The following is a 57,671-nucleotide window of genomic DNA, read 5'->3' as shown; positions in this document are numbered from 1 at the left end:
ATTTTAGATTTGTTAAGGAGAAAATTTAGATGAGTAAGGAATTACTAAATGCATTAGATGCATTGGAAGTCGAGAAGGGAATTAAGAAAGATGTTGTCTTAGAAGCACTCGAGGCAGCTCTTGTGTCTGCTTACAAGCGTAACTATGGGCAAGCGCAAAATGTTGAAGTTGAATTCGACAAAACACGTGGAGATATTCACGTGTTTGCAGTCAAAGAAGTTGTTGCTGAAGTTTTTGATTCACGTCTTGAAGTTAGTCTTGAAGAAGCATTTCAGATCAATCGTGCTTATGAAATTGGTGATACGATTAGGTTTGAAGTCACACCTAAGAACTTCGGGAGGATTGCTGCGCAAACAGCCAAGCAGGTTATTATGCAACGCGTACGTGAAGCAGAGCGCGGAATTGTTTACGATGAATATATTCAGTATGAAAATGAAATCGTGACAGGTGAAGTTGAACGACATGATCATCGTTATGTATACGTTAATCTTGGTAAGGTTGAGGCTGTGTTGTCTCATCAAGATCAGATTCCTGGTGAAGAGTATAAGTCACATGATCGTATCAAAGTTTACATTTATAAAGTCGAGAATACGTCAAAAGGGCCACAGGTTTTTGTAAGCCGCTCACATCCTGATTTATTGAAACGGTTGTTTGAACAAGAAATTCCTGAGATTTTTGACGGAACGGTTGAGATTATTTCAATTGCTCGTGAAGCTGGTGATCGTGCTAAAGTTGCTGTACGCTCACATAGTGAAGGTGTTGATCCTGTTGGAACTTGTGTTGGACCTCGCGGTGAAAGAATTCAGACAATTGTTAATGAACTTAAGGGTGAGAACATGGATGTCGTTGAATGGCGTGAGAATTCAGCTGAATTTATCAGTAATGCACTCAACCCAGCTGAAGTCATTGATGTTCAGTTCAACCCAGAGAATGAACGTGCTTGCACCGTGATTGTTCCGGATAATCAGTTGTCGCTTGCAATTGGTAAGAAGGGACAGAATGCACGTTTAGCAGCTAAATTAACAGGTTTTAAAATTGATATTAAATCTGAATCAGAATTTGCAAAAATTTCTGATGTTGCAGATGATGCAAAGCCTAATACTGAAGAAGACTAATTATAAATTCTTTGATAAAGGAGATGATTAGATGGCAAAACAACGTAAAATACCTATGCGCAAGGATATTGTTTTAGGAGAAATGAAGCCCAAAAAAGAACTTGTTCGTATTGTGAAGAATAAAGAAGGCGAAGTCAGTATTGACCCAACTGGTAAAAAGCCAGGTCGTGGAGCATATATTTCGTTAGATGTTGTGGTAGCTAAAAAAGCGAAAGATGAGCGTACATTCGATAAAACTTTTGGAATAAAAGTACCTGATGAGTTTTATGATGAATTAGTTGCGTTTGTTGACCATCAAGCAGCACGCAGGGAACTATTTGGCAATGATTGATAAAAGTCAAAGGGTTTTGCAGATGCTTGGACTTGCTAGAAGAGCTGGCAAGTTGACTACTGGTGAAGAAGGCGTTTTGAAGAGAGTTAGGTCGCGGAAAGCGCAACTTGTTTTTGTTGCCAGTGATAGTTCAGAAAGAACTAAAAAGAAGTTTATAGACAAGTGTAAGAGCTATCAAGTCAATATAAATTGTGATTTTACCCAGCAAGAACTTAGTTTGGCAATTGGAGCGAAACGAAATATGCTGGCAATTGATGATTTAGGTTTTAGCAAGAAAATTATAATGCTATTGAGTTGATGTTTTTACCATAAAGGTTTGGACTATACAATCTGTAGTGATATAAATTGTATAGTTGAGATTGGAGCGTGAATACATGGGAAAAAAGCGAATTTATGAGTTAGCAAAAGAATTGAATGTCAGTAGTAAAGTTGTGATTGAGACAGCACGGGAAAAAGGTTTCGCTGTCAATAACCATATGTCGACAATTGGAGATAATGAGGAGCGCCAAGTAAAAGAGGCACTGAAGCAAACTGCGGATAAGGTAAATACTGCGAAAAAGATTACAGTAAATGAACCAAAAAAAGCGAAAATTTCAAATGAATCACAGCGTTCTCAACGAAATAATAATAGTAAAGAGGCCGGACCAATTCAGAATAAAACGAATAACAACAATAATGGAGTTCAACATAATAACGGGGCTCAAAGTAATAACAGAGCACAGCAAAGTAATAACGGGGCTCAAAGTAGTAATAGAACACAGCAAAGTAATAATAACAGAACACAGCAAAGTAATAACAGAACACAGCAAAGTAATAACAGAACACAACAAAGTAATAATAACAGGGCTCAAAGTAATAACAGAACACAGCAAAGTGATAATAGTAGAACTCAACAGAGTAACAAGGCGCAAGGCAATGCTACACAGAACAATAGGAAACAAACAACTAGTAATCAGCAGAGTTCAGCCACAAACACTTCTGCTAAAAAAAGTAATTCCCGTTTTGAAAACAAATCGAACAGTAATAACACGCGTTCTAATAACTTTGGTCAAAATAGATTTGGTCAAAATTCGAATTCACAAAATCGATTTAGTAACAAAAAGAAACGTAGAAATAAAAAGAATACTCGATACCAAGAAACTAAAAAGCCAGCAGTTCCACCGCGTAAGGATAGGCCGCTCCCAGAAACACTTGTTTATACAGTAGGAATGAATGTCGCTGATATAGCAAAGAAAATCCATCGTGAGCCAGCAGAAATTATCAAGAAGTTGTTTATGATGGGTGTAATGGTCAATCAGAATCAATCCTTGGATAAGGATACAATTGAAGTTTTGGCGGACGATTATGGAATTAAAGCAGAAGAAAAAATTGAAGTTGATGTCGCCGATATTGATAAGTTCTTTGAAGATGAACAAGGGAATACGAAGCATCTTGAAATTCGTCCACCAGTTGTAACAATTATGGGGCATGTTGATCATGGTAAAACAACGTTGCTTGATAAATTACGTCATACTCATGTCACAGATGGCGAAGCTGGGGGAATCACTCAGCATATTGGTGCCTATCAAGTAAAACATGATGGCAAGACGATCACCTTCTTAGATACACCAGGCCATGCGGCATTTACCAACATGCGTGCTCATGGTGCTGACATTACCGATATTACAGTGCTTGTTGTTGCTGCAGATGATGGAGTAATGCCACAAACAATTGAAGCTATTAATCATGCTAAGGCTGCAGAGGTTCCAATCATTGTTGCTGTTAATAAGATTGATAAACCAGGTGCAAATCCTAATCATGTAATGGAACAATTAACCGAATATGAACTTATCCCTGAGGATTGGGGTGGTGAAACAATTTTTGTTGAATTATCGGCTAAATTTGGTAAGAACCTTGACGAATTATTGGATATGATTTTGCTGCAAGCTGAAGTTCTTGAGTTACGTGCAAATCCTAAACAACATGGCGCTGGATCTGTTATCGAAGCTCGTTTGGATAAGGGAAAAGGAACAGTTGCATCATTACTAGTTCAACAAGGAACATTGCATGTTGGTGATCCGATTGTTGTCGGAAATACATTTGGTCGTGTTCGTACAATGATTAACGACAAAGGACAACAGATTACACAGGCTTTACCTGCCACACCAGTTGAGATTACTGGTTTAAATGAAGTTCCGGATTCTGGTGACCGTTTCATCGTCTTTAGTGATGAGAAAACAGCGCGTGCCGCTGGTGAAGAGCGTGCTAAGCGTGCGCTATTGAAAGAACACAGCAACATCCAACATGTTACATTGGATAACTTATTTGATTCACTTAAAGAAGGCGAATTGAAAGAAGTTAATGTTATTATCAAGGCTGATGTGCAAGGATCTGTTGAGGCGCTTGCAGGTAGTTTAAAGAAAATTGAAGTTGAGGGTGTGCGTGTTAACATTATTCATCAGGCTCCTGGTGCTATCAACGAAAGTGATGTGACACTTGCTGAAGCATCTAACGCCATTATTGTAGGATTTAACGTTCGTCCAACACCGCAGGCTAAGTCACAGGCTGAAAGTGATAGCGTTGATATTCGTCTACATCGTGTTATTTATCAGGCAATTGACGAGATTGAGACGGCTATGAAGGGAATGCTTGAACCGGTTTTTGAAGAAAAAATTATTGGACAAGTTGAAATTCGTGAGACTTACAAAGTTTCTAAGATCGGAACAATCGGTGGTGGTTATGTGACTGATGGGTATATTCAACGAGACAGCGGTGTACGTGTAATTCGTGATGGAATTGTGATCTATGAAGGTAAGTTAGCATCTTTGAAGCGTTTCAAGGATGATGTTAAGCAAGTTAAGCAAGGCTTTGAATGTGGTATCATGGTTGAAAAATACAATGATATTAAGATTGGTGACCAAATTGAAGCATTTATCATGGAAGAAGTTCCAGTTGAGTAATTAATTAAGAATTAGATGGAGGAGACGCAATGGCACAAAATTATCGTGTTGGTCGTTTATCTCAAGAAATCCAACGAGAAGTAACAGACATTTTGATGAAGAGAGTTCGTGATCCACGAGTTCAAGGAATTACGATCACAGGAGTTCAGGTTACTGGTGATTTGCAGCAAGCAACCATTTATTACAGCATTCTATCTGAACTTGCCTCTGATGGCGAGAAGACACAAATTGGGTTAGAGAAAGCTAAAGGATTGATTCGCAGAGAGTTAGGTTCAAGGTTGAGTATCTACGTGACACCTGAGCTGATTTTTGAACGGGATCGTTCGGTCCAATATGGTGACCACATTGATGAACTTTTAAATAAGTTGAATCGTCCAGAAAACTAAGAAATTATCTTTTGGACATTGATGGCTTTGAAATTGAAAAAAGAGCGTGGCAAGAGTTTGCGTCTTTTGTGCTGTTATAAAATCATGAATAAATTGGATTTTGTTGTTATGAGTGATTAGATATAGCAAAGACTGGCTTTTGAAATAAGTTTAAAGGAAAGGGGCTGCCGCAAAACGTTTGTTTTGTTACAGTCTCTTTCTTTAGTAATCTTAAAGCGTTTTGGGAGGAAAAAATGGACGGAATTATTCCAGTATACAAAGAACGCGGAATGACAAGTACTGATTGTGTTTTTAAATGCAGAAAAATCTTCAAAATGAGACGGGTTGGACATAGTGGGACGCTTGATCCGAATGTTGACGGAGTATTGCCAGTTTGTGTTGGCAAGGCAACAAAGGTAGTCAATTACTTGATGGATTCAGGTAAAATATATATTGGAGAAATCACACTGGGATTTTCAACAACGACTGAAGATCTTGATGGTGAAATTGTTGAGAAAAAATCAATGAACGAACCATTCACTAGTGCAGAAATTAATGATAAAATGAACGAGTTAACTGGTGATTTGATTCAAATTCCGCCTATGTATTCAGCAATCAAGGTTAATGGCCGCAGACTGTACGATTATGCCCGTGCTGGAGATCCAGTAGAGCGACCTGAAAGAAATGTTCACATTGAATATTTCAAACAGACTAATCCAACTGTTTTTGATCTTGACAGTGGATATCAGAAAATCTATTTTGAAGTTGGCTGTGGAAAGGGAACATATATTAGAACGTTAGCTGTTGATCTAGGACGTCAGCTTGGTGTGCCAGCTGTTATGTCGGATCTATCACGTTTATCAAGTGGTGGTTTTACGATTGACCAAGCTGTTAAAATTAGTGAATTAGCAGAGGCTGCAGAAAATGGTAAGCTTGAAAGTCTGCTATATCCAGTTGATTACGCATTACAAAAATATTTTCATGTCGTGTTAAATGAGAAACAATGGGAAATTATTAAAAATGGTGGTTTCTTATTTCCTGATGAAGTCAATGGTACAGCTAAACAAATTGTTTTGATGTATCAAAACAAAGCCAGATGTATCTATCGTTACAATGAAGAGAAAGAAAGATATCAACCCGAACAGATGATTGATTTAACTTAGAGGAGAATAGAAAGTGCAAGTAATCAACTTAGTAGAACCTTTTAACAAGTCAATACTACCAACAGGAGATATTGTTTTAGCGCTAGGCTTTTTTGATGGTGTGCATCGTGGACACCAAGCAGTTATTCACCGAGCGAAAACCGAAGCCAAGAGTCGAAATGTAAGATTGGCTGTAATGACACTAGACATGCACCCGTCGATTCCGTTCAAGGGAGTGAATCCACGAGATATTAAATATCTGACCATTTTGGAGCAAAAAATTAAACTTTTTGAAAAAATGGGTGCTGATATTGTATATGTAGTCTCATTGAATAATCTTCTGGTCAAAATGGGACCGCAAGAATTTGTCGATAAATATATGGTAGGATTGAATGCAGAGGCAATTGTTGCTGGTTCTGATTATACGTATGGTAAGAAGGACACTGCAAATATGCGGCTCCTTTCAAAATATGCTGAAAAGCGTTTTAAAGTTATTGAAGTGGAACATTTAAATGACAAGAAACAAAAGATTAGCTCAACACGAATTCGAAAAGCACTTTTGAATGGTGATATTGCATGTGCGAATGAGCTTTTGGGATATCATTATCAAAATAGTGGTAAAGTTGTTCATGGTGAACAAAGAGGGCGTGAACTTGGATTTCCCACAATCAATGTTGCAGTTGATACACAAGAGATGCTGCCAGCAGAGGGAATATATGTTGTTAAAGTTGCGCTTGTCGGTAAAGTTGTCTTAGGAATGGCATCGATTGGACGAAATGAGACTTTTGGCGCCGGGAGAGAGGTCACACTAGAAATTAATTTACTTGATTTTTCACAGATGGTATATGATCAAGATGTAGTAGTTGACTGGTATGAGAAGTTAAGGGGACAAGTTAAATATACTGGGGCGGCAGGACTAATTACACAGTTAGAAAAAGATGAGGAAGACACACGGAAATACTTTAAGAAAGCAAGAGAAATATAAGAAATATGGGATAATTGGGCATCATTTCTTGACTTATTTAAGCAGTTCTTGTATATTAATAATTGACTTAGCACTCTATAACATTAAGTGCTAATCGAGGTGATTGAAATGCTTACTAAGAGACAATTGTTAATTCTTGAAGCAATAATTCAGGAGTACACAACTGTTAGAAGGCCTGTTGGTTCGAAATTTTTAGGTGAACAGTTGCCAATGCAGGTAAGTTCTGCGACTATCCGCAATGAGATGGTAGCACTGGAGCATCTGGGATTTATCAACAAGGAACATTCTTCTTCCGGTAGGGTACCAACTCTGAAAGGTTATCGTTACTATATCGATAATCTTGTTAAGCCTGATACTGTTAATCAAGAACAACTGGATGACATCCGCTCCTCATTTGACAATGATTTCTATAAGATTGATGAAATTGTCGCTGAGTCTGCGAAAATACTTTCTGATATGACCAATTACACTGCAATTGCTTTTAAACCTGAGACGAAAAATATTAGATTTCAGGGTTTTAGGGTTCTTCCGGTTGGTAACCAGCAGCTAATGATGATGCTGGTTACCAGTGATGGGAACGTTGAAAGCCAACTCTTTAATGTTCCTAGAGGATTGAGCGGTGATGAGATCGAAGCCGTAATTCGTGTGGTCAATGACCGGATTGTTGGATTACCGCTTGATCAGGTAATTGAGAGACTGCATGAGACGATTCCTCTATTATTGCATTATGTTCAAAGACCTGTAGGATTTCTTGATATTTTCGGGAATATTCTGGAGCGGTCGGCGCGCGAGCAATTCTTTGTGAGTGGCAAGTTGAATTTATTGAATTTTATTGGTAAAGCAGATGTCAATCAGATTAAAGAACTCTATTCTTTGATTGAGCGTTCTGAGGATCTTAATAATTTAATTGGTAATTCGACAGGTACAATTCAAGTGAAAATTGGAGACGAACTGACTAACAGCTCATTAAGCAATTACAGCTTGATTTCAACCACTTACGACGTGGCACAGCATGGACAAGGATTAATTGCTCTGCTTGGTCCAACAAATATGCCATATTCTAAGATGATTGGACTTGTTCAAACATTTCAAGAAGAATTGGCACGTAAATTATTGGATTACTATAGTTTTTATGATGATTAGAAAAGGGGTGTCTGTTTGTCAGAACAAAAGGGAAGCGAAGAAAAGCAAACTCTGAAAACTAATGAGGATATTTCAGAAGAGCCTGTTGAAGGTGAAAAGATTCCAGAAGTTGATGAAAAACAAGCGAAGGAAGAGACTTCAAAAGAACCTGTTGCGGATGGTGAGGATTCTGAAAAAGAAGAATTAAAACAAAAAGCAGCAGAACTTCAAAAAAAATGCGATGGTTTTGAGGATAAGTATCTAAGAGCCGAGGCCGAAATGGCTAATATGCATACAAGATTCAAGAAAGAGCAAGAAAAGTTATTGCGTTATGATGGTCAGAGCCTTGCTAAAGATGTTCTTCCAGTTATTGATAACTTGAATCGAGCATTAAAAATTGAAGTTACTGATGATGCTTCCAAACAATTAAAAAGAGGAATCGAACTTGTTTTCAACGATATGGAAAAAGCATTGAAGGCAAATAATGTGACAAAGATTGAAGCACTTGGTCAAGACTTTGACCCAACACTTCATCAAGCTGTTAAGTCCGTTCCGGCTGGAGAAGGTCAGAAGACGGAAACTGTAATTGAAGTATTTCAGGATGGCTATATGTTGAAGGATCGTGTATTACGACCGGCAATGGTAGTCGTTGCACAATAAATTAAAAATTTTTGAAAGAGGTTGAAATTAATGTCAAAGATTATTGGAATCGATTTAGGAACAACTAACTCTGCAGTTGCCGTTCTTGAAGGAAAAGAAGCTAAGATTATTACTAACCCTGAAGGAAATCGTACAACTCCTTCTGTTGTATCATTTAAAAACGGTGAGACTCAAGTCGGAGAAGTTGCAAAGAGACAGGCAATTACGAACCCTGATACAATTGCATCAATCAAACGTCATATGGGTGAAGCTGGTTACAAAGTAAAGATTCAAGACAAAGAATATACGCCTCAAGAAATTTCAGCGATGATTTTACAATATATTAAGGATTATGCAGAATCATATCTTGGTGAAGATGTTTCGCAAGCAGTTATTACAGTCCCTGCTTACTTTAACGATAGTCAACGTCAAGCTACAAAAGATGCTGGTAAAATTGCTGGACTAAAGGTTGAAAGAATTGTCAACGAACCAACTGCTGCCGCTTTAGCATACGGTCTTGATAAGACTGACCGTGATGAAAAAATCTTGGTATTTGACCTTGGTGGTGGGACTTTCGATGTCTCTATCCTTGAATTAGGTGATGGGGTATTCGAGGTACTTTCAACAAATGGTGATACATTCCTTGGTGGAGATGATTTCGATAGCAAGATTATGGAATGGTTGATTGCTGAATTTAAGAAGGAAAATGGGATTGACCTTTCAAAAGATAAAATGGCTATGCAGCGTTTGAAGGATGCAGCTGAAAAAGCTAAGAAAGATCTTTCAGGAATTACAAGTTCGCAAATCAGCTTGCCATTTATTACTGCTGGCGAGAACGGTCCGCTTCATTTGGAGAAGACCTTAACACGTGCACAATTCGATAATTTAACAGCTGACTTAGTTGAGAGAACAAAAATTCCAGTGCGTAATGCCTTAAAAGATGCTGGACTTTCAATGAGTGAGATTGACGAAGTTATCTTGGTTGGTGGTTCTACACGTATTCCAGCTGTACAGGCTGCAGTTGAATCTGAAACGGGTAAGAAACCTAATCAATCAGTTAACCCTGATGAAGCTGTTGCTTTGGGTGCTGCTATCCAAGGTGGTGTTATTACTGGTGATGTTAAGGATGTTGTTTTACTTGATGTTACTCCATTATCACTTGGAATTGAGACGATGGGCGGAGTATTCACGAAGTTAATTGATCGTAACACAACAATTCCAACAAGCAAGTCGCAAGTCTTCTCGACTGCTGCAGATAACCAACCTGCTGTTGATATTCATGTCATGCAAGGTGAACGTCCAATGTCTGCAGATAACAAGACACTTGGTCGTTTCCAATTAACGGATATCCCAGCAGCTCCTCGTGGAATCCCACAAATCGAAGTAAAATTCGATATCGATAAGAACGGAATCGTAAATGTATCTGCTAAGGATCTGGGAACAAACAAAGAACAAAAGATTACCATTAAAAGTTCAACAGGACTTTCAGACGATGAAATCGAGCGGATGGTTAAGGAAGCCCAAGAGAATGAAGAAACAGATAAGAAACGCAAAGATGAAGTTGACTTGAAGAACGAAGTCGATCAATTGCTCTTCACAACTGACAAAACATTATCAGACATAAAAGATAAGGTTTCTGAAGATGAAATCAAGAAGGCTGAAGAAGCACGCGATGCTTTAAAGAAAGCCCAAGATGAAAATAATGTTGAGGAAATGAAAACTAAAAAAGATGATTTGACGAAGATTGTTCAAGATTTATCGGTTAAGTTATATCAACAAGCGCAAGAAGCCCAAGAGAAAACAGGTGGAGATTCTGCAGCTGCTGATACAGACAAAAAATCTAACGACGATACAGTTGAAGGTGACTTCAAGGAAGTTGATCCTGACGATAAAAAATAGTCGCTAGCTGATAAAAAGTCAAAGACCAAGTTTTGGACTTTGACTTTTTATTTAGCTGTCACTATGTTACGCTAGGCTAAGCAAACATCTTATTTATGATGGAGGGTAAAAATGGCAGAAAACAGAAATCCGTATGAGGTTTTGGGTGTATCCAAAGATACCTCTGCCGCTGATATTAAGAAAGCTTATCGTAAGCTATCTAAGAAGTATCATCCAGATTTGAACAAAGAACCAGGTGCAGAAGAAAAATTTAAAGAGATTAATGAAGCATATGAAATCCTTAGTGATCCGCAAAAGAAGGCGCAGTTTGATCAGTATGGTTCGACTGGCGCTCAGCAAGGCTTTGGTGGATTTTCAGGACAAAATGGTGGCTTTGGTGGCGGATTTGGCGACTTTGGTGGAGGCGGCGGATTCGAGGATATTTTCAGTTCTTTCTTTGGTGGAGGCGGTTCTGCAGCACGCAATCCTAATGCTCCAAGACAGGGACGAGATTTACAGTATGAGATGGACTTAACTTTTGAGGAGGCCATCTTTGGTAAGAAGACAAGTATCCAATATACCAGAGAATCTCTTTGCAAGACTTGTGGTGGTAGTGGTGCTAAACCAGGAACCACTCCAGAAAATTGTTCACATTGTGGTGGTAGTGGTGTTGTCCGTGTCAAGAGATCAACCCCACTCGGACAGGTAGTTACACAACAAGAATGTGAAGTGTGTCACGGGACAGGTAAGATTATCAAGGACAAGTGCGAAACTTGTCATGGTGATGGTCATGTCCATAACAAGCATGAGGTTGAGGTCTCAATTCCAGCGGGGGTTGAAGATGGAAATCAAATGCGTTTGCAAGGACAAGGCGAAGCCGGTGAGAACGGTGGTCCTTATGGTGATTTGTATGTTGTCTTCAATGTTGCTCCAAGTAAGATATTTAAGCGAGATGGAGCTAATATTTTCTTTGAAATGCCAATTAGTTTTGTACAGGCGACACTAGGAGATGAAGTTACAGTCAAGACTGTTCATGGCGAGGTACAGATGAAGGTCCCGGCTGGAACTCAATCAGGTACAGTCTTCAGGCTACGAGGTAAGGGAGCACCATATCTACGTGGTAATGGTAACGGTGATCAGCAAGTCACTGTTAAGATTCAAACGCCCAAAGGCTTGAATCAGAGGCAAAAAGAAGCGTTACGCGCTTTTGCTGATGCCAGTGGAGAAAAAACACAAAATGAATCAATTTTTGATAAATTAAAGAAACACAAAAAATAATAGATAAAGTCTAGCTTGATTTTAGGATTACTAAATTTGAGCTGGGCTTTATTTGTACGTTCTTTCTGGGTGCGTTGTATTTAGTATGGCAGCTTGCTATAATTAGATTCAAAGAACATTTCAAGTAAGAAAGTAGGAATTAATACATGGATGTTGAATTATTGAAGGAGCGCCAAAAAAGAATTCGCAATTTCTCAATTGTAGCGCATATCGATCACGGAAAATCTACTTTGGCAGATCGAATCTTGGAATTAACCGAGACGGTATCAAAAAGAGAAATGCAGGCACAGCTTCTTGATTCCATGGAATTAGAACGCGAACGTGGTATTACAATCAAGTTGAATGCTGTAGAACTTAACTATCATGCAAAAGATGGCAAAACATATATTTTTCATTTGATTGATACACCAGGCCATGTGGATTTCTCCTATGAGGTTTCAAGAAGTCTTGCTGCATGTGAAGGAGCAGTTTTGGTTGTTGATGCAGCACAAGGTGTTGAGGCGCAAACACTTGCCAATGTTTATTTGGCTTTGGACGATGACTTGGAGATTGTACCTGTGATTAACAAGGTGGATTTACCATCTGCACAACCTGAAGTGGTTCGACAGGAGATTGAAGACGTCATCGGGCTTGATGCCTCAGAGGCTGTTTTAGCAAGCGCAAAAAAGGGAATTGGCATTGAGGAGATGCTTGAAAAAATTGTACGCGATATTCCTGCTCCAAAGGGTAGCATAGCAGGATCGTTAAAAGCATTGATTTTTGATTCTGTTTATGATGATTATCGTGGAGTTGTTTTAAGCATTCGTGTTTTTGAGGGTATCGTTAAACCCGGTGACCATATTCGGTTGATGAATGGTCAAACAGAATATGAAGTTGTTGAAGTAGGGGTTAATTCCCCTAAACCAATTAAGCGAGATCTGCTGATGGCAGGTGATGTTGGATATTTAACTGCAGGTATCAAGGATATCCAGGATACCCGAGTAGGTGATACAGTAACTAGCGCGGATAATCCGGCAGAAAAGGCATTGGAAGGCTATCGTGAAATGAATCCAATGGTTTATTCTGGACTCTATCCGACTGATAATGCAAAATATAATGATTTAAGGGAAGCACTTGAAAAATTACAGTTAAATGATGCAGCATTGGAGTTTGAACCCGAGACTTCAACAGCACTTGGGTTCGGATTTCGTTGTGGGTTTTTAGGACTTTTGCATATGGATGTGGTCCAAGAAAGACTCGAACGTGAGTTTAATATGGACTTGATTACAACTGCTCCATCGGTGACTTATGATGTTGAGCTGACTGATGGGGCGCATAAGATTGTTTCTAACCCTGCGGAAATGCCTGAATCAACTGCAATAAAGACAATCAATGAACCTTTTGTAAAAGCCACGATTATGGTTCCTAATGATTATGTAGGGTCTGTTATGGAACTTTGCCAGGCAAAACGCGGAAAGTTTGTGACAATGGAGTATCTTGATGATTATCGTGTGAATGTAATCTATGAGATGCCGCTTTCAGAAATAATTTTTGATTTCTTTGATAAGCTAAAGTCCAGTACGAAAGGGTATGCATCACTTGACTATGACTTAGATGGTACTCGTGCAGGAGACTTGGTAAAGATTGATATTTTGTTGAATGGTGGCAAGGTTGATGCGCTCAGTTTTATTGCTCATCGTGAATTCGCACCGCAAAGAGCCCGCGTGATTACTGGTAAGCTAAAAGAAATAATTCCACGTCAGAATTTTGAAATTCCTATTCAGGCTGCAATAGGAGCGAAAATTATCGCTAGGACAAATATTAAGGCATATCGTAAGGATGTTACAGCTAAAATTCATACTGGTGATCCAGATCGACGTGCTAAATTATTGGATAAGCAGAAACGTGGTAAAAAACGTATGAAATCCGTTGGAACTGTCGAGGTACCGCAAGAAGCATTTATGGCAGTCTTAAAAACAAATGAAGAATAATATGTCTTAAAATATATGTATAGAAAAAACGAACTTTGACAAGTAAAAATGTTAAGGCTCGTTTTTTTTATATATAATAAATTAGTGATTAAAGAACTTTTTTTACTTTTGGCAATAGTATGAATTAATTTTGGAAAAGGAACAAACTTGAAAAACCAGTTATGCAAATACCAATAAGTAAGACAAACAGATTTGACCATCCCTTGCCTGCTCCAAATTTAAAGTTGGCTAGTGGCATAAGGATGGTTATGCATCCCGTGATGAAAAAAAGCAGATATACTTGTTTAAGCGGGAGAAAAATCTCGACCAAAAACAAACTTATCAATAATATCAAAACCCGAGAATTTCGATACCATGTAATTCTCCCGAAGAAAACGCGGAAATAAGAAAAGGACGAATCTTTTTCAAGCGAGAGGTACTTGAGTATCAACAAGACTAACCAAAAGATATACAAACCTAAAGCAATTTTCGTCATTTTATCACCCCAATTAATTTTTCTCGAATAACGATGTAAGTCGCTCCATAAATTTTGCAACGAAACGCTCAACATCAACATTGACAGCTACTTGCGTTGTTGTTGCAGGTAAGTTCAAGCGAGTCTCATCTCCAATTGTGCGTCCTTCATAAGGTTCCTGTGTATCTACTTTCATGTTTAGATAAACTGTCTCAAGGAGCTTCGGTTCAAGTGCGGCAGCTACAGCAAGGGGGTCATGAAGAGCACACCCATGCAGATGAGGATTTGTTTCTTTGTAGGCAGCAATATAATAGTCAACTAAATCAGCATAAATATCGCCAGATTTTGTTTTAAGATTACGCCAAATCGTAGTTTCGTGCTGTGTTAACAATGTTCTTGTAGTAACGTCTAAGCCGACCATTGTCAAAGGAATATCGGATTGGAACACTTCGTTTGCTGCTTCCGGATCCTGATGAATGTTTGCTTCTGAAACAGGACTAACATTGCCAGGAACTGTTAACGCGCCACCCATTAATGTTACATGACCAATCAATTTTGTAATTGCGGGATCCTGCTTAATTGCAGCAGCTAAGTTGGTAAGCGGCCCAGTTGGAACTAACAGCAGGTCTTTTTTATATTTGTGAATTGCATCAATTAGAAAGTCGATGCCGGATTGACTTGCAACTTTTGTTGAGGTATGGGTAATTTCTAAGTTTGCTACTCCGTTAACCCCATGAATGCGTGCACTAACTGGTTGCACAGCGAAACTTGAGGTAGTTGATGAATGTGAGAGACCTTCGTAGACTGGAATACTGCCTGCTCCGAGTAATGAAAGCAAGTCGAGGCTATTTTGTGTACCCTGCTTAACAAGTACATTCCCATAAGAGCCAATGATGCCAATTAAATCACAGTCTTGATCTGCTAGCGCATACGCTAGTGCCAGTGCATCGTCAATACCAGTATCTAGGTCTAATATCATTTTATATTTAGCCATTTGCTGCCTCCAAGAATTCAAATATATATTTACTTATATCTTACCAAAGAATAGTAAAGGTGACTAGGTAGTCTGTTGCTTAATGAGGATTGGCGAAGATTGGAAACTCAGAGTTTAATATGATACACTATGATTATTATAAAGTATACTAAGAGTTACCTTTTGCGAAATATAAAGATAGGTGTGACTATTTTGGGACAAATTGAGCGGAGATTTGAAATTCGTGAATTAAAAAAACAAGATTTAGTAGTTGCGGCTGAAAACAAATTTTTTAAAAATGGTTTTGAAACAACTACCATTGATGAAATTGCTAAGGAAGCAGAATTTAGTAAGAAAACATTGTATGCTTACTTTGATAGTAAGAACCAGATATATTTTGAAATAATGTTGCGTGGGTATAAACAATTGTTAGAAATGATACAGATTCAGCAACAAGAAAGTCATCCACTAAATTCAAGCCAACACTTTGCGGAATTTTGGAAGGCATTTGATAATTTTTCAGGTACGCACAAGGGGTATCTAAACGCCATTATTTTTTTTGAAAGTTGTGATGAACAGATACAGGATACTTACAAAGTTGCTGAATATCAGCAATTAAGGCAAGAATTACTGGATAGTCTATTGGAATTTTTTGAATTTAAAACTGATACATTTAAGATGAAAAGTGAGTTATTATGGCAATTTGTTTTAAGTACAGGACAGAGTGCATTAGGTAATCCTGAGAAAAGCCAGCTGATATTACAAACTGGGTATGAGTTATTATCTAGCATGGTAGATCAGCAATTAAGTTAAAAAAAGTTTAAATAAAGTTAAATGAGGAAATATCTGAATAAATATGTTGTCACAAACAAGATGAAACATTACTATTGATATAGTAGTAACTTTTCAGCTATTTGATGAGGATGGTGAAGTGATGAAACAAAGTCTAAATGAGTTTTTGGTTGCGGGCTTGGCTAATCTAGGATTCGACGGGGGTTTAGACTTAATTTGGAACAAAGATGAGCATACTTTTACGGTTGACATCACTTTTAGTATTGAACAAAAGGGACAGCACTTCCTATTGGACATGACTGGTGACAGCTCCAAAGAAAACCCAATAGAATTTGTAGATTCTATTCTTTTATATGACAGCACACGTCAAAAGTTTAAGCCTGCTTGGAATGATGACTTCTTGGCTTGTATAGCATATGAGGGTAGACTTGGTTGGAAGAGAGCACGAGGCGTAGCTTTTTTGGAGTACCTAAAAGTAATATTGCTATCTGGTCGCAAAAATCTGCAGCAATTTTTGAGTAATAGTGAGCAGCTGGATTTTTTATTGAATTTTGAATTGAAATGGTCAGAAGAAAACTTTGAGAACTTGGTTAGAGAAAAACAAAAAAATGTGTCTGGTACGCTGCCATACTAAGTATAAGAGATAAAATCAGTTTGGAGGATTTCATTTGCGCTGGAATAAATTAACGATTGAGGCCAATAATGAATTACAAGCACCACTTGAGAATATTCTGTTGGACTTGAAAGCACAGGGAATTGAGAAAAATGAGGATGACTTTTTAGCGGGTCGAAGTGATTCTGTCATTATCAGCGGTTTCTTTGAGTTACGCCAAAAGATCAATGATCAGGTTGATTTTATTAGAACACGCATCACTAAGCTCGAAGAGTATGGGTTTGATGCCAAAGACGTTACCATCAAGTGCTGTGTCATAGATGATCAGGCTTGGAAAGATGAGTGGGAGAAGTATTATCACGCACAAAGAATTACCCGCTTTCTAGCGATTGTTCCTTTTTGGGAAGAGTATCAAAAACAACAAAGTTCAGAAATTGTTATTAGGTTAGATCCGCAACAAGCATTCGGGACTGGAACACATCCGACCACAGTACTTGCTTTGCGTGCACTAGAAACCTATGTGCGTGGATCTGAAGTTGTTTTTGATGTTGGAACTGGAACTGGAATATTGAGCATTGCAGCAAGCCTGCTGGGTGTTAAGAGTGTCTACGCCTGTGACGTGGAAGATGCTGCCATTGTATCTGCAAGACGGAACTTAGAATTAAATGGGACTGTTGATAATGTCAAGCTAGAACTAAATAGTTTACTGACTGGAGCAAACGGACAAGCTGATCTCATACTTGCCAATATATTGCCTACGGTGCAGACTCTATTATTGCCGCAAATACCAGAACATTTAAAATCACAAGGCAAGCTCATCATGGCGGGAATTATTGCTGAGAAAGAAGACGAGATGACAGCACAGGTACAAGCGGCTGGATTAAAGATTATTGAGACACTGAGCGATGGAAAATGGATTGCACTTATTGCCCAAAAAGATTTGGAGGATTGAAAAATGCAGCGATATTTCATTGCTAAGTTCGAGATAGCTGATGACTTAGTTCTACCGGCAGATATCTATCATCATGCAATTAGAGTCATGAGGCTGCATATTGATAGCCAATTTGAACTTGTTTTGCAGACTCAAAAAGTGGCTTTGATGAGAATTACAAAAATTACAAAAGAAGAGGCTCATGCTGAATTGATCAGTTGGGTTGAAACTGATGTTGAGCTTCCGGTTTCTGTAACAATTGCCTGTGCACTTTCCAAAAATGACAAAGCTGAGTGGATAGTGCAAAAAGGAACTGAACTGGGTGCCAGTAAATTTATTTTTTTTGCTGGAGAATTCTCTGTTGCAAAATGGGATCTAAAAAAAGTAGCAAAAAAAGTCGAACGTTTAACGAAAGTGGCTTTGAATGCTGCACAGCAAGCACATCGAACTCAGATTCCAAGTGTTCAGTATTGCCCAAGTCTGACTGCGATTGAATTACTACACTTTGATTACCGATTAGTTGCTTATGAAGAATCAGCAAAAAAGGGTGAGAAAAGCAACTTATTCAAATTAACCGCTTCAATTAAAAAGAAAATTACAGCTTCAACTCAACCTAAACTGCTTGCTGTTTTTGGAACTGAGGGTGGGATATCACCTCTGGAAGTTGAATATATGGATGAAAATAGTTTTATTTTTGCAGGATTCGGGCCAAGAATTATGCGTGCTGAGACAGCTCCACTGTATCTACTCGCTGCACTTTCATTCGCATTAGAATTAGGGTAAAATATAGACAATTATAATTAAGTGAGGATTAAAAATGACTTTAAAAAAAATATTTTCAGTAACGACTTTATGGTATTTGGCATTTGCAGCTGCGGTAGCGATTGTCGTTCCAATTATTTTTAGCTTTATGGACTTAACAGATGTTCAAAAATATACTTTTGCTTTTTTTGGAATTAATGTAGTATTTACAATTTTATCTGGATTAGTTGTGGGAATTAAGAAACAGTCGCTTATCTATTTACTTTTTTTCCCGCTTTTATATCTCGTTGGGGTAAAATTGTTTTTTGAGAGTTTTGCATATTATATTGCGCTTATTTATCTCTTAATTGGTTTTTTAACATATGGTGCAGTTAAGGATTAGCTTAAAAAGTATCAGAACAGGTTTAGCCTGTGAGGAAAATGTGTTTGAAAGGAACGAAAACTTTTATCACATTTCTTTGTATACCGATTTCTGAGTGAGTAGAAAAAAAAGAATAAGAGCAGCTGATTTTGGGAGTGGACATTATGGAAAAAGAAACTAACTGGAGTGCAGATGATGTAATCAGAGGTGTCCAGCAGTACATGAATGAAAAGCACGTAGCATTAGTAAAAAAGGCATATGACTTTGCTAATTATGTGCACAAAGATCAACGGCGCCAGTCAGGCGAACCATACATCATCCATCCAATCCAAGTTGCGGGAATACTTGTGGACTTGAAGATGGATCCAGCAACAATCTGTGCTGGATTCTTACATGATGTCGTCGAGGATACACCGGTTACCTTAGGGGATTTAGCTGAATTATTTGGCAAAGATGTTGAAATAATTGTTGATGGGGTTACTAAGCTTAGTAAAATTGAATATAAATCACATCAGCAGCAGCTAGCAGAGAATCATCGCAAGTTACTATTGGCAATGTGCAAAGACCTAAGAGTAATCATTGTGAAACTTGCTGATCGTTTGCATAATATGCGGACCTTATCCCATTTACGCCCTGACAAGCAACGCAGAATTGCTAACGAAACACTTGAGATTTACGCTCCTCTGGCAGATCGCTTAGGTATCAGTACCATCAAATGGGAATTAGAGGATGGTTCTTTGCGTTATCTTAATCCACAGCAGTATTATCGAATTGTTCACCTAATGAACTCAAAGAGAACAGAAAGAGTTCAGTATATTGATAAAGCAATTATTGATATTAAGAAATCAATTGCAGACTTAAATGTTGATTGTGAAATTTATGGACGTCCCAAGCATATCTATTCAATTTATCGTAAGATGAAAGACCAGCATAAGCAGTTTAGCCAGATTTATGATCTTTTGGCTGTCAGAGTCATTGTGCACTCTATCAAGGATTGTTACGCGGTTTTAGGAGCAATTCATACTCAATGGAAGCCTATGCCAGGGCGTTTTAAAGATTATATTGCAATGCCAAAAGCAAATATGTACCAATCTCTGCATACAACTGTAATCGGTCCGAAAGGTCAGCCCTTTGAAGTACAAATTAGAACTTCTGAGATGCACCGAGTTGCTGAATATGGAATTGCTGCTCATTGGGCGTATAAGGAAGGCAAGACAGAAGCAATTGCTAGCAATGATACTGGCACAAAACTTAATTGGTTTAAAGAGATTATTGAGTTGCAAGATGACAGCAGTGATGCTGCAGAATTTGTCGAGAGTGTGAAAGGTGACTTATTTGGCGACCGTGTTTATGTATTTACTCCTAAAGGTGATGTGTTTGAATTACCTAAAGGTGCCGGCCCACTAGATATGGCCTATTCGATCCATACTGAAATCGGGAATAAGACTGTTGGTACAAAAGTCAATGGCAAGATGGTGCCACTTGATTATCAGGTTAAAAATGGTGATATTGTTGATATTTTAACTTCATCGAATTCTGCGGGACCCAGTCAAGACTGGTTGAAATTGGTGCATACAAATAAGGCACGCAATAAGATAAAACGCTTCTTCAAACAGCAAGATCGAGTTGAAAATGTTGATAAGGGTAAAGAAATTATTGATGAGAATTTACTTGAAATGGGTTTCGAACCGAAAGCTGTTTTGATAAATGATAATATTGCAAAAGTTTTGAAAAAACGTAAATTTTCAAGTGCTGATGACCTATTTGCAGCAATTGGGTTTGGTGAGGTTGCACCGCTTGGCGTTATTAATATTCTCACTGAGAAAATTAGAGCTGAAAAAGAATCAAGCCGAAAGCGACAAGAAGAAAAGGCTCTGTTAGAAGATCACCAGGAACTTACAAAAGAAAATGGACAAAGTACTCCAAAAGCTAAGAGTGGTGAAGATGTTGTAATCGCAGGGGTTGACAACCTATTAGTTAGATTGAGTCATTGCTGTAATCCAATCCCAGGAGATGAGATTGTAGGTTATATTACAAAAGGGCGTGGAGTTTCTGTACATCGTGTAGACTGTCCTAATGTGAAGAATGCTAAACAAGCTGGAAGTCGCTTTATTGAGGTAACCTGGAATATCGTGCCAGATGCTAAAACATTTTATAATGCAGATCTACAAATTCAAGGGTATAACCGCTCAGGTTTGCTGAATGATATTTTACAAGCTCTTAATAATAGTACTCGCCAATTGAAGTCAGTTAATGGGCGAGTTGACAACAATAAACTTGCAACAATGGACGTTACGGTTGGGATACGTGATGGAATTCACTTGCAGCGAGTTATTGATAATATTAAGCGTGTACCGGATGTCTATGTAGTTAAAAGAACAATTCATTAAGGAGAAAGCTGACAAGTGAGAGTTATAGTCCAAAGAGTTACTCAAGCAAGTGTTACAATTAATAATAAAACATATAATGAAATAGCTAATGGCTTTTTATTGCTTGTCGGTTTCACAGAAGGTGATGGATTAGCTGAGATTAAATATTTAGTTCATAAAATTAGCAAGTTGCGTGTTTTTTCTGATGCCGAAGGTAAAATGAATCTTAGCATTGGACAAGTTCAAGGGCAGATTCTGTCTATCTCACAATTTACATTATATGCGGCTTTGAAGAAGGGCAATCGACCAAGTTTTACTGCGGCACAAAATCCAGAAGAGGCAAAGAAAAATTACACAATGTTTAATGCGGCTTTGGGTCAAGAAGGAATCATTGTTAGAGCAGGGGTCTTTGGTGCTGATATGCAAGTGATTCTGACGAATGATGGGCCAGTAACCATTATTTACGATACCAATGATCTCAAATAAGGGGGAGAGTCTATTGCGCTTAATTTCATTGGAAAAAGAAGCTCAGGAGTTCAGCCGAAAAAGAGAAAATGTTTTTGTACCAACTACTTTTGGAGTTAAAGTAATTCGTGAACGGTTTGAACTGGAACAGAGGACAAAGGTCTATTTGCATGAAGTGACGGCTGAAAAAAAATTTTTGGCAATCAGCAGGGCTGACAATATTGAGGTCCATGTGATTTTACCGCCTAACATTGAAAATGAAAAAGTTCCAGTACTCTTTTATGTTCACGGTGGGCAATTTATTTCTGGTGGAATTGCAACGCATAGTAAGCTTGTACGAGAATTGGCTTGTCGCGCACATGTTGCAGTTGTTTTTCCAGAATATTCGCTGGCACCTGAAGCAAAAGCGCCTGAAGCACTTGCTGAACTAGAAGAAGTCTACAAACGGCTTCCTGAATTAGCAGAAGAATTTCCATTGGATTTGTCACGGATAATGTTATCTGGTGATGATTCTGGCGGAACGCTGGCAACTTGTTTGGCTTATCATGTTCAGCAGACCACAGGCAAGAAAATTTATAAGATTTTGTTATTTTGTCCAGTAATGAATGCGGCCTTTGATACAAATTCATATCATCAATTTGCTGGCGGCTACGATTTGACTCGTGAACAGATGAAATGGTCATGGGAACAATATTTAGCATTTGACACTGATACCCAGAGCAGTAGTATTTCCCCCTTACAGGCAGATTTTGCAACACTTGGAGGGCTACCAGAGACATTGATAATCACTGCTGAAGCTGATGTTGTCCGAGATGAAGCAGAGTCCTTTGCCCGCAAAATGCGTGATGCTGGAGGAGATGTAACACAGATTAGGTTTCAAGGAACGATTCATGAATTTATGGTACATAATGTATTAGATAAGACGAATACCTGTCGTTTAGCGATGAACACTGCGGTTGATTGGATTAGGAGAAGGCAAGAAGAAAGTCAAGTTTGAAAGACTTTATATGGGACTTTGATGGGACACTTTATGAATTGAATTGAAGAGTAATTTTGAGCGATGGGGAACTGTTGATGAGAAAGCAAAATAAATCTTTTACATATAGAAACAAAAGCAATTTAATTTTACTAGTAATTGTAATCATTCTTACTACGATATTAGCTGCTAAAACATTTGGATACTTTCAACAAGTAACTATTATGACGACAAAAACTGCCTTACGAAGTGGACCAGGGACTGAATACTCAAAGAAAAGCACCTTAAAAAGAGAGCAGAGGGTCACAATAATTCGGAGGAAGTACCATTGGATTTATATTAAAGATGTGAGTAATCAATTTGGTTGGATTGCCGATTGGAATTTAGCAAAAAAAAATCGTAATAAGATAAGCAATCTTTCAAATGCTACAATTGTAATTGATCCAGGACATGGTGGCGCTGATTCAGGTGCGCTGTCCACGGCCGGTAAGATGGAGAAAACCTATACTTTGAAGGTTGCACGCAAAGTAGTCGCAAAGCTGCGTGCAAAAGGTGCAAAGGTCTATATGACTAGAGATTCAGATAAGTACGTAGGATTGTCAGCGAGAGCAAAACTTTCAAACAAAGTACATGCCGATGCTTTTATCAGTTTTCATTTTGATTCTTCACCAGTTGCAAATGATGCTTCAGGTGTCACAACGTACTACTATCATAAAAAATGGTCTTATCGCTTAGCTAAGACCGTGAATTCTGAATTTAATACATTAAGTTTAGACAATCGTGGGATTGATGTGGGCAATTTTTTGGTCATTCGCGACAATGAATTTCCAGCAATTCTGCTAGAAATGGGTTATATCAACAGTGAGCGGGATTTTGCACAGATTAAAGCTAAATCTTATCAAAATACAATTTCTTCAGATGTTGTGACGGGTTTGACAAAATACTTTGAAAATTAGCTATTTTGGATGCAAATCTTGACTTTGTAGTAAAATTAAAGTATGTTTATAATTGTATATTAGAGCCGGATGGAAGAGGAGTAGCTGAGAATTCTTAAGCAGAGAGTGGAGCAATTGGTGAAAGCCCCACTAAGATAAGCAGCGAAAGACACTTTTGAGGTGTATGTGCAATGCATACCGTTGTGGAACGTTATCCAAATGAGTAACTAATTAAGGTGGTACCGTGCTGTTTTGCACCCTTGTCGAATTTTTTCGGCAAGGTTTTTTTAGTTAAACTGTGAAAAATTGAGGAGGAGTAAATAATGAAATATCAACGTCCAAAGGGTACGACAGATATCGTACCTGGAGAATCTGAAAAATGGCAAAGTGTTGAAGAAAAAGCACGCAAGCTATTTAATAAATATCGTTATAATGAAATTCGTACACCAATATTTGAAAGTTTTGAGGTCTTTTCTCGTACTTCAGGTGAGACTTCAGATATTGTTACAAAGGAGATGTATGATTTCTTTGATAAGGGAGAACGGCATATTACATTACGCCCCGAAGGAACTGCAGGAGTAGTACGCGCATATGTTGAAAACAAATTATATGGACCAGAGATTCAAAAACCGTGCAAGATATTTTACATGGGACCGATGTTTCGTTATGAGCGACCACAGGCTGGTAGGTTACGAGAGTTTCATCAAATTGGAGTTGAAGCGTTTGGGGTTGACAACCCAGCATTAGATGTTGAAGTGATGTCAATGGCAGTTGAACTCTTACGCAGTTTTGGCTTAAAGAAGTTGAAACTTGCTATCAATACTTTGGGTGATAGCGAGTCGCGGACTAATTATCGTAATGCTTTGGTTGCGTATCTTGAACCATTTGAGGAGCAACTAAGTGCTGATTCAAAAGAACGGCTCCACAAAAACCCATTACGTGTTCTTGACAGCAAAGACCAAGATGATCAGAAAATTGTTGCGGATGCACCTGATATTCTTGATTATTTGACTCCTGACGCACAAGAACATTTTGCTAAGGTCAAGTTGCTGCTGGATACACTTGAAATACCATATGAGATTGACTCGAATATGGTTCGCGGACTTGATTATTATAATCATACAATTTTTGAGATTATGAGTGATTCTAAGGCTTTTGGTGGTAAATGGACTACAGTTTGTGCTGGTGGCCGTTATAACGGTCTTGTTGAACAATTAGGCGGACCAGAAACACCAGGAATTGGTTTCGGACTCGGTGTGGAGCGACTACTACTGATTTTGGATGCTGAGGGAATAGAGTTAAAGACGGATAATGGTTTGGATGTTTATGTGGTTGGTATTGGAGAGCAGACTCTTTCCGGAACAATGAAACTTGTGCATGCGATTCGTAAAGCGGGTTTTAGTGCGGAGCGTGACTATTTAGAACGAAAACCCAAAGGTCAATTTAAAGCAGCTAGTCGCTTAGCTGCTAAATACACGCTTACAGTTGGTGAAGAGGAACTTGCAGCAGGTAAGGCAAATCTGAAAGAAATGTCCAGTGGTCAAGAAGTTACAGTGAATCTTTCAGATATTCAAACAAATTTTGGTGAAGTTATACAAAACATCAATTCTACAAAGGGAGAATAGTGAATAACATGGAGAGAACAGTTTATTGTGGACTAGTAGATGAATCATTTTTAGGCAAAAATGTGACTTTGAAAGGCTGGGTTCAAAAACGACGTGACCTTGGAAATTTAATTTTTATTGATTTGAGAGATCGTGAGGGAATTGTCCAATTAGTATTTAGTCAGGCTTTTGACGAGGCTGCTCTTAAAGTCGCCGATGAACTGCGCAGCGAGTATGTAATTGAAGTCACTGGCAAGGTTGTAAATCGTGGCGAAGATGCAACCAATCCAAAAATGGCAACAGGTAAGTTTGAAGTTGAAGTTCATGAGATTAACCTCTTGAATAGGGCGAAAACACCACCGTTTTATATTGAAGATGGTATCAATGTTGCAGACGATCTGCGCTTGAAGTATCGCTATCTTGATTTGCGTCGCCCTGAGATGCAGCGAGGTTTGATTCTTCGCAGCAAAATTACACAATCGATTCATCGCTATCTTGACGAAAATAAATTTATTGATATTGAAACTCCATATTTGACAAAGTCGACCCCTGAAGGTGCACGCGATTACCTTGTACCTTCTCGTGTATATCCAGGACATTTTTATGCACTTCCACAATCACCACAGTTATTCAAACAACTATTGATGGGTGCTGGGTTTGACCGCTATTATCAAATTGCACGTTGTTTCCGTGACGAAGATTTGCGGGGGGATCGTCAACCAGAATTTACACAGATTGACTTAGAGACCTCGTTTATGACGGCTGAAGAAATTCAGGATTTAACAGAGGGCTTGTTGAAATGTGTCATGAAGGATACTTTAGATATCGATATTGAACTTCCGCTTAAGCGAATTACTTGGAACGAAGCAATGGATCGCTTTGGATCAGATAAGCCAGATGTACGTTTTGGAATGGAATTGAAGAATATGGCGGGTGCGGTCAAAGATGTTGATTTCAAGGTATTTCAGAACACACTTGAAAATGGTGGTCAAGTTAAAGCAATTACTGTACCAGGTGGAGCAGACAAATACTCACGTAAAGAAATTGATGCCAAGCAAGATTACATCAAACGTTTTGGTGCAAAAGGGATGGCATGGTTGAAGGTAACTGATGATGGGTTTTCTGGACCTATTGCTAAGTTCTTCAATGAAAACGTGGCCGTTTTGTGTGAAGCAGCGGAAGCTCAAGTAGGAGACTTAATCTTATTTGTTGCCGATACAAGAGATGTTGTTGCAGCTTCATTAGGATATTTACGTACAAGTATTGCTAAGGAATTAGACATGATCGATGAAAGTAAATTTGCATTTTTATGGGTTGTTGATTGGCCACTGTTTGAGTATAGTGAGGACTTTCATAGATACATTGCAGCTCACCATCCATTCACAATGCCTAACGAAGAAGATGTTGCTTTACTAGATACCAATCCCCATAAGGCACATGCACAAAGTTATGATATCGTGTTGAATGGTTACGAATTGGGTGGGGGGTCAATTCGTATTCATCAACGGAAAATTCAAGAAAAAATGTTTAAGGCACTTGGATTTACAAAAGAAAGTGCAGAAGCACAGTTCGGTTTCTTTATTGATGCGCTTGATTACGGGTTCCCACCTCATGGCGGCTTAGCAATTGGATTAGATCGGTTTGCAATGCTGTTAGCCAAACGTGATAATATTCGTGAGATTATTGCATTTCCAAAGAATTCAAAAGCATCTGAACCGCTTACTAATGCACCAAGTACGGTTGCGCCAAAGCAACTAGATGAATTACACTTGGAAACAATAGAGGATTAATTAGCAGCAACAAGTGTGACTTAATGGGATGCAAGATATGTTTATACGAAATCAAGAAGGAGGCTAGATCAAAATTTAATTTTTGACCCAGTCCTCTTTTTGTCAGTAAATTATTTTACAAATTACCTTTTTAAAAGCATAATTAGGAGTATTAACAATTGAAGTATGAAAATAGATAGGTTATTTTATACATTTACTAGGAGGAATTTCAATGAGCGAAAAGATTGATACGGCAATATTTGCTGGTGGTTGTTTCTGGTGTATGGTAAAACCATTTGATGAATACCCTGGAATTATTAGAGTGGTTTCAGGATATACTGGTGGGCATGTTTCAAATCCGACTTATGAGCAAGTTTGTTCACATACAACTGGTCACACAGAAGCAGTTGAAATAACTTTTGATCCAGCGGTCGTTTCGTATGAGAAATTAGTAGAGATTTATTGGCAGCAGACAGACCCGACAGATGCGATGGGACAATTCCAAGATCGGGGAGATAGTTATCGCCCAGTAATATTTACAAAAAATGATGAACAAAAAGAAATTGCGCAAGCTTCACGCTTGAAGCTGATGCAAAGTGGTAAATATAACAAGCCAATTGTTACTTCAATTGAAGATGCTAAACCATTTTACAAGGCAGAAGAATATCACCAAGACTTCTATAAGAAAAATCCAGAGCGCTTTGCAATGGAAGAGATTGGCAGAATGGAATACAAGAGTCACTTTTCATAAAGACACCTAAATAAGAGGAGAATAGAGAAAAATAAATGGATGAATTTCAGCGAATATGGAAAAGACACCAGTATGTTGCGCGAGCTTCTACTGCATTTATTTATGGAATCTTAGTTTCAATCGCGATGAACTTTTTTTGGACACCAGGTAAGATTTATTCGTCTGGTGTTACGGGATTAGCGCAGTTGGTTGAGACTCTTACACGCCAATATGGACCAGTTCATTTATCAACTGCGATACTTCTTTTACTATTGAACTTACCGCTGTTTTTGATTGCTTGGAAGAATATTGGGCACCGTTTTACTTTTTTTACTTTTTTGGCGGTTATCTGTTCAAGTATTATGATTAAGTCATTAAAGCCAATCACACTGACAACGGATCCAATAATTTGTGCGATTTTTGGAGCTGCAATCAATGGATTTGGTACGGGATTAGCACTTAAAAATGGAATTTCAACAGGTGGTTTAGATATTATTGGACTGACTTTGCGCAAGAAAACTGGCAAAAGTATAGGGACAATTAATATGACATTTAATGCATTGATAGTTTTAGCTGCAGGGGCTGTTTATGGGTGGCCCTATGCATTCTACTCAGCACTTGGAATCGTAATCAATGCACGTGTTATGGATATGGTTTATACTCGTCAGCAGAAGATGCAGGTAATGATTGTTACTAACAAGCCAAAGAGTGTGGTTGACTGCATTCAAAGCCACATGAGGCGTGGAATTACAATTGTACATGGTGCTGAAGGTGCATACCGGCATGATGAAAAATCAATTTTATTTACTGTTATTTCAAGATATGAGCAAGCAGAATTAAAAGCTGCGATGGAAGAGTCTGATCCATATGCTTTTGTAAGTATTTCTGAAAATGTACAAATAATGGGTCATTTTTATGAACCCGAACCTTAAATTTAAGAGGAGGATTAAGATGTTAATTGGATCACATGTTGGAATGAAAGGAAAGGATATGCTTCTTGGTTCAGCCAAAGAGGCCGAATCTTATGGGGCATCGACCTTCATGATTTATACAGGAGCACCACAAAATACTAGAAGAAAACCTATTTCAGAAATGAATATTGAAGCTGGACATGCGTACATGAAAGAACATAATTTAAGTAATATTGTTGTTCATGCACCTTATATTATTAATTTGGGTAACACTAAGAAACCCGAAAATTTTACTTTCGCAGTCGATTTTCTCAGAGCCGAAGTTGAGCGTGCGGAGGCACTTGGGGCAACGCAGATGACTTTTCATCCAGGAGCTCATGTTGGTGCGGGGGCAGATGCCGCAATCGCGAATATTATAAAGGGGTTTAATGAAGTTATTACACCTAAGCAGACTCTCCAAATTGCAATTGAGACGATGGCAGGAAAGGGTACTGAAGTAGGCAGAACCTTCGAGGAAATTGCCCAGATGATTGCAGGTGTAACATACAATGAAAAGTTGTCAGTTACTTTTGATACTTGTCATACAAGCGACGCAGGATACAATGTCAAGGAAGACTTCGATGGTGTCTTGAATCAGTTTGATAAAATAATAGGGCTTGACCGTTTAAAAGTTGTTCATGTGAATGATTCGAAGAATGAAATGGGCGCACACAAAGATCGGCATGAAAATATCGGCTTTGGTACAATTGGCTTCGATGCATTGAATTATATCGTTCATCATGAAGCATTGGTTGATGTACCAAAGATTATGGAAACTCCGTATGTCGGACCCGATAAGAAGAATCAGTATGCCCCATATGGTTTTGAGATTAAAATGTTTGAAGAACAAACATTTGATCCCCAAATGCAAGAGAAGGTCTTTGCACAAAAAGGGAAACAATAAGTAAAATCTTCAATTAATCAGGCAAGAAACGTCTTTTTAAAGTCCAGACTTGAAGTCCTAGAACTAATCTTAGATTGCTTTATTGATCACAAATAAAAAGGTGGGATCAAAAGTTAAATTTTAGACCAGTCCACCTTTTTATTACGAATAAATGTGTTTCATAAGTCACACTCCCTTTAAAGCAGAGGTTATTGAGGTAGGCTTTCTATGATTAAGGTTGCAGTTTCTTCAATTGACTTATTTGAGACATTAATAATCAGACAACCAATCTTTCTATAAAGTTTATTCGCATAGGCTAATTCTGCTTCAATATTTTCCATATTAGAATAATTTGTATCAGGATTCAGTCCATAGGTAATCATGCGTTCACGACGAATGTTGTTGAGAACTGTTGGATCATTTGTTAGACCAAAAATTTTCTTGGGGTCAACTTTCCAAATCTCATTGGGGATACCAGCTTTTGGAACAAGTGGAAGATTAGCAACACGATAATTTTTATTGGCTAAATAAAGTGAAAGCGGGGTCTTTGAAGTCCTAGAAACACCTAAAAGAACAATATCTGCTTTCTCAAAACCTGCAGGGTCTTTCCCATCATCATAAGTAACTGCAAATTCCAACGCTTCAATACGATTAAAATAATTTTCATTTAATTTATGGTTTCTTCCAGATTGGTATAAAGGAGTTTCGCCTGTTTTTGTTTGGATTGTATTGATAATTTTTGACATTCCATCTAACACACAGAGCTCGTTTTCTGCACAATAGTCATTAACATAAGAAGCCAAACCTTCTCCAACGAGTGTGTGTACGACAAAGGCATCCAATCTTTTTGCTTGTTCAAGGATTCCTGCTAAAAGTGAGGTTGTCTTTATCAAAGGAAAACGTTGATATTCAAATTTTACGTTTGGAAATTGGACAGTTGCGGCTTCAGCTAAGTTATTGCCAGTTTCACCAAGTGAGTCTGAGATTACAAAAATAGCCATTTTTTTATCTTGTGTCATTATAAATTCCCCTTAAATTTAATAGATATTACTATAGCCAATTATACATTATGAATACAGCACACGTAAAGGAAACGATTTCATTATTTTTTCAAGATGTTATATTTGGTGTATTGACGGTTTGTCAACGTTTATGTATAATAGTTAGGAACTGTTATTAAATTTGTGTTTTTATACAAGATTAGACGGTTACTTTAAAGCTCGGAGGGAGGGAAACAATATGTCAAAGACAGTCGTTCGTAAAAACGAATCTCTTGATGATGCTCTTCGTCGCTTCAAACGCACCGTTTCAAAAACAGGTACTTTACAAGAATACCGTAAGCGTGAATTTTACGAGAAGCCAAGTGTGAAACGTAAGAAAAAGTCAGAAGCAGCAAGAAAGCGTAAGAACAAGCGTCGTTTCTAATTCCTAAGGAGGGGTAGAACTGATGAGCTTACTTGATTCATTGAATAATGATTTGAAGACTGCGATGAAGGCTCACGACAAAGAAACCTTAAGTACTGTCCGCATGCTAAAAGCTGCAGCAACTAATGAACAGATTAAGGTTGGTCGTACTTTGACCTCTGATGAAGAAGTTAGTGTCTTGTCTCGTGAACTAAAGCAACGTAAGGACTCAGTTGATGAATTTACAGCAGCTGACCGTACCGATTTAGTCCCTGCACTTGAGAAGGAAATCGAGATTGTCGAACGTTATTTGCCGGAGCAACTTAGTGAGGACGATGTAAAGTCTATTGTTGAAGAAACGATTCGACAAGTTGGAGCAACATCTAAAGCTGATTTTGGTAAAGTAATGGGTGCAGTTATGCCTAAACTCAAGGGTCAAGCTGATGGGAAGATTGTTAACTCAGTTGTAAAATCATTATTGAACTAATGTAGATATAGTTAGTAGAAAAGGTTGTACTGAAACTTCGGTTTTGGTACAATTTTTTTGCAGTTTGTATCACCTTTTAATTAAATATGTTCTACAAAGATTGTCTTCTTACTGCTAAGTATCAATTCATATATGACTGAAAATATTTTACAATTCTCAATTTTTAAGGTAGTATTCGAAGACTTGCAATATGTATTGTGATGATTCATTTCGCTTTGGTCTTATATAGACTAGTGGACTTTATTAGATAATGGATTTATGCTATGATTTAAGCATAATATGGTTATTTGAAGGAGCCCATGCGGATTGACGGAAGAACAATTAGTTGAGAAGGAATTCAGATTAGAGGATCCACAGCAAAGTGTTGCGCTATTGGGTACTCATGATAAGTATATCAAGTTGCTTGAAGAAAGCGAAGCGGTTGTTGTTAAGCCTTTTGGTGAAGTTATCAAGATTAGCGGTTCATCGGAGTCAGTTGATAAGACCATAGCGATTTTGAAACAATTAAGTGATTTGCTAAGTCAAGGAGTTGCAATTAACAGTACCGATGTTTTGTCAGCTATCAAGATGGCAAAGCGAGGTACATTGACATACTTTCAGGATTTATACACTGATATACTTTTAAGAGACCAAAAAAAGAAGCCAATTAGAGTTAAGAATTACGGCCAGCGCCAATACGTGCAGGCAATCACTAATAATGACTTGGTTTTTGGAATTGGGCCTGCTGGAACAGGTAAGACTTTTTTAGCTGTTGTCATGGCCGTGGCTGCATTAAAAAAGAATGAAGTTGAACGAATTATTTTAACAAGGCCTGCGGTTGAGGCTGGTGAATCACTTGGCTTTTTGCCAGGTGATTTAAAAGAAAAGGTTGATCCTTATCTGCGCCCAATTTATGATGCTCTGTATAGTGTTTTAGGTAAGGAGCACACTGAGCGCTTGTTAGATCGTGGAATCATCGAAATTGCGCCGCTTGCCTATATGCGTGGTCGTACGCTTGAGAATGCTTTTGTAATTCTAGATGAGGCACAAAATACAACACGAGCACAAATGAAAATGTTTCTTACGAGACTTGGATTTGGTTCTAAGATGGTTGTCAATGGTGATAAGACGCAAATTGATCTACCAAAGGGGCACAATCAGAGTGGACTCGTAGATGCGGAGAAGATATTGGTAGGACGGCCTCATATTAGTTTTGTTAATTTTGATGCGGCTGACATTGTACGTCATCCTGTGGTTGCAGAAATAATTGATGCATATTCAAAACAAGGTGAAGAAGAGGGTTAAATTAATGGATTTAGAGGTTTTTGATGAAACAGATAAAGTTTCTGAAGAAAGAATTGAGCTGGTGAAGAATGTATTGGAGTATGCTGGGAAATATATTAAGCTGCCTGATGACACAGAAATGTCAGTCACTTTGATGGATAACCCGCGAATACATGAAATAAATAAACAATATCGTGGTGTTGATAAGCCAACCGATGTTATTAGTTTTGCGATTGAAGAAACTAGTGAAGATGATTTACCAATAATTCTTCCTGATGATGAAGAATTCGATGTTCCCAAAAATATTGGTGATATTATGGTTTCAATGGATAAAGTCAAGGAGCAAGCGGAATATCTTGAGCATTCTGAAGAACGTGAGCTTGGATTCTTAGTTGTTCATGGCTTTTTACATTTGAACGGATATGATCACATGCGTAAGGAAGATGAAGAAGTCATGTTTGGACTACAACGTGAGATTTTGGATGCCTATGGACTTAAAAAATAAACGTGCTGCTAACTGGAAACATCATCATTTTTGGGTATCTTTTTGTCATGCATATCAGGGCTTAAAGACTGCTTGGAAAGAGGAGCGTAATTTGCGTTTTCATTCTGTCATGACAGTTTTGGTAATCCTTGCCGCCTTAATTTTTAGAGTTACCATGATTGAATGGTTATGGCTTGGTTTGAGTATTACTATTGTTTTAGTATGTGAACTGATTAATACTGCGATTGAAAATGTGGTTGACCTGATTGTTGGAACGCAAAGCAATCAGTTGGCGAAAAAAGCAAAGGATATTGCTGCGGGAGCTGTACTAATTGCTTCATTATTTTCTTTAGTTGTTGGACTCACAATCTTCTTGCCTTATCTATGGCATGTATTTTTTTCTTAGAAAGGATATTAAATGCAAACAAAAAAACATTCTGGTTTTATTGCAATAATCGGACGGCCAAACGTTGGTAAGTCGACTTTTTTAAATCAAGTAATCGGTGAAAAAATTGCGATTATGAGTGATAAAGCACAAACAACACGAAATAAAATTCAGGGAATCTATACAACCGATGAGACACAAATTGTATTCATTGATACCCCGGGAATTCATAAACCTCATAGTCGTCTGGGAGATTTTATGGTTGAATCGGCATTGTCAACTTTAAATGAAGTCGATGCTGTAATCTTCATGGTTAATGCAACCGAGAAAAAAGGACGTGGAGACGAATTTATCATTAAGCGGTTGAAACAAGTTAAACAGCCAATTTTCTTGGTAATTAATAAAATTGATAAAATTCATCCAGATGCACTCCTAGGCATTGTCGAAAGCTACCGCGAAGAGTTAGATTTTACTGAAGTGTATCCTATTTCTGCATTGCAAGGTATTAATTGCCCAGAATTAGTCAGTACAGTCAGCAATATGCTTCCAGAAGGGCCGCAATTTTATCCTGATGACCAGATAACTGATCATCCAGAACGTTTTATTGCAGGTGAATTGATTCGTGAACAGGTCTTAGATTTGACGCATGAAGAAGTTCCTCATTCTGTAGCAGTGGTTGTTGAACGAATTAGGCGCGAAGATGAAGAGAAAGTCTTGGTACAGGCGACGATTATTGTTGAACGTTCATCACAAAAGGGTATTCTGATTGGCAAAGGCGGCAAGATGCTTAAGACAATTGGAACAAGAGCACGCAAGGGAATAGAAAAGCTGCTTGGTGATAAAGTTTATCTTGAACTTTGGGTAAAGGTCCAGCCTAACTGGAAAGACAAGAAGGCCGATTTGCAAGCACTTGGTTATAAGCAAGATGACTATTAAAAGATAATTTTATGAATACTGAGGTGAGATCTGTGGGAACCACTAAAATGGCTGAATTTTCCGGAATCGTTGTTTATCGCAAGGATTATCGTGAACGAGATATGCTGGTTAAGATTCTGACAGATCACTATGGATTCAAAATGTTTTTCGTAAGGGGTGCAAGAAAAAGGGGATTTAAGTTGGCTGCTGCTATCTTACCGTTCACTTCGGCAACCTTTATTGGAACAATCAATGATAGTGGGCTTTCTTTTATCTCTGCAGTGAAGGAAGTTAAACAGTTCCAAACCATTTGCAACGACATTGTGCTGAATGCTTATGCTTCATATATCCTTGGGCTTGGAGAAGTTGCCTTTGGAGATGCAGTTCCACTAAATATCTGGTATGAAAAATTGGTACATGTATTAAAGTTGATTGACGATGGGATTGATGCAGCAATTCTGACTAATATGATTGAGGTGCAAATGCTCGGCTTTTTTGGTGTTAAGCCAAATCTAGCAAATTGTGTAGTCTGTGCCGAAAATCAGGGGGAATTTGATTTTTCGCAGAGCTTGGGTGGCTTATTATGCCGAAACCATTGGCACGTGGATCCACAGAGAATGCATTTGGATAAAAGAACTATTTTCTTCTTGAGGCAATTCAGTGCAGTTGATATTTTAAAGATTGGCAATATTAATGTTAAAGACAATACCAAGAAGAATTTACGAGCTGCTCTTGACCAAATATATAACAATGAGGTTGGTGTTAATATCAAAGCCAAACATTTTATTGATGAGATGGAAAAATGGCCGAAAGAAATTTTGCACAATCAGCAAGAGAAGCAAACTAAGGATTGACAAAAAGCATGTAAACGACTATTCTTACTTGGTAGATAAATGTGAAGGTAATGATGAAAAAGGGTGTCTATATTTTGTTTAGCAGCGAGTTCGGGTTAGTGTGAGCGGACAAATGAGATTTGACATTGGCATTTTTGGAATCTTCATAACATGAATGAAGCTGCTAGTGTATGCTAGAAGTAGGGTGGAACCGCGATTAATAGAAATCGTCCCTATGTAACCGCTGATTGTGGTTATATAGGCTTTTTTGTGTCCAGACCATTTTCAGTAGATAAATGGTAAAATTAGGAGGAAAAATATGTCAAAGAAGTTAGCCTTACAAGATATTATCTTGACTTTACAGCAATTTTGGTCAAAACAAGGATGCATGTTGATGCAATCCTATGATACTGAGAAAGGTGCAGGTACGATGAGTCCCTACACATTTTTGCGTGCAATTGGGCCTGAACCTTGGAATGCAGCCTATGTTGAACCATCTAGAAGACCCGCAGATGGCCGTTATGGTGAAAACCCGAATCGTTTATATCAACATCATCAATTCCAAGTAATCATGAAGCCCTCACCTTCTAATATTCAGGAATTATATCTTGATAGTTTGCGTGCTCTGGGAGTCGACCCCCAAGAGCACGATATCCGTTTTGTTGAAGATAACTGGGAAAACCCTTCAATGGGTTGTGCCGGTGTTGGTTGGGAAGTCTGGTTAGATGGAATGGAAATTACACAATTTACTTACTTCCAACAAGTTGGTGGGCTTGAAGTTCGACCCGTTGCTGCAGAGGTTACGTATGGCTTAGAACGTTTGTCGTCATATATTCAAGATGTTAATTCTGTCTTTGATTTAGAATGGGCAGATGGTGTTAAGTATGGCGATATATTCGGTGAGCCTGAATATGAGCATTCAAAGTATTCATTTGAAGAAAGTAATCAAGAAATGCTGCTTAACTTCTTTGATGCATACGAAGAAGAGGCAAAAAAACAAATAAAAAATGGACTTGTCCATCCTGCATACGACTATGTTTTGAAATGCAGTCATACTTTTAACTTGTTAGATGCAAGAGGTGCTGTTTCAGTAACGGAACGTGCTGGTTATTTAGCCCGTATTAGAAATATGGCGAAAGATGTCGCAAAAGCATTCGTGGCAGAACGTAAAAAATTGGGATTTCCATTGGTTAAAGACGAAAAACTGCGTCGAAGTTTATTAAAGGAGGACAAATAAGATGACTCATACATTCTTAGTGGAAATTGGTTTGGAAGAAATTCCAGCACATGTTGTAACTCCAAGTGCGCAGCAATTTACAGAGCGTGTCAGTTCATTTCTGAAAGAGCAACGTTTGTCTTTTGAGAGTATTGAAACGTTCTCAACACCACGTCGCCTGGCAATTAAAGTTTTAAACTTAGCTGACCAGCAAGCGGACATTGAAGAAGAAGCCAAGGGACCTGCTAGAAAAATTGCACAGGATGCTGAGGGCAACTGGTCTAAAGCGGCAATTGGTTTTTCACGTGGGCAAGGAATGACACCCGATGATATTTTCTTTAAGGAATTAAAGGGTGTTGAATACGCCTATGTAAATAAGTTTATCGCTGGCAAAAAAGCATTTGAAATTCTTAGTGATATTAAAACAGTGATTACAGCAATGATATTTCCCACAATGATGCGGTGGGGGAGCAACGATTTTAAGTTTGTACGTCCATTAAAATGGATTATTGCTTTATTAGATGATGAAGTTGTGCCATTTAATATTTTGGATGTGAGATCTGGCAATATTACGCAAGGTCATCGTTTTTTAGGTAAAGCAGTTACGATTAAGAATGCGGCTGAATATCCTGAAGTACTCATCTCTGAATATGTGATTGCTGACAGTCAGGCAAGGAAGAACCTTATTGTCGAACAGATTAAGAATCTAGCAACCAAGAATGACTGGCGAATTATTGTTGATGATGATTTGCTTGAAGAAGTTAATAACCTGGTTGAATATCCAACGGTTTTTGCGGGTGAGTTCGAGCAAAAGTACTTAGAAATTCCTGATGAAGTTCTGATTACCTCGATGAAAGATCATCAGCGCTTCTTCTATGTTCAAGATGAAGCTGGCAGGTTATTGCCTAATTTTGTTTCTGTTAGAAATGGTGTATCGGATAATATTGATACCGTAATTGCAGGAAATGAGAAGGTCTTGACCGCACGACTTGAAGACGCAGCTTTCTTCTTTCATGAAGATCAAAAAAATTCGATTGCAGCTTATGTTGAACGTCTAAAGAAGGTAATGTTCCATGACAAAATCGGAACAACTTTTGAAAAAATGGAGCGTGTTCAACTGCTTAGTGCTATTCTTGCAGATTACTTAGGTTTTGATGAAGAAAGTAAATCTGATTTGAAGCGTGCTGCTCAAATCTATAAGTTTGATCTTGTAACGGGAATGGTCGGTGAGTTTTCAGAACTACAAGGTGTAATGGGGGAAAAGTATGCGCTGTTGATGGGTGAGAAACCGGAAGTGGCGACAGCAATCAGAGAGCATTACATGCCGATTTCTGCTGAAGGCAAGCTTCCACAAACAGCTGTAGGAGCCTTGTTGGCGGTTGCCGACAAGCTCGATAGTATAGCAGCATTCTTTGCAGCAGGAATGATTCCAACTGGATCAAACGATCCTTATGCACTCCGGCGACAGGCTGCTGGGATAGCGCGGATAGTGATGGATCAAGATTGGTCATTGTCTGCAGTTCAGTTATTTGGTGCTGTATCAAAAAATGCGGCAGCAAATCCGAAATTATATCAAAAAATTATTCCTGCTGATAACACAGCAACAGAAGTTACGAGTTTTATTGTTGAACGAATCAAGAAGATTCTTGAGGCAGAGCATTATAATTTCGATGTAATTGAGACCGTGACAGCTGAAACGATTAATGGGTTTAAAGAAATGATTGCGGCAGCTAAGGTTCTTAAAGTTCATAGTGTCGATGAGGATTTCAAGGAGACAGTTGAGGCAACTACACGTGTCATGCGGCTTGCTAAAAAAGCAGAATTGCCGGCAGATATTCTGCTTAAACCTGAATTATTTGAGAATGATGCCGAAAAAATCTTTTCAGATAAAGTAACTGAAGTTGAAAAGGAAAATTTCGATAATGTTGAAGAAGTATTCCAGACATTACGAAAAATGCGCGTTGTTATTAATAATTATTTTGATGAGACAATGGTGATGGTAAAAGATATGAACGTCCGTAATAATCGATTGCAGCAGTTAAGCTTATATGCTGCATTTGCCTATAAATTAGGAGATTTAACAAAATTAAATGTTAAATAAGGATGGTCTATTCACGGCTGTGTCTTAGACTTTTAGTTGCATTTTCTTTATTCTTTGATTTTTATTCGTATTATTGTATAATTAGAAATGATTGTTTTTAGAGTGTTTTATTGAAAAAACAGGGGGCTGGGTCAAAATTTAACTTTTGATTCAGTTTCTCTATTTATTCCGTATAAACGTGTTTCATAAGTCAAAATTCTCCGTCTAACTTCGAATTACTCATAGTAAAGTGCTTGCTATGTTCGTAATTTCGAGTTAGTACTCAATTTTCCCGACTTATGACACACTCCCTGTTATTTCTTTAAGTCTGTTTTTTATACTATGAGAGTGAAGCGAGGTGATTTTGTGAGCCAACGAATACCTGAACAAGTGATTGAGAATGTCAGGAATAATGTTAATATTGTTGATATTGTTGGGCAATATGTTCAGCTAAGTAAGTCGGGCAGGAATTTATTTGGCCTATGTCCTTTTCACGAAGAAAAAACACCGTCTTTTTCAGTGACAGAAGAAAAGCAGATTTTTCACTGTTTTTCATGTCATAGAGGTGGGAATGTTTTTAAATTTATTATGGAGATTGAAAATATTAGTTTTCCCGAGGCAGTTCTTAAAGTTGCTGAATTAGGTAATGTTGAAATTGATGGGGAAATTATGCAAGACTTCGATGCTTCAGATGAAGAATTTTCTAACGTGCGCAGGTTAAAGCAAATTCATACAGATGCGGCTCAGCTTTATCATCACATCTTAATTAACACTCAAATCGGTGAAGAAGCCCTTGGTTATTTACACGAGCGTGGTCTAAATGATGATCTCATTGGTGAATTTAATTTAGGATATGCACCTGAAAAAGCAATACTTGAAGCTTTCTTCAAAGAACGAAAGGTTGATATTGAATTACTGAGAAAGTCTGGATTATTTGTGGAATATGGCGATGGAACCATGAACGATCGCTTTCGTAATCGTGTTTTATTTCCAATCAGGGATGATCAAGGCTCTACTATTGCCTTTTCTGGCCGATTATTGCATAAAGTTGACAAACAGCCTAAGTATTTGAATAGTCCGGAAACAGAAATTTTTAATAAACGGAAGGTTCTTTTTAATTTTGACAAGGCTAAAAGTGAAATCAGGCAAAAAAAATTTGCTATTTTATTTGAAGGGTTCATGGATGTTCTAGCAGCTTATCGTTCAGGTGTAAGAAATGGAATTGCTTCCATGGGAACAAGCTTAACTAATGAACAAATTTACCTGCTTGAAAGATCCACCAATGAATTATTTTTGTGCTATGATGGTGATGACCCTGGACAAAACGCAATTGCACGGGCATTAGAATTACTTGAACCTGTAACCAAATTAAAATTGGGAGTAATCGGAATTCCGGAGAAGCTAGATCCTGATGAATATGTACAAAAATATGGAGAAGCTGGATTTGAGCGACTTATATCCGATGCGCATGAGACGAAGATTGCTTTTTATATGCACTATTATCAAAAGGATCGAAACTTGGCAAATGAGAGTGATCAACTTGCTTATATTGCAAATATAATGCAGAAATTGGCAGTTATTGAATCACCAGTTGAGCAGGATTTATATCTTAATCAGCTAGCAACTCGATTCTCACTCGAAAAAGAGAGTTTGAAACTTCAATTGCGTGAGTTTATTGGGAAGCTCAAGCCTCAAATACAACTTAAAGCAGCTAAAGATAATAATCTAAGATATCCTGGTAATCTAAATGCTGCTGATTCACAAAAATATTCAAGGGTTGAGCGTGCAGAGCGTTTATTATTATATCGGATATTGCATGAACAGAATACACGAATCAGAATGAAAAATTATGCAGACTTTTCATTTGTTCATGATGATTATCAGTTAATTTATATTATTTCAGAAGGATATTTTAATGTATATGCCGAGTACGAAACTGCCCGATTTTTAGATTTTTTGGACAATGAGCGTACTAGGCAACTTATTGTAAGTCTTGAATTGGATAATTATGCTTTGGAGTCAAGTGATGAAGAATTTGAAGATTGCATTGATGTGATAAGCAGGCAGTCACCACTTGAACAGGTAATCACGGAATTGAAGCAAAAATTAGCAGATGCAAAAAGAGTTAATAACAGTGAACTTGTTACTAGCTTGACAATAAAGTTGGTAGCAGTACTTCAACAGCAGCAAATGAATAAATCGGCATCATTATAAGGAGGCCCAACATGGCAGAGAATATGAATAATGGAACTGAAAGTGCAGCATATATTAAAGCCTTGAATGAGTTAATTAAAGAATATAAAGCATCAAAAGAAATTAACTATGATGATTTGAGTGAAAAACTGGTTACTCCTTTTAGCTTGAATTCTGGTCAGATGGATGAATTGATTCAGAAGCTTGAAGACTCTGGTATTTCAGTTGTTGATGAAAAAGGTGAACCAAGTGAACATAGTTTAAAGGCTGCTTCAGGTGTTGCTGAAAAGGCAGCAAAAGATAAGAATGTGTCGGCACCTGCGGGGGTCAAGATTAACGATCCAGTCAGGATGTATCTTAAGGAAATTGGACGCGTGAACTTGTTGACAGCTGATGAAGAGGTTGCCTTAGCATTGAAGATTGAGGAAGGCAATGAAGAATCAAAGCAGCGGTTAGCCGAGGCTAATTTACGCCTAGTTGTTTCAATTGCCAAGCGTTATGTTGGTCGTGGAATGTCTTTCCTTGACCTTATTCAAGAAGGCAATATGGGACTAATGAAAGCCGTTGAAAAATTTGATTACCGCAAGGGATTCAAGTTTTCTACCTATGCGACATGGTGGATTAGGCAAGCAATCACACGTGCAATTGCAGATCAGGCTCGTACAATTCGTATTCCTGTCCATATGGTTGAAACAATCAATAAATTAATCAGAATTCAAAGACAAATGCTGCAAGACCTTGGGCGTGAACCAGTGCCAGAAGAAATTGGTGCTGAAATGGATATGCCGACAGACAAGGTTCGTGAAATCTTAAAAATTGCGCAAGAACCAGTATCTTTGGAGACTCCAATTGGTGAGGAGGATGATTCACACTTAGGCGACTTTATTGAAGATCGTGACGCTACCAGCCCTGCTGATCATGCTGCATATGAGTTATTGAAGGAGCAGCTTGAGAGTGTGCTTGATACATTGACTGATCGTGAGGAGAATGTCTTGCGTCTTCGTTTTGGTTTAGATGATGGTCGGACACGTACACTTGAGGAAGTAGGTAAGGTCTTTGGTGTTACGCGCGAACGTATTCGTCAGATTGAGGCAAAGGCATTGCGCAAATTACGACATCCCTCACGTTCAAAGCAATTAAAAGACTTTTTAGAATAAAATTTACTTGCTTTTTGGAAATAGATGGTTTAATATTCAACTTATCAGGAGAAGGGGTTTAACAAATGGTTGTATTTAACTTTAAAAAGACGAATAATGCATGTTGCTGTCTCATTCCGCGTGTTAGTGTGGATGAAATGGCTGCTTTGAGTTGGAATCTTTTTGTAGGTTGAGTTAAGAAAAATTCCATTTGAAGAGCTTTCCAGGCTAGGGCGCGAATCTTAATAGATTCGTGCCTTTTTCTTTTGGGAGTGTGCCATAAGTCGGGAAAATTTGAGTACTAACTCGAAATTACGAACATAGCAAGCACTTTACTATGAGTAATTCGAAGTTAGACGGAGAATTTTGACTTATGAAACACGTTTATACGGAATAAATAGAGAAACTGAATCAAAAGTTAAATTTTGACCCAGCCCCTTTTTCTTTTCTAAAAATAAGGAGGACTTACGATGATCTATCATACTGTTGAAGAATTAGTTGGAAATACACCGCTGCTGGAACTTAGCGTTGACGTTGCCAATGGCTCCCATATTTTTGCAAAAATCGAGTCAAGTAATCCAGGAGGAAGCATCAAAGATCGACTTGGTTTTTATATGATTGAGCAAGCAATCAAGGAAAATAAACTCAAAAAGGGAATGACTGTAATCGAACCAACTGCTGGTAATACTGGTATTGGGGTTGCAATGGCAGCGTCGTATTATGGAATGAAGACCATATTGGTTGTTCCAGAGAAATTCAGTCAAGAAAAGCAGACGCTGATGCAGGCGCTTGGAGCAAAGATTGTACATACACCTAGTGAAGATGGCATTGTAGGTGCAATCAAAAAAGCGAGGGATCTTGAGGCAAGCAGTACTAATAGTTATGTACCCATGCAATTTGAAAACTTGGATAATCCTGATGCTTATTATCACAGTATTGCCCCAGAAATTTATACTGAAATGAAGGATAATAACTTGCAGATTAGTGCTTTTGTAGCTGGTGCTGGTAGTGGTGGAACTTTTGTTGGAATGGCAAAATATTTTAAGGAGCAAGATAAAAATATCAAAACAGCAATTGTCGAACCTGAAGGATCGATTTTAAACGGTGGTCCAAAACATAGTCACCGGACAGAGGGAATTGGAGTTGAATTTATTCCACCTTTTCTTGAAAAGGAGAATCTTGATTATATTTATACAATTAGTGATCAAGAAGCATTCGGATTAGTCAAAAAACTTGCAAAAGATTATGGTATTTTTGCTGGAAGCTCAAGCGGTGCTGCATTGGCCGCCAGTCTGAAGTTAGCTGAAAAATTGCCCACTGGCAGTAACATTGTGACAGTTTTTCCAGATAGTAGTGAACGCTATTTAAGTCAAAAAATATATGATTAAAAGGAGTTAATAAAAATGCAATTCAATACAAAACTAATTCATGGTGGAATCAGTCAAGACAAGTCAACTGGTGCAGTTACAGTGCCCATTTATCAGACATCAACGTATGCACAAAAAGAACTCGGAGGAACACCTGAATATGAATATTCGCGAACAGGTAATCCTACTAGGAAAGCCGTAGAAAACTTAATTCGTGATCTAGAAAATGGAACTGCGGGTTTTGCTTTTGCATCTGGATCGGCTGCAATTCACACAATATTTACACTTTTCTCAGCAGGGGATCATATTATTGTAGGTAATGATGTTTATGGTGGGACCTTCAGATTAATTAATACAGTTTTGACAAGACTTGGTTTAACATTTACAACGGTCGATACACGCAATATTGCAGAGGTTAAAGCAGCAATTAAAGAGAATACAAAGGCAATTTATCTTGAAACGCCAACCAATCCTTTGATGCGGATTACTGATATTAAGAAGGTCTCGCAGCTAGTAAAGAAAAATGATTTACTAACAATTGTCGATAATACATTTGCAACACCTTATATTCAACGTCCATTAGATTTGGGAGCAGATATTGTTGTCCATAGTGCATCAAAATATTTAGGTGGACATAGTGATTTGGTTGCTGGTTTAGTGGTGGTCAATAGTCAGGATCTAGCAGAGCAGGTAGGTTACTTGCAAAATGCAATTGGTGGAATTTTAGGACCGCAGGATAGCTGGTTATTGCAGCGTGGGATTAAGACATTAGCAGTTAGAATGGACGCTCATCAGCGCAATACTGAAGCAATTTATCAATTTTTAAAAGAAGATCAGCGTGTTGCCAGAATTTATTATCCAGGTGATAAAACCTCTGCAGATTTTGCAGTAGTCAAGAACCAAATGAAGGGATTTGGCGGGATGCTTTCTTTTGAACTAAAAAAAGGACTTTCGGTCAAGAAATTTATTGAATCACTGCAATTAATCACACTTGCTGAGAGTCTTGGTTCAGTTGAAAGTTTGGTCGAGGTCCCAGCAATAATGACTCATGGTTCCATTCCAGAGAAAATTCGGCTGGAAAATGGAATTTCAAATGAGTTGATTCGTTTATCCGTAGGTATCGAACAAGCTGAAGATTTGTTAGTGGATCTAAAACAAGGTTTGGATGCTGCGACAAAATAAACAATTTTTGATATTGTTAGGAGTAATGATCTATGTTAGTATCAACTAAATAATTAATTTGGTTGTGGAGGAATTACCCATGTTATTGGAACAATTTGATGCTAATGAAGGAATAATTACTCCTTGGGAAAGTGATTTAGAAAAAACAGTAGAGTTTTTGCCCAAAACATTAATAATGCCATTTGATAAGAATATAAATCAACGGATATTTCAAGATTCAAACTATCAAAAGATAGGTATTCAACATAGTATTGTCCAAGATGCAGTAATTGGAAGTTATGAGTTTGGCATGCAAAAGTTTACCATTGCAGGTGCTGACTTGGGTGCGCCAGCTTTAATTGGCAGATTGGAAGAATTGATGTCTGGTGGAATCGAAAATGTGATTTTGTTTGGAACATGTGGCGTTTTGGACAAAAATATTGGCGCACATCAACTAATTATTCCAACTAGTGCAATCAGGGATGAAGGAACTAGCTTTCACTATGTACCTGCGAGTGATGAAATACAGATGAATCCAAACTCAGTCGCGAAATTGATAAAAATTCTTGATGAATTGAATGTTAGCTATACGACTGCTAAAACATGGACGACAGATGCTTTCTTCCGTGAAACACCAGAAAAAGCAAAAGAAAGAATTGCGATGGGCTGCTCAGTTGTTGATATGGAAGCTTCGGCTGTTGCTGCTTGGGCGCATTATCGGCACAAAAACGTTTATCAGTTTTTTTACACAGCAGATCATTTGAACATTGAAACGGGTGCTTGGGATAGAAGAAGCGATGAACGTGCACGGACCCCATCAGTTTATGACTTTTTTGAGTTGGCACTTGAGATTGGAAATAGGCTGAAATAATTAGTGTATTTACAAAAAGGAAGTTAGTAAAATTTCGATATATGGAATAAACAAAGAGAATAGGCTAGAACTTAATTTTTGAATTAATTCATTGTAAAGACTGCGACGAGACAATTTCTTAAGTCAGTCTTTTTTTTTTGCATAAAATATCCTTTTCTTTCATCTTTTTTTATTGCCAAATCTTCGCTATACTTTAGTTATAAGAAGGAGTGTTTTTAATGGATGCAAGACATTTATCACAGCGGCTTTTGCGAGTTGCTTCGTATGTTCCTAAGAATGCAAGACTGGCTGACATTGGATCTGACCATGCTTACTTGCCAGCATACCTAGGATTGAATAACCAACTTGCTTTTGGGATTGCCGGCGAAGTGGTTGAAGGACCATATCAAAATGCTGTTAATGAAATTAAAAAAGAAGGATTAACTAATTTAATTAAGGCTCGTCATGCTGATGGATTAGCAGTTATTAATAATGAAGATAGTATTGATGTGATCACAATCTGTGGAATGGGTGGACCCTTGATTAGCGAGATTCTTGAAAAGGGCAAGTTAAAATTGACCACTCATCCATTACTGATTCTACAGCCAAATGTTGGTGAAAAACAAGTTCGCAATTGGCTTTTAATTAATAATTATAGGATTATTGCGGAAGAGATTTTAGCAGAAGATCAGCATATCTATGAGATAATTACTGCTCAATATGATGAAGAATCATTTGAATTAACAACAGAGGATTTGGAATTTGGTCCCTTCTTAAGGCAACAAAAAAATACAGCTTTTATTACAAAATGGCAAGAAGAACTGAAAAAAATCAAGTATGTTCTCGAAGAAATGAAAAAAGCAAAAGAGTTTCCAAGCGAACAGGAACAAAAAATGCTAGCTAAAATTAGACGAATAGAAGGGATATTAGATGACTAGTGTCAGTGAAATAGTTGCACGTTTTGAACAATTTGCACCGCAAAGCTGGGCAGAAGAAGGAGATCCAGTGGGGCTTCAAATAGGTAGTATGCAGCAGAGTGTTCATAAATTAATGGTGACACTGGATGTGCGCCCAGAAGTCGTTACTGAAGCAGTTAAAAATAATGTTGATTTCATTTTTGCTCATCATCCAGCTCTTTTTCGACCAATAAAGAAATTTGACTTGACTAATCCACAAAATAAAATGTACGCAGAATTAATTAAACATAATATTACAGTTTATGCTGCACATACTAATCTTGATAATGCAAATGGTGGGATGAATGATTGGCTTGCTAGCTTACTTGACTTGCAAGATACTGAAATTCTTTTATCGCAACATGAGGACAGCCTATTTAAGCTGGCAGTTTTTGTACCCAAGAAATCTGCGGAAACTGTCAGAAATGCGTTAACAGATGCTGGTGCTGGCACGATTGGCGAGTATCAAGACTGTTCATATACGATTAGCGGAACAGGAAGATTTACACCACAAGCTGCATCCAATTCGACGATTGGTAATTTATTAGAACCAACAGAAGTTGCTGAGGACAAAATTGAAGTTGTCTTTCCTAAGAGAATTTGTTCTAAAATATTGAAAGTGATGAGAGTGGTGCATCCCTATGAGGAGCCTGTATTTGACTTATTTGCAGTTCAAGGAAACGGAACTAAGTATGGAATGGGCAGGATCGGTGATTTAAAAAGTTCAATGACAATCAGTGCATTTGCAGAATATTGCAAGACAAAATTTGATGTTTTGCATTTACGAGTCGTGACGGCAGATACAACACAAAAAGTCAAAAGAGTTGCAATTCTTGGTGGAAGCGGTGGTCAGTTCTACACAGATGCCTTGCGAAAAAAAGCCGATGTTTATATAACTGGTGATATTTCTTATCATACAGGACATGATATAATTGTAAGTGGGTTAACAGCAATCGACCCCGGACACCATATTGAGCAAATCTGCAAACCGCATTTGCAAAATTTGTTTGCGCAATGGAATAATGAATATGGATGGCAAATTAAAATAGTACAATCTGCGATAAATACGGATCCATTCATGTTTATATAAAAGGAGAAATTATTAATGGCAAAGTATGAAAAATTGGTTCCAAGATTTATAGAATATGTAAAAAAAGAAACTCGATCTGATGAGAATTCAACGACGATTCCATCAACAGCGACACAGGTAGAATTTGCAAGGAATATTGCAGAAGAGTTAAAGAAGATTGGTTTGGAGAATGTTAGAATTTCTGCTAGAGATGGCTATGTTTTTGCAACACTACCTGCTAATACGGATAATAAAAATGTAAAAAAGCTTGGATTTATTGCACATATGGATACTGCAGACTTCAATGCAAAAAATGTTTCTCCACAACTTCAAAAAGACTATGATGGTGAATCCGTAATCAAATTAGATGAGACTGGCACACTAACACTTGATCCTAAGGATTTCCCAAATTTGAAAAAATATAAAGGTCATGACTTAATTACAACCGATGGAAGTACATTGTTAGGTGCTGATGATAAGTCGGGTGTTGCAGAAATTATTACGGCAGTTGAATATCTAGCCAAACATCCAGAAATCAAGCATGGCGAGATTGAAGTTGGCATAGGACCTGACGAAGAAATTGGAACAGGAGCTGATCATTTTGATGTTGCAGGATTTGGTGCCGATATTGCTTATACAGTTGATGGTGGTCCATTAGGCGAGCTTGAATATGAAACATTTAATGCAGCTGGAGCAAAAATAAAGATTATTGGTAAAAATGTTCATCCAGCGACAGCTAAAAATGTAATGATTAATGCCTTGCAACTTGCAATTGACTTTCAAAATCAATTGCCTCAAGATGAAGTTCCTGAAAAAACTGAAGGACGGCAAGGATTCTTCCACCTACTACAGTTAGATGGAACAGTTGATGAAGCACAGATGTCATATATTATAAGAGATCATGACCGTTCAAAATTTGAGGCTAGGAAAGAACTATTCAAAGAAATAGTGGACAAAATGAACGCACAATTTGCTGAACCAAGACTTATTTTAGACCTAAAAGATCAATATTATAATATGCGTGAAGTAATTGAAAAAGATATGAATGTTGTTGGGCTAGCAAGAGTGGCTATGAATAACCTAGGCATCACACCTGTAATTTATCCTGTGCGTGGCGGAACTGATGGTTCTAAGATTTCATTTATGGGGTTGCCAACGCCTAATTTATTTGCGGGTGGCGAAAATATGCATTCACGCTTCGAATATGTTTCAGTACAAGTCATGGAAAAAGCAACTGATGTCCTTCTCGAAATTATTAAATTAACTAATGAGCAAAACAGTTAACACAAACCTATGTTCGTATTATAATAATAGAATAAAGGCGTGTTGTACAATGACACCCCAAAAAACAAACGCCGATTGGAGTATTTATTCAATCGGCGTTATTGTGAATAAAAAAATGAAATGGAGTGAAATTTATGCCAGAAGATCGGTTAACAAGTGCTGTCCAGTCAGCAGTTGCTGAGGCACAACAAGTAGCTATGACTAGACATCATCAAGAAATTGATATTCCAGAACTTTTCAAAGTAATTATCCAACCGGGTGAATTTGGAGCTGATCTTTTTCAGCGGTCTGGACTTGACGTGAGTTTGCTAGAAAAAGAGATTGATTTGGAGCTGGATAGAGTCTCAGTTGTTGAAGGTCAAGTTTCATATGGCCAAAATTTTAGTCAGAATCTAGCAAGATTATTGCAGGAAGCGGAACAATTAAGAAAAAAACAGGGTGACGAATATATTGCTTTGGACACAGTGATTTTAGCGCTCATGAAGCTTAAAAGTCATCCATTAAAGGTATATCTTGAAAGGCAAGGATTGACGGAGAAAAAATTAAAAGAAGTGGTCGATGACTTGCGGGGAGGAGAAAAAGTGACATCAAAGAATCAAGAAGAAAATTATAAGGCACTGGAAAAATATGGGATTGACCTTGTAAAACAAGTTAGAAGTGGGAAACAAGATCCTGTTATTGGGCGTGACGAAGAGATTAGGGATGTTGTCAGGATTTTATCACGTAAGACAAAAAATAATCCTGTATTAATTGGTGAACCTGGTGTTGGGAAGACGGCAATTATTGAAGGCTTAGCACAAAGAATTGTACGCAAGGATATTCCAGAAAATTTAAAAGATAAGAAGATTTTTTCCTTAGATATGGGGTCATTAATTGCGGGTGCAAAATATCGTGGTGAATTTGAAGAACGGCTTAAGGCAGTGCTAAAGGAAGTCACTAAAAGTGAAGGTCAGATTATTCTCTTTATTGATGAGATTCACAATATTGTTGGAGCAGGTAAGACTGAGGGAAGTATGGATGCTGGTAACTTGTTGAAACCGATGCTTGCACGGGGTGAACTGCACTTGATTGGAGCAACGACCTTAGATGAATATCGTGAATATATGGAAAAGGATAAGGCGCTTGAACGGCGATTCCAAAAAGTTTTAGTGCAAGAACCATCGGTCGAAGATACGATTTCAATTCTACGTGGATTACGTGAACGTTTTGAGATTCATCATGGTGTTAGAATTCATGATAATGCACTCGTGGCAGCTGCCACATTATCAAATCGTTATGTAACAGATCGTTATTTACCAGATAAGGCGATTGATTTGGTGGATGAAGCATGTGCAACTATTAGAGTTGAGATGAATTCAATGCCAACTGAACTTGATCAGGTCACACATCAATTGATGCGACAGGAAGTTGAGGAGGCTGCATTAAAGAAGGAATCAGATGTGGCATCTCAAAAAAGACTGACAGAATTACAAAGCGAATTAGCGGAAACACGTGAAAAAGCCAATACTTTAAAAATGCGCTGGGAAAATGAGAAAGAAGACATCCAAAAAGTTAGCAGCAAAAAGGCCAAATTAGACAAAGCAAAGCATGAGCTTGAAGAGGCTGAAAATAATTATGATCTAGAATTAGCAGCTAAGTTGCAGCATGCAACAATTCCACAAATTGAAAAAGAGTTGAAAGACTTAGAACAAGTTGAACGACCTGATAATTGGTTAGTTGAAGAATCAGTAACTGAAAATGAAATTGCACAAGTTGTCAGCAGAACCACAGGTATTCCTGTTGCAAAGTTAGTTCAAGGAGAGAGGGAAAAACTCTTGAATTTACCAACGGTTTTGCATAAACGTGTAATTGGGCAAGATGAAGCCGTGGATGCAGTTGCTAATGCGGTTATCCGCGCTCGTGCTGGTTTGCAAGATCCTGATCAGCCACTTGGAACCTTCATGTTTCTAGGGCCAACGGGTGTTGGGAAGACAGAACTTGCTAAAGCACTGGCAGAAAATTTATTCGATTCTGAGAAACACATGGTTAGAATTGACATGAGTGAATATATGGAAAAACAGTCAGTATCGCGGTTAATTGGTGCTGCCCCTGGATACATCGGCTACGAGGAAGGTGGGCAATTAACCGAGGCTGTCAGAAGAAATCCGTATACAATTATTTTATTGGATGAGGTTGAAAAAGCACATCCAGATGTATTCAATATTTTATTGCAGGTATTTGATGATGGACGCTTGACGGATGGTCAGGGAAGAACTGTTGATTTTAAGAATACTATTATAATCATGACTTCAAATCTAGGGTCGGATATTTTGCTGGATAATGCAGGTGATGGTAAAATCACAGCTGAAACAAAACAATTGGTAATGAAATTGGCACAGCAGCACTTTAAACCTGAGTTTTTGAATAGAATTGATGATGTTATAATGTTCGCACCGTTGAGTTTTGAAGCGATTGAAGAAATTGTGGCTAAGTTCATTGACTTGTTATCAAATCGACTTAGTGAGCAAGAAATCGAGCTTAAAATTAGTGATGAAGCTAAGCAGTGGATTACAAAAGAAGGCTATGATCCTGCCTATGGAGCAAGACCACTGCAAAGGTTTATCACAAATAATGTAGAAACACCACTTGCTAAAGAGATAATTGCTGGCAAAATTATGCCACACTCGCTAGTTACAATTACATTAGGTGCAGAACATAATTTGATTTTTGAGTCAGCTGGAATTACAGAATAAAAGCAACCTTAAAGAAATATTGTGCTCTACATGATCTGCATAAAAACAATAAAGGAATCAGATCAAAAGTTATACTTTGATCAGGTTCCTTTATTGTTTCTTTTGTTTATTTGGTTGGAGACTTTACAAAATAGTTTAGTCCATTTACCATGACTATTCCAACTACCATTGCAAAGAGTCCGCTAAATAGTGGTGAAAATGTGCCACCTGAAAGTGCAGCACTGATATATCCAATGACTTCACCATAGATGAAGCCCCAAAACAAAATTGTTAACTGTTTAGTCATCTAATCAACACCTCACAATATAAGTGTAGTTTAGCACAATTTTTGCAATTTGACACCCTAAAAAAGTCGAAGATGTTTTTTTAAAAGAGTATTGTTATAATATTAGACAAGATGATAAGGGGTTGAGTGATATATGAGTGGTGCAGCACTTCAAGTGATTAGCAGTTATAGTTTGTTGCAAAGTTCAATTCGAATAAAAGATATTGTCATAAATGCTAAATCAAAGGGTTATACGGCACTAGCCTTAACTGATATTAATGTTATGTACGGAGCTATTTCATTTTATGACACATGTCAGGCTGAGGGAATCAAACCACTTATAGGGATGACATTAGAGATATCCACTGAAAAAAAAGAGACATTGATTTTAATTGCAAAAAATGAAAATGGCTATCATAATTTGATTCAAATTTCGACTCAAAAACAATTATTACTCGCAAAAAATTCTACAGAATTCATAATCAGTGAAAATCCTGCTCTTTTTACAGATATAATTATAATAATTCCACCCGCTAACAGTTTTCTTACCAACAATTTATTAAATGGTAAGGATGAACTTGCAAAAAAAAATTTGCAGCAGATGGTAAATTTAGCAAAAGAAAACCTATATATAGGAATAAGTATAGAAACGTCTGACGCTTTGTATGGCAAAGTATTGCAATATGCAAATGAACTGAATGTTAAAGCTGTTGCTGTTGAATCGGTCAAATATTTGGAAAAGAACGGGTTGTTTGTTTGTAAGGTTATGGACGCAATTAAGCAGGGTAAACAGCTAGATAGCAAAGAATTGCAGCATGCAAATGATTTTGATGGGAATTCATGGCTAAAACCACTAAATGATATTAAACGGAATTATATGGAAAAAAAGCGAGTCGAGCCATTTAAAAATATGCTTTCGTTAATTAAACGAGCTACATTTGATTTTGTGCCAAGGAGAGTAATGCTTCCTAAATTTGAGACGCCACAAAATATTAATGCCAATAGTTACTTGAAAAAATTATGCAACAATGGAATGCAAATAAAGTTGCATGAACGAACAAATGATGTGAATGAAAAATATCTACAGAGAATGAATAAGGAACTAAATATTATTAAGAAGATGGGATTTGCTGACTATTTCTTGATTGTTTGGGATGTTACAAACTATGCTCATGAGCATGGAATACTTGTTGGTCCAGGTCGAGGTTCTGCTGCAGGTTCGCTGGTTTCATATCTTTTAGGGATTACAGATGTTGATCCAATCAAATATAATCTACTTTTTGAGCGCTTTTTGAATGAAGAACGGGCGCAAATGCCTGATATTGACTTGGATATTCCAGATAACCGGAGACAAGAAATCATTGAATATGTTAATAGAAAATATGGTGAAAACCATGTGGCACAAATAATTACTTTCGGGACATTTGGAGCAAAACAAGCTTTGCGTGATGCTGCACGAGTCATGGGTTTCTCGCAATTAGAAAGTAACAATTGGAGTCGTGTAATTCCTAGCCAAATTGGGATTACGTTGCCGGAAGCAGCAAAGAAATCTTCTCAGTTATATGATTTAATTAATAAAAGTGAACGTAATCATCTTTTATTTAAAACTGCATCATTACTAGAAGGTTTACCAAGACATTATTCTGTCCATGCTGCCGGAGTGATCTTGAGTGATACGGATCTGAGAAAAGTTGTGCCATTGCAAATGGGTAATGATGATGTTTTGCTGACACAGTATACCAAGGACGATGTTGAGCGTGTGGGACTGCTTAAAATTGATTTTCTAGGATTAAGAAACCTGACGATTTTAAATAATACATTGTCGGCAGTGAAGAGAAGCTTTGGTCAGGCTATTGATATTAATAAGATTTCGCTAAATGATGAAAAAACACTGGAACTATTTCAAAAAGCTGATACTAGTGGAGTATTTCAGTTTGAATCATCCGGTATTCGCAATGTTTTACGGAATCTTTATCCAACCACTTTTGAAGACATTGCCGCTGTAAATGCATTGTTCAGGCCTGGTCCTATGGAAAATATTACACATTTTATAGCACGTAAGCATGGCAAAGAAAAGATTATTTATCCAAATAATTCCTTGATTCCAATTTTGAAGAATACGTATGGAATATTAGTTTATCAAGAGCAAGTTATGCAGGCTGCTTCCATAATGGGTGGCTTTACTTTAGGTCAGGCTGATATATTGCGAAGAGCAATGAGCAAGAAGAAGGCTAGTGTGATTGAAGAACTGAAATCGAAATTTGTTAATGGTGCCACAAAACTGGGGTATTCTTCAAAAAATGCAGAACAAGTCTATGATTACATTGAACGCTTTGCTAATTATGGCTTTAACCGTTCACATGCTGTTGCCTACTCTAAAATAGCATTTCAGCTTGCATTTTTAAAAGTTCATTATGCGGCCCCCTTTTTTGCAGCAGTTCTGAATTCCGTTATCGGTGATGGGGTCAAGACAAGAGACTTTATAATTGAAGCAAAACAGCATCAATTGCAGATTGAAACGCCAGATATAAATAGAAGCAATTATTATACATTCTCTGGAAGAAAGAACTTGATTATCGGTTTAGGTAATATTAAGACTCTGCGTAGAGACTTTATTAAGGAAATCATTGAGGAACGCAAAAGCGCAGGTCATTATAGTTCATTTGACGATTTCATAAGAAGAATTAATCACAAGTACTTGAAAGAAGAACCGCTGAAAGCCTTGATATATTCTGGTACTTTTGATGTATTTTCTGTTAATCGAGCAACGTTGTTGGGTAATCTTAGTAAAAAGATGAGCAATGTGGAGCTAAGTGGTGCAAGCAGCGAATTGTTATCACTGCTTGCACCAAAACAAGAAGAATATGATGAACTTCCTTTAGCAGAGATTCTAGCTGGAGAACAAAAATATCTTGGAATTTTTCTTTCGGCTCATCCGGTGGAACAATTTACAGAAATTGCACAGCTGCATAATGTGGAGACAATCACAAATATCCACGAAAATCAGCAACAGAAAATTTTGTGTTTAATTAAGAAGATAAAAATAATCCGAACAAAAAATGGCGAGCAAATGGCTTTTTTGACGGTCGAGGATCAGACTGGTGAAATCGAGTTAACCCTTTTTCCAAACATTTTTGAAAAGATTAGTAATGATTTGCAGACAAATCAGGTTTATCTTGTTGCTGGAAAGAGTGAAAAACGTAATCAAAAAATACAGATTATTGTTTCAACGATGGTTGCAGCGGAAAAACTGAAAACAGAAATGAAAAGAAGATTATTTTTAAGGCTGGCCGCAAATGATTCAGACGTTATAAACAAGCAGCTTTTAAAAATATTACAGTTACACACAGGCTCAGTCCCAGTTGTTTTGTATGAAGAAAAACGAGCTGTGAAATGGGTTTTAGATGAAAAATACTGGGTAAACAGGTCGCAAGAACTGGAAGATCAGCTGGTAAATTTGATTGGTAGAAGCAATGTCGTCTTTCAAAATGAAAGCAAATGAAAATATCATGTGATAAATTGAATTTAATTTATAATTTTACAAGACATTCTCTTCTAAAAGTGATACTATAACCCTTGGAGAATGTGTTGTTCCATTATATTTACTTGAGGTGAAAAAAATGAAACGCATAGGTATTTTAACAAGTGGTGGAGATGCTTCTGGAATGAACGCTGCAATCCGTTCGATTACTCGTTCGGCCATTTCAGCAGGCTTGGAAGCTTATGGTATTAATTATGGTTTTGCGGGATTGGTTGCTGGAAATATCCGTCAATTAGATTCAAAGGATATGGATGGAGTCATTGACCGTGGTGGTACGATTTTGTACTCGGCTCGTTTTCCTGAGTTTGCAGAAGAAAAGACTCAGCTTAAGGGAATTGAGCAGCTTAAGAAGTTTGGAATTGATGCTTTAGTTGTAATTGGTGGAGACGGTTCTTACCATGGTGCTGAACGCCTTACACAGCATGGCTTCAATTCAATCGGAGTACCAGGAACTATTGACAACGATATACCAGGGACTGATTTTACTGTTGGCTTTGATACGGCGGTTAATGTTGCACTTGATGCACTTGACAGAATTAACGATACAGCTACTTCTCATCAGAGAACTTTTGTTGTCGAAGTTATGGGACGCGGAGCCGGAGATATCGCACTGTGGGCAGGAATTGCTGCCGATGCAGATGCAATCGTTGTTCCGGAGCGTGACCATGATGTTAAGAAAATTGCTGAACATCTTAAACGCAATTATGAAAATGGCAAAGATCATGGGTTGATAGTTTTAGCTGAAGGTGTTATGTCTGCGGCAGATTTTAAGAAACAACTTGACCAATATGGCAATTTTGACAGCCGTGCAATTACTTTGGGTCATATTCAGCGTGGTGGACGTCCAACCGCAAAAGATCGTGTTCTTGCAAGTATGTTTGGTGATTATGCTATTCGCCTGCTGCTTGAAGGAAAAGGCGGCTTAGCAATTGGTATTAGAGACAACAAATTGGTTGCAACTGATATCATCGATACTTTAGAGAACCATAAGCATATCACTGACGTATCATTACTTGATTTAAATGATCGTCTTCGTTTTTAATGCACTAATAACTTTGTAAAGAATTGACATTAAAGTCGTCTTTAAAAATTATTCAAAGGGGAGATTTTACTCATGAAGAAAACCAAGATCGTAAGTACACTTGGTCCAGCTAGTAATAGTTTGGAAACAATTGTTAAGTTAATCGAAGCAGGTGCCAACGTATTCCGCTTTAACTTTTCTCACGGTGATCATGAAGAACACTTAGGACGTATGAAGCTCGTTCATGAAGCAGAAAAGATTACAGGAAAAATGGTTGGTATCATGCTTGATACCAAGGGTGCTGAGATTCGGACAACTGTTCAAAAAGAAGGCAAAATTCATTATGAAATCGGCGATGAGGTTCGTATTTCAATGGATAGTTCTATCGAAGGAACTCGTGAGAAGATCGCAGTTACTTATCCTGGATTGATTGATGACGTTCATGTAGGTGGCCATGTATTATTTGATGATGGTTTAATTGATATGCAAGTCGAAAAAATCGATCAAGACAAAAAAGAATTAGTATGTAAAGTTTTGAACGCTGGTGTGTTAGGTTCACGTAAGGGTGTTAATGCTCCTGGCGTTTCAATCAATTTACCAGGTATCACTGAAAAAGATTCAGACGATATCCGTTTTGGTTTGGATAATGAAATTAACTTTATTGCAGCTAGTTTTGTTCGTAAACCAGCAGATGTTTTAGATATTCGTGAATTACTTGAAGAAAAGCATATGGAACATGTACAAATCTTCCCTAAGATTGAATCACAAGAAGGTATTGATAACTTTGATGAAATCATCAAGGTTTCTGATGGTTTGATGGTTGCTCGTGGTGATATGGGTGTTGAGATTCCTGTAGAAAATGTTCCGTTGGTTCAAAAGACATTGATTAAGAAATGTAATGCTCTTGGCAAACCAGTTATTACTGCAACACAAATGCTTGATTCAATGCAAGAAAATCCACGTCCTACACGTGCCGAAGCTTCTGATGTTGCTAATGCTGTTTTTGATGGTACTGATGCAACGATGCTTTCTGGCGAAAGTGCAAACGGGGACTATCCTGTTGAATCAGTTGCAACGATGGCAAGGATTGACATCAAAGCCGAGAATACTTTACGTGAACATCATACATTCTCAATTAATGATTTTGACAAAACAGATGTCACAGAAGCTGTTGGTCGTGCCGTTGCCGAAGCAGCTAACAATCTTGGAATCAAGACAATTGTTGCTGCTACAAAGTCAGGTCATACAGCACAAATGATTTCGAAGTATCGTCCAGATGCTGATATTTTAGCTGTGACATTTGATGATCGTACTCGCCGTGGCTTATCAATCAATTGGGGTGTTCATCCTGTTCTTGCAGAAACTCCTGCTTCAACTGATGATATGTTTGCTTTAGCAACAGAAAAAGCTAAAGAGGCTGGTTTTGCTAAAGAAGGCGACTTGATCTTGATTACTGCTGGTGTGCCAGTTGGAGAAAAAGGTACAACAAATGTTATGAAGATTCAATTAATCGGTTCAAAGCTTGTTGTAGGTCAAGGTGTTGGTGATGAAACAGTTATTGGAAAAGCTGTTGTAGCTGGTTCAGCTGCAGAGGCAAACAAAAATGCTGTTGAAGGTGGAATCTTAGTTACAAAAACAACTGACAAAGAGTATCTTCCTGCTATTGAAAAATCCAGTGCTTTAATCGTTGAAAACGGT

Annotated in this window: 52 protein-coding genes (2 of these 52 cut by a window edge); 48 read left to right on the top strand and 4 right to left on the bottom strand. The window is 37.8% G+C overall.

Annotated elements, in window-relative coordinates; genetic code table 11:
- From rimP to lepA, 13 genes are all read left to right on the top strand, one after another.
- Positions 1–7: the 3' portion of a ribosome maturation factor RimP gene (gene rimP / locus ABF682_RS04905; protein WP_289977147.1), read on the top strand. 467 nt of this gene lie to the left of the window's left edge; only the last 7 of its 474 coding nucleotides appear in the window; its start codon lies beyond the left edge, outside the window; it ends in the stop codon at positions 5–7.
- 22 nt (positions 8–29) lie between these two features.
- The gene (nusA, locus tag ABF682_RS04900) at positions 30–1,115 is read left to right on the top strand and encodes a transcription termination factor NusA (RefSeq protein WP_289977146.1); all 1,086 of its coding nucleotides are present in this window, start codon (positions 30–32) and stop codon (positions 1,113–1,115) included.
- A gap of 31 nt (positions 1,116–1,146) precedes the next feature.
- Positions 1,147–1,446 carry an RNase P modulator RnpM gene (gene rnpM / locus ABF682_RS04895; protein ID WP_415619164.1) on the top strand — a complete coding sequence of 100 codons (300 nt, stop codon included), beginning with the start codon at positions 1,147–1,149 and terminating at the stop codon, positions 1,444–1,446.
- Positions 1,439–1,744: a L7Ae/L30e/S12e/Gadd45 family ribosomal protein gene (locus ABF682_RS04890; protein ID WP_289977142.1), complete on the top strand. Its 306-nt coding sequence runs from the start codon at positions 1,439–1,441 to the stop codon at positions 1,742–1,744. Before rnpM ends, ABF682_RS04890 begins: the two co-directional genes overlap by 8 nt.
- A gap of 76 nt (positions 1,745–1,820) precedes the next feature.
- Positions 1,821–4,385, top strand: coding sequence for a translation initiation factor IF-2 (gene infB, locus ABF682_RS04885; RefSeq protein ID WP_415619163.1), 2,565 nt, complete (start codon positions 1,821–1,823; stop codon positions 4,383–4,385).
- 29 nt (positions 4,386–4,414) lie between these two features.
- A complete protein-coding gene (gene rbfA / locus ABF682_RS04880; RefSeq protein WP_289977139.1) occupies positions 4,415–4,771 on the top strand; it encodes a 30S ribosome-binding factor RbfA in 357 nt (118 codons plus the stop codon).
- Between the two features lie 233 nt (positions 4,772–5,004).
- A complete protein-coding gene (gene truB, locus ABF682_RS04875) occupies positions 5,005–5,913 on the top strand; it encodes a tRNA pseudouridine(55) synthase TruB (RefSeq protein ID WP_415619162.1) in 909 nt (302 codons plus the stop codon).
- A 13-nt stretch (positions 5,914–5,926) separates the two neighbouring features.
- A complete protein-coding gene (gene ribF / locus ABF682_RS04870) occupies positions 5,927–6,877 on the top strand; it encodes a riboflavin biosynthesis protein RibF (RefSeq protein WP_289977136.1) in 951 nt (316 codons plus the stop codon).
- 108 nt (positions 6,878–6,985) lie between these two features.
- Positions 6,986–8,020 carry a heat-inducible transcriptional repressor HrcA gene (gene hrcA, locus ABF682_RS04865; protein WP_289977134.1) on the top strand — a complete coding sequence of 345 codons (1,035 nt, stop codon included), beginning with the start codon at positions 6,986–6,988 and terminating at the stop codon, positions 8,018–8,020.
- Positions 8,021–8,035: 15 nt separating this feature from the next.
- Entirely contained in the window at positions 8,036–8,659 is a 624-nt protein-coding gene (gene grpE / locus ABF682_RS04860) for a nucleotide exchange factor GrpE (protein WP_289977133.1), read from the top strand.
- Between the two features lie 30 nt (positions 8,660–8,689).
- Complete coding sequence (gene dnaK, locus ABF682_RS04855) at positions 8,690–10,537, top strand: molecular chaperone DnaK (RefSeq protein ID WP_289977132.1); 1,848 nt, start codon at positions 8,690–8,692, stop codon at positions 10,535–10,537.
- A 111-nt stretch (positions 10,538–10,648) separates the two neighbouring features.
- The gene (gene dnaJ / locus ABF682_RS04850) at positions 10,649–11,794 is read left to right on the top strand and encodes a molecular chaperone DnaJ (protein WP_415619161.1); all 1,146 of its coding nucleotides are present in this window, start codon (positions 10,649–10,651) and stop codon (positions 11,792–11,794) included.
- 146 nt (positions 11,795–11,940) lie between these two features.
- Positions 11,941–13,764, top strand: a complete 1,824-nt coding sequence (gene lepA / locus ABF682_RS04845; RefSeq protein WP_289977130.1) for a translation elongation factor 4 — start codon at positions 11,941–11,943, stop codon at positions 13,762–13,764.
- Between the two features lie 124 nt (positions 13,765–13,888).
- Here the strand turns inward: lepA and ABF682_RS04840 are convergent, their stop codons facing one another.
- A complete protein-coding gene (locus ABF682_RS04840) occupies positions 13,889–14,239 on the bottom strand; it encodes a hypothetical protein (protein ID WP_415619160.1) in 351 nt (116 codons plus the stop codon).
- 13 nt (positions 14,240–14,252) lie between these two features.
- Positions 14,253–15,212, bottom strand: coding sequence for a nucleoside hydrolase (locus tag ABF682_RS04835; protein ID WP_415619159.1), 960 nt, complete (start codon positions 15,210–15,212; stop codon positions 14,253–14,255).
- Between the two features lie 192 nt (positions 15,213–15,404).
- Between ABF682_RS04835 and ABF682_RS04830 the strand changes: the two genes are divergently transcribed.
- From ABF682_RS04830 to ABF682_RS04765, 14 genes are all read left to right on the top strand, one after another.
- Positions 15,405–16,004, top strand: a complete 600-nt coding sequence (locus ABF682_RS04830; RefSeq protein ID WP_415619158.1) for a TetR/AcrR family transcriptional regulator — start codon at positions 15,405–15,407, stop codon at positions 16,002–16,004.
- Between the two features lie 121 nt (positions 16,005–16,125).
- Entirely contained in the window at positions 16,126–16,617 is a 492-nt protein-coding gene (locus tag ABF682_RS04825; RefSeq protein ID WP_415619157.1) for a DUF3013 family protein, read from the top strand.
- A 34-nt stretch (positions 16,618–16,651) separates the two neighbouring features.
- Complete coding sequence (gene prmA / locus ABF682_RS04820; RefSeq protein ID WP_415619156.1) at positions 16,652–17,548, top strand: 50S ribosomal protein L11 methyltransferase; 897 nt, start codon at positions 16,652–16,654, stop codon at positions 17,546–17,548.
- A 3-nt stretch (positions 17,549–17,551) separates the two neighbouring features.
- Entirely contained in the window at positions 17,552–18,310 is a 759-nt protein-coding gene (locus ABF682_RS04815) for a 16S rRNA (uracil(1498)-N(3))-methyltransferase (RefSeq protein ID WP_415619155.1), read from the top strand.
- A 34-nt stretch (positions 18,311–18,344) separates the two neighbouring features.
- The gene (locus ABF682_RS04810) at positions 18,345–18,671 is read left to right on the top strand and encodes a hypothetical protein (RefSeq protein WP_289977124.1); all 327 of its coding nucleotides are present in this window, start codon (positions 18,345–18,347) and stop codon (positions 18,669–18,671) included.
- Between the two features lie 143 nt (positions 18,672–18,814).
- Entirely contained in the window at positions 18,815–21,040 is a 2,226-nt protein-coding gene (locus tag ABF682_RS04805) for a RelA/SpoT family protein (protein ID WP_415619154.1), read from the top strand.
- 15 nt (positions 21,041–21,055) lie between these two features.
- A complete protein-coding gene (gene dtd / locus ABF682_RS04800; RefSeq protein WP_415619153.1) occupies positions 21,056–21,505 on the top strand; it encodes a D-aminoacyl-tRNA deacylase in 450 nt (149 codons plus the stop codon).
- 13 nt (positions 21,506–21,518) lie between these two features.
- Positions 21,519–22,481, top strand: coding sequence for an alpha/beta hydrolase (locus tag ABF682_RS04795; protein ID WP_415619152.1), 963 nt, complete (start codon positions 21,519–21,521; stop codon positions 22,479–22,481).
- 77 nt (positions 22,482–22,558) lie between these two features.
- A complete protein-coding gene (locus ABF682_RS04790) occupies positions 22,559–23,416 on the top strand; it encodes an N-acetylmuramoyl-L-alanine amidase (protein WP_415619151.1) in 858 nt (285 codons plus the stop codon).
- A gap of 302 nt (positions 23,417–23,718) precedes the next feature.
- A complete protein-coding gene (gene hisS / locus ABF682_RS04785; protein WP_415619150.1) occupies positions 23,719–25,020 on the top strand; it encodes a histidine--tRNA ligase in 1,302 nt (433 codons plus the stop codon).
- Between the two features lie 8 nt (positions 25,021–25,028).
- Positions 25,029–26,789, top strand: a complete 1,761-nt coding sequence (gene aspS, locus ABF682_RS04780; protein ID WP_415619149.1) for an aspartate--tRNA ligase — start codon at positions 25,029–25,031, stop codon at positions 26,787–26,789.
- Positions 26,790–27,000: 211 nt separating this feature from the next.
- Positions 27,001–27,519 carry a peptide-methionine (S)-S-oxide reductase MsrA gene (msrA, locus tag ABF682_RS04775; RefSeq protein WP_289977102.1) on the top strand — a complete coding sequence of 173 codons (519 nt, stop codon included), beginning with the start codon at positions 27,001–27,003 and terminating at the stop codon, positions 27,517–27,519.
- Positions 27,520–27,554: 35 nt separating this feature from the next.
- Positions 27,555–28,430: a YitT family protein gene (locus ABF682_RS04770; protein ID WP_289977100.1), complete on the top strand. Its 876-nt coding sequence runs from the start codon at positions 27,555–27,557 to the stop codon at positions 28,428–28,430.
- A 19-nt stretch (positions 28,431–28,449) separates the two neighbouring features.
- Complete coding sequence (locus ABF682_RS04765) at positions 28,450–29,352, top strand: deoxyribonuclease IV (RefSeq protein ID WP_289977097.1); 903 nt, start codon at positions 28,450–28,452, stop codon at positions 29,350–29,352.
- 188 nt (positions 29,353–29,540) lie between these two features.
- Here ABF682_RS04765 and ABF682_RS04760 read toward each other — a convergent pair whose 3' ends face one another.
- Entirely contained in the window at positions 29,541–30,350 is an 810-nt protein-coding gene (locus ABF682_RS04760) for a pyruvate, water dikinase regulatory protein (RefSeq protein ID WP_415619148.1), read from the bottom strand.
- Between the two features lie 220 nt (positions 30,351–30,570).
- On the opposite strand from ABF682_RS04760, the gene rpsU reads away from it, so the two are divergent.
- From rpsU to clpB, 18 genes are all read left to right on the top strand, one after another.
- Positions 30,571–30,756: a 30S ribosomal protein S21 gene (gene rpsU / locus ABF682_RS04755; RefSeq protein WP_003690207.1), complete on the top strand. Its 186-nt coding sequence runs from the start codon at positions 30,571–30,573 to the stop codon at positions 30,754–30,756.
- A gap of 22 nt (positions 30,757–30,778) precedes the next feature.
- On the top strand, positions 30,779–31,222 hold the full coding sequence (locus ABF682_RS04750; protein ID WP_289977064.1) for a GatB/YqeY domain-containing protein: 444 nt from the start codon (positions 30,779–30,781) through the stop codon (positions 31,220–31,222).
- A gap of 306 nt (positions 31,223–31,528) precedes the next feature.
- On the top strand, positions 31,529–32,506 hold the full coding sequence (locus tag ABF682_RS04745; RefSeq protein ID WP_415619147.1) for a PhoH family protein: 978 nt from the start codon (positions 31,529–31,531) through the stop codon (positions 32,504–32,506).
- 4 nt (positions 32,507–32,510) lie between these two features.
- Positions 32,511–32,990 (top strand): rRNA maturation RNase YbeY, encoded by a 480-nt coding sequence (ybeY, locus tag ABF682_RS04740; protein WP_289977061.1) that lies wholly within the window; start codon positions 32,511–32,513, stop codon positions 32,988–32,990.
- Positions 32,974–33,375 (top strand): diacylglycerol kinase family protein, encoded by a 402-nt coding sequence (locus tag ABF682_RS04735; RefSeq protein ID WP_289977060.1) that lies wholly within the window; start codon positions 32,974–32,976, stop codon positions 33,373–33,375. The genes ybeY and ABF682_RS04735 overlap by 17 nt, the downstream gene beginning before the upstream one ends.
- A 12-nt stretch (positions 33,376–33,387) precedes the next feature.
- Positions 33,388–34,290, top strand: coding sequence for a GTPase Era (gene era, locus ABF682_RS04730; RefSeq protein ID WP_415619146.1), 903 nt, complete (start codon positions 33,388–33,390; stop codon positions 34,288–34,290).
- 32 nt (positions 34,291–34,322) lie between these two features.
- Positions 34,323–35,123 carry a DNA repair protein RecO gene (gene recO, locus ABF682_RS04725; RefSeq protein ID WP_289977058.1) on the top strand — a complete coding sequence of 267 codons (801 nt, stop codon included), beginning with the start codon at positions 34,323–34,325 and terminating at the stop codon, positions 35,121–35,123.
- Between the two features lie 298 nt (positions 35,124–35,421).
- Positions 35,422–36,339 (top strand): glycine--tRNA ligase subunit alpha, encoded by a 918-nt coding sequence (gene glyQ / locus ABF682_RS04720; RefSeq protein WP_289977057.1) that lies wholly within the window; start codon positions 35,422–35,424, stop codon positions 36,337–36,339.
- Between the two features lies 1 nt (position 36,340).
- Positions 36,341–38,419, top strand: coding sequence for a glycine--tRNA ligase subunit beta (gene glyS, locus ABF682_RS04715; protein WP_415619145.1), 2,079 nt, complete (start codon positions 36,341–36,343; stop codon positions 38,417–38,419).
- 345 nt (positions 38,420–38,764) lie between these two features.
- On the top strand, positions 38,765–40,612 hold the full coding sequence (gene dnaG, locus ABF682_RS04710) for a DNA primase (protein WP_415619144.1): 1,848 nt from the start codon (positions 38,765–38,767) through the stop codon (positions 40,610–40,612).
- Positions 40,613–40,635: 23 nt separating this feature from the next.
- Positions 40,636–41,748: an RNA polymerase sigma factor RpoD gene (gene rpoD, locus ABF682_RS04705; protein ID WP_289977699.1), complete on the top strand. Its 1,113-nt coding sequence runs from the start codon at positions 40,636–40,638 to the stop codon at positions 41,746–41,748.
- Between the two features lie 449 nt (positions 41,749–42,197).
- Positions 42,198–43,115, top strand: a complete 918-nt coding sequence (locus ABF682_RS04700; protein ID WP_415619143.1) for a PLP-dependent cysteine synthase family protein — start codon at positions 42,198–42,200, stop codon at positions 43,113–43,115.
- Between the two features lie 15 nt (positions 43,116–43,130).
- Entirely contained in the window at positions 43,131–44,276 is a 1,146-nt protein-coding gene (locus tag ABF682_RS04695) for a trans-sulfuration enzyme family protein (RefSeq protein WP_289977050.1), read from the top strand.
- Between the two features lie 79 nt (positions 44,277–44,355).
- A complete protein-coding gene (locus ABF682_RS04690; RefSeq protein ID WP_415619142.1) occupies positions 44,356–45,126 on the top strand; it encodes a nucleoside phosphorylase in 771 nt (256 codons plus the stop codon).
- Between the two features lie 218 nt (positions 45,127–45,344).
- The gene (locus ABF682_RS04685; protein ID WP_289977046.1) at positions 45,345–46,043 is read left to right on the top strand and encodes a tRNA (adenine(22)-N(1))-methyltransferase; all 699 of its coding nucleotides are present in this window, start codon (positions 45,345–45,347) and stop codon (positions 46,041–46,043) included.
- Entirely contained in the window at positions 46,036–47,151 is a 1,116-nt protein-coding gene (locus tag ABF682_RS04680; RefSeq protein WP_415619141.1) for a Nif3-like dinuclear metal center hexameric protein, read from the top strand. The genes ABF682_RS04685 and ABF682_RS04680 overlap by 8 nt, the downstream gene beginning before the upstream one ends.
- Before the next feature lie 15 nt (positions 47,152–47,166).
- The gene (gene pepT / locus ABF682_RS04675) at positions 47,167–48,414 is read left to right on the top strand and encodes a peptidase T (RefSeq protein WP_289977040.1); all 1,248 of its coding nucleotides are present in this window, start codon (positions 47,167–47,169) and stop codon (positions 48,412–48,414) included.
- 134 nt (positions 48,415–48,548) lie between these two features.
- On the top strand, positions 48,549–51,146 hold the full coding sequence (gene clpB, locus ABF682_RS04670) for an ATP-dependent chaperone ClpB (protein WP_415619140.1): 2,598 nt from the start codon (positions 48,549–48,551) through the stop codon (positions 51,144–51,146).
- 106 nt (positions 51,147–51,252) lie between these two features.
- On the opposite strand, the gene ABF682_RS04665 is transcribed toward clpB, so the two are convergent.
- The gene (locus tag ABF682_RS04665; RefSeq protein ID WP_289977037.1) at positions 51,253–51,432 is read right to left on the bottom strand and encodes a YjzD family protein; all 180 of its coding nucleotides are present in this window, start codon (positions 51,430–51,432) and stop codon (positions 51,253–51,255) included.
- Between the two features lie 133 nt (positions 51,433–51,565).
- Between ABF682_RS04665 and dnaE the strand changes: the two genes are divergently transcribed.
- The 3 genes from dnaE to pyk form a co-directional block, all read left to right on the top strand.
- The gene (gene dnaE, locus ABF682_RS04660; protein WP_415619139.1) at positions 51,566–54,913 is read left to right on the top strand and encodes a DNA polymerase III subunit alpha; all 3,348 of its coding nucleotides are present in this window, start codon (positions 51,566–51,568) and stop codon (positions 54,911–54,913) included.
- 118 nt (positions 54,914–55,031) lie between these two features.
- The gene (gene pfkA / locus ABF682_RS04655; protein WP_289977034.1) at positions 55,032–55,994 is read left to right on the top strand and encodes a 6-phosphofructokinase; all 963 of its coding nucleotides are present in this window, start codon (positions 55,032–55,034) and stop codon (positions 55,992–55,994) included.
- Between the two features lie 72 nt (positions 55,995–56,066).
- On the top strand, positions 56,067–57,671 hold the 5' portion of the coding sequence (gene pyk / locus ABF682_RS04650; protein ID WP_289977032.1) for a pyruvate kinase. Its footprint extends 156 nt past the window's final position; the window shows 1,605 of its 1,761 coding nt (coding positions 1–1,605); its start codon is at positions 56,067–56,069; its stop codon lies beyond the right edge, outside the window.

Source organism: Liquorilactobacillus sp., from assembly GCF_047719775.1.
GTDB lineage: Bacteria > Bacillota > Bacilli > Lactobacillales > Lactobacillaceae > Liquorilactobacillus.
Note: the sequence above shows the minus strand (reverse complement) of the source record. Positions and strands in the feature narration are given on the sequence as shown.

What these genes read in the sequence shown, in the direction of transcription:
- ABF682_RS04815 (WP_415619155.1), top strand. Translation starts at nt 17,552, where the DNA reads ATGCAGCGATATTTCATTGCTAAGTTCGAGATAGCTGATGACTTAGTT.
- ABF682_RS04790 (WP_415619151.1), top strand. Translation starts at nt 22,559, where the DNA reads ATGAGAAAGCAAAATAAATCTTTTACATATAGAAACAAAAGCAATTTA.
- ABF682_RS04825 (WP_415619157.1), top strand. Translation starts at nt 16,126, where the DNA reads ATGAAACAAAGTCTAAATGAGTTTTTGGTTGCGGGCTTGGCTAATCTA.
- pfkA (WP_289977034.1), top strand. Translation starts at nt 55,032, where the DNA reads ATGAAACGCATAGGTATTTTAACAAGTGGTGGAGATGCTTCTGGAATG.
- era (WP_415619146.1), top strand. Translation starts at nt 33,388, where the DNA reads ATGCAAACAAAAAAACATTCTGGTTTTATTGCAATAATCGGACGGCCA.
- ABF682_RS04805 (WP_415619154.1), top strand. Translation starts at nt 18,815, where the DNA reads ATGGAAAAAGAAACTAACTGGAGTGCAGATGATGTAATCAGAGGTGTC.
- ABF682_RS04890 (WP_289977142.1), top strand. Translation starts at nt 1,439, where the DNA reads ATGATTGATAAAAGTCAAAGGGTTTTGCAGATGCTTGGACTTGCTAGA.
- hisS (WP_415619150.1), top strand. Translation starts at nt 23,719, where the DNA reads ATGAAATATCAACGTCCAAAGGGTACGACAGATATCGTACCTGGAGAA.
- ABF682_RS04770 (WP_289977100.1), top strand. Translation starts at nt 27,555, where the DNA reads ATGGATGAATTTCAGCGAATATGGAAAAGACACCAGTATGTTGCGCGA.
- ABF682_RS04680 (WP_415619141.1), top strand. Translation starts at nt 46,036, where the DNA reads ATGACTAGTGTCAGTGAAATAGTTGCACGTTTTGAACAATTTGCACCG.
- infB (WP_415619163.1), top strand. Translation starts at nt 1,821, where the DNA reads ATGGGAAAAAAGCGAATTTATGAGTTAGCAAAAGAATTGAATGTCAGT.
- lepA (WP_289977130.1), top strand. Translation starts at nt 11,941, where the DNA reads ATGGATGTTGAATTATTGAAGGAGCGCCAAAAAAGAATTCGCAATTTC.
- rpsU (WP_003690207.1), top strand. Translation starts at nt 30,571, where the DNA reads ATGTCAAAGACAGTCGTTCGTAAAAACGAATCTCTTGATGATGCTCTT.
- ABF682_RS04700 (WP_415619143.1), top strand. Translation starts at nt 42,198, where the DNA reads ATGATCTATCATACTGTTGAAGAATTAGTTGGAAATACACCGCTGCTG.
- ABF682_RS04835 (WP_415619159.1), bottom strand. Translation starts at nt 15,212, where the DNA reads ATGGCTAAATATAAAATGATATTAGACCTAGATACTGGTATTGACGAT.
- ABF682_RS04765 (WP_289977097.1), top strand. Translation starts at nt 28,450, where the DNA reads ATGTTAATTGGATCACATGTTGGAATGAAAGGAAAGGATATGCTTCTT.
- ABF682_RS04760 (WP_415619148.1), bottom strand. Translation starts at nt 30,350, where the DNA reads ATGACACAAGATAAAAAAATGGCTATTTTTGTAATCTCAGACTCACTT.
- dnaJ (WP_415619161.1), top strand. Translation starts at nt 10,649, where the DNA reads ATGGCAGAAAACAGAAATCCGTATGAGGTTTTGGGTGTATCCAAAGAT.
- msrA (WP_289977102.1), top strand. Translation starts at nt 27,001, where the DNA reads ATGAGCGAAAAGATTGATACGGCAATATTTGCTGGTGGTTGTTTCTGG.
- ABF682_RS04665 (WP_289977037.1), bottom strand. Translation starts at nt 51,432, where the DNA reads ATGACTAAACAGTTAACAATTTTGTTTTGGGGCTTCATCTATGGTGAA.
- ABF682_RS04810 (WP_289977124.1), top strand. Translation starts at nt 18,345, where the DNA reads ATGACTTTAAAAAAAATATTTTCAGTAACGACTTTATGGTATTTGGCA.
- nusA (WP_289977146.1), top strand. Translation starts at nt 30, where the DNA reads ATGAGTAAGGAATTACTAAATGCATTAGATGCATTGGAAGTCGAGAAG.
- ABF682_RS04750 (WP_289977064.1), top strand. Translation starts at nt 30,779, where the DNA reads ATGAGCTTACTTGATTCATTGAATAATGATTTGAAGACTGCGATGAAG.
- dnaK (WP_289977132.1), top strand. Translation starts at nt 8,690, where the DNA reads ATGTCAAAGATTATTGGAATCGATTTAGGAACAACTAACTCTGCAGTT.
- rnpM (WP_415619164.1), top strand. Translation starts at nt 1,147, where the DNA reads ATGGCAAAACAACGTAAAATACCTATGCGCAAGGATATTGTTTTAGGA.
- hrcA (WP_289977134.1), top strand. Translation starts at nt 6,986, where the DNA reads ATGCTTACTAAGAGACAATTGTTAATTCTTGAAGCAATAATTCAGGAG.
- pepT (WP_289977040.1), top strand. Translation starts at nt 47,167, where the DNA reads ATGGCAAAGTATGAAAAATTGGTTCCAAGATTTATAGAATATGTAAAA.
- glyS (WP_415619145.1), top strand. Translation starts at nt 36,341, where the DNA reads ATGACTCATACATTCTTAGTGGAAATTGGTTTGGAAGAAATTCCAGCA.
- ABF682_RS04690 (WP_415619142.1), top strand. Translation starts at nt 44,356, where the DNA reads ATGTTATTGGAACAATTTGATGCTAATGAAGGAATAATTACTCCTTGG.
- ABF682_RS04695 (WP_289977050.1), top strand. Translation starts at nt 43,131, where the DNA reads ATGCAATTCAATACAAAACTAATTCATGGTGGAATCAGTCAAGACAAG.
- rbfA (WP_289977139.1), top strand. Translation starts at nt 4,415, where the DNA reads ATGGCACAAAATTATCGTGTTGGTCGTTTATCTCAAGAAATCCAACGA.
- ABF682_RS04840 (WP_415619160.1), bottom strand. Translation starts at nt 14,239, where the DNA reads ATGACGAAAATTGCTTTAGGTTTGTATATCTTTTGGTTAGTCTTGTTG.
- ybeY (WP_289977061.1), top strand. Translation starts at nt 32,511, where the DNA reads ATGGATTTAGAGGTTTTTGATGAAACAGATAAAGTTTCTGAAGAAAGA.
- ABF682_RS04735 (WP_289977060.1), top strand. Translation starts at nt 32,974, where the DNA reads ATGGACTTAAAAAATAAACGTGCTGCTAACTGGAAACATCATCATTTT.
- ABF682_RS04685 (WP_289977046.1), top strand. Translation starts at nt 45,345, where the DNA reads ATGGATGCAAGACATTTATCACAGCGGCTTTTGCGAGTTGCTTCGTAT.
- dnaE (WP_415619139.1), top strand. Translation starts at nt 51,566, where the DNA reads ATGAGTGGTGCAGCACTTCAAGTGATTAGCAGTTATAGTTTGTTGCAA.
- aspS (WP_415619149.1), top strand. Translation starts at nt 25,029, where the DNA reads ATGGAGAGAACAGTTTATTGTGGACTAGTAGATGAATCATTTTTAGGC.
- rpoD (WP_289977699.1), top strand. Translation starts at nt 40,636, where the DNA reads ATGAATAATGGAACTGAAAGTGCAGCATATATTAAAGCCTTGAATGAG.
- clpB (WP_415619140.1), top strand. Translation starts at nt 48,549, where the DNA reads ATGCCAGAAGATCGGTTAACAAGTGCTGTCCAGTCAGCAGTTGCTGAG.
- truB (WP_415619162.1), top strand. Translation starts at nt 5,005, where the DNA reads ATGGACGGAATTATTCCAGTATACAAAGAACGCGGAATGACAAGTACT.
- glyQ (WP_289977057.1), top strand. Translation starts at nt 35,422, where the DNA reads ATGTCAAAGAAGTTAGCCTTACAAGATATTATCTTGACTTTACAGCAA.